This is a genomic window from Parafrankia sp. EUN1f (assembly GCF_000177675.1).
Classification (GTDB): Bacteria; Actinomycetota; Actinomycetes; order Frankiales; family Frankiaceae; genus Parafrankia.
This window is the reverse complement of record NZ_ADGX01000059.1, coordinates 1-49,170: the sequence shown is the minus strand read 5'-3', so window position 1 is coordinate 49,170 and position 49,170 is coordinate 1. Positions and strand designations below refer to the sequence as shown.

Annotated in this window: 37 protein-coding genes, 1 tRNA gene and 2 pseudogenes; 8 read left to right on the top strand and 32 right to left on the bottom strand. The window is 71.5% G+C overall.

The window, feature by feature from the left end; translation table 11 throughout:
• The 3 genes from FREUN1FDRAFT_RS18870 to FREUN1FDRAFT_RS18860 all read right to left on the bottom strand — a co-directional run.
• Positions 1-435, bottom strand: a 435-nt coding sequence (locus tag FREUN1FDRAFT_RS18870) for a transposase (protein ID WP_035952264.1), incomplete at its 3' end; no start/stop codon positions are given.
• 240 nt (positions 436-675) lie between these two features.
• Positions 676-1,767 (bottom strand): TerC family protein, encoded by a 1,092-nt coding sequence (locus FREUN1FDRAFT_RS18865; RefSeq protein ID WP_006541733.1) that lies wholly within the window; start codon positions 1,765-1,767, stop codon positions 676-678.
• 312 nt (positions 1,768-2,079) lie between these two features.
• On the bottom strand, positions 2,080-3,306 hold the full coding sequence (locus tag FREUN1FDRAFT_RS18860) for a hypothetical protein (protein ID WP_006541732.1): 1,227 nt from the start codon (positions 3,304-3,306) through the stop codon (positions 2,080-2,082).
• Positions 3,307-3,642: 336 nt separating this feature from the next.
• Here FREUN1FDRAFT_RS18860 and FREUN1FDRAFT_RS18855 point away from each other — a divergent pair, with 336 nt between their 5' ends.
• Positions 3,643-5,340, top strand: coding sequence for a CdaR family transcriptional regulator (locus FREUN1FDRAFT_RS18855; RefSeq protein ID WP_006541731.1), 1,698 nt, complete (start codon positions 3,643-3,645; stop codon positions 5,338-5,340).
• Between the two features lie 113 nt (positions 5,341-5,453).
• On the top strand, positions 5,454-7,580 hold the full coding sequence (uvrB, locus tag FREUN1FDRAFT_RS18850) for an excinuclease ABC subunit UvrB (RefSeq protein ID WP_035952288.1): 2,127 nt from the start codon (positions 5,454-5,456) through the stop codon (positions 7,578-7,580).
• A 34-nt stretch (positions 7,581-7,614) separates the two neighbouring features.
• On the opposite strand, the gene coaE is transcribed toward uvrB, so the two are convergent.
• Positions 7,615-8,268, bottom strand: coding sequence for a dephospho-CoA kinase (gene coaE, locus FREUN1FDRAFT_RS18845; RefSeq protein WP_006541729.1), 654 nt, complete (start codon positions 8,266-8,268; stop codon positions 7,615-7,617).
• Between the two features lie 124 nt (positions 8,269-8,392).
• Here coaE and FREUN1FDRAFT_RS18840 point away from each other — a divergent pair, with 124 nt between their 5' ends.
• Both FREUN1FDRAFT_RS18840 and FREUN1FDRAFT_RS18835 read left to right on the top strand, forming a co-directional pair.
• Positions 8,393-9,208, top strand: a complete 816-nt coding sequence (locus tag FREUN1FDRAFT_RS18840) for a hypothetical protein (protein WP_006541728.1) — start codon at positions 8,393-8,395, stop codon at positions 9,206-9,208.
• 107 nt (positions 9,209-9,315) lie between these two features.
• Positions 9,316-10,377 (top strand): M4 family metallopeptidase, encoded by a 1,062-nt coding sequence (locus tag FREUN1FDRAFT_RS18835; protein WP_006541727.1) that lies wholly within the window; start codon positions 9,316-9,318, stop codon positions 10,375-10,377.
• Positions 10,378-10,422: 45 nt separating this feature from the next.
• On the opposite strand, the gene FREUN1FDRAFT_RS18830 is transcribed toward FREUN1FDRAFT_RS18835, so the two are convergent.
• Entirely contained in the window at positions 10,423-14,049 is a 3,627-nt protein-coding gene (locus tag FREUN1FDRAFT_RS18830) for an EAL domain-containing protein (protein ID WP_232295273.1), read from the bottom strand.
• Between the two features lie 121 nt (positions 14,050-14,170).
• Positions 14,171-16,846: a DNA polymerase I gene (polA, locus tag FREUN1FDRAFT_RS18825; protein WP_006541725.1), complete on the bottom strand. Its 2,676-nt coding sequence runs from the start codon at positions 16,844-16,846 to the stop codon at positions 14,171-14,173.
• A 180-nt stretch (positions 16,847-17,026) separates the two neighbouring features.
• Here polA and FREUN1FDRAFT_RS18820 point away from each other — a divergent pair, with 180 nt between their 5' ends.
• Positions 17,027-17,473: a PaaI family thioesterase gene (locus tag FREUN1FDRAFT_RS18820; protein WP_006541724.1), complete on the top strand. Its 447-nt coding sequence runs from the start codon at positions 17,027-17,029 to the stop codon at positions 17,471-17,473.
• 256 nt (positions 17,474-17,729) lie between these two features.
• Here the strand turns inward: FREUN1FDRAFT_RS18820 and FREUN1FDRAFT_RS18815 are convergent, their stop codons facing one another.
• The 8 genes from FREUN1FDRAFT_RS18815 to FREUN1FDRAFT_RS18785 form a co-directional block, all read right to left on the bottom strand.
• Positions 17,730-18,758 carry an ABC transporter ATP-binding protein gene (locus FREUN1FDRAFT_RS18815; RefSeq protein WP_006541723.1) on the bottom strand — a complete coding sequence of 343 codons (1,029 nt, stop codon included), beginning with the start codon at positions 18,756-18,758 and terminating at the stop codon, positions 17,730-17,732.
• A complete protein-coding gene (locus FREUN1FDRAFT_RS18810) occupies positions 18,755-19,666 on the bottom strand; it encodes an ABC transporter ATP-binding protein (protein ID WP_006541722.1) in 912 nt (303 codons plus the stop codon). Before FREUN1FDRAFT_RS18810 ends, FREUN1FDRAFT_RS18815 begins: the two co-directional genes overlap by 4 nt.
• A 68-nt stretch (positions 19,667-19,734) precedes the next feature.
• Complete coding sequence (locus FREUN1FDRAFT_RS18805) at positions 19,735-21,144, bottom strand: branched-chain amino acid ABC transporter permease (RefSeq protein WP_006541721.1); 1,410 nt, start codon at positions 21,142-21,144, stop codon at positions 19,735-19,737.
• The gene (locus FREUN1FDRAFT_RS18800) at positions 21,141-22,073 is read right to left on the bottom strand and encodes a branched-chain amino acid ABC transporter permease (RefSeq protein ID WP_006541720.1); all 933 of its coding nucleotides are present in this window, start codon (positions 22,071-22,073) and stop codon (positions 21,141-21,143) included. Before FREUN1FDRAFT_RS18800 ends, FREUN1FDRAFT_RS18805 begins: the two co-directional genes overlap by 4 nt.
• Positions 22,060-22,185, bottom strand: coding sequence for a hypothetical protein (locus FREUN1FDRAFT_RS47435; RefSeq protein WP_006541719.1), 126 nt, complete (start codon positions 22,183-22,185; stop codon positions 22,060-22,062). The genes FREUN1FDRAFT_RS18800 and FREUN1FDRAFT_RS47435 overlap by 14 nt, the downstream gene beginning before the upstream one ends.
• Before the next feature lie 79 nt (positions 22,186-22,264).
• Positions 22,265-23,413 carry a branched-chain amino acid ABC transporter substrate-binding protein gene (locus FREUN1FDRAFT_RS18795; RefSeq protein WP_232295276.1) on the bottom strand — a complete coding sequence of 383 codons (1,149 nt, stop codon included), beginning with the start codon at positions 23,411-23,413 and terminating at the stop codon, positions 22,265-22,267.
• Between the two features lie 210 nt (positions 23,414-23,623).
• Entirely contained in the window at positions 23,624-25,312 is a 1,689-nt protein-coding gene (locus tag FREUN1FDRAFT_RS18790) for a branched-chain amino acid ABC transporter substrate-binding protein (protein ID WP_157474978.1), read from the bottom strand.
• A 143-nt stretch (positions 25,313-25,455) separates the two neighbouring features.
• A complete protein-coding gene (locus FREUN1FDRAFT_RS18785) occupies positions 25,456-26,055 on the bottom strand; it encodes an ANTAR domain-containing response regulator (RefSeq protein WP_006541716.1) in 600 nt (199 codons plus the stop codon).
• A gap of 199 nt (positions 26,056-26,254) precedes the next feature.
• Between FREUN1FDRAFT_RS18785 and FREUN1FDRAFT_RS18780 the strand changes: the two genes are divergently transcribed.
• Both FREUN1FDRAFT_RS18780 and FREUN1FDRAFT_RS18770 read left to right on the top strand, forming a co-directional pair.
• A tRNA-Leu gene (locus FREUN1FDRAFT_RS18780) sits at positions 26,255-26,327 on the top strand.
• A 488-nt stretch (positions 26,328-26,815) separates the two neighbouring features.
• Positions 26,816-28,027: an EAL domain-containing protein gene (locus tag FREUN1FDRAFT_RS18770; protein ID WP_232295272.1), complete on the top strand. Its 1,212-nt coding sequence runs from the start codon at positions 26,816-26,818 to the stop codon at positions 28,025-28,027.
• A 63-nt stretch (positions 28,028-28,090) separates the two neighbouring features.
• On the opposite strand, the gene FREUN1FDRAFT_RS18765 is transcribed toward FREUN1FDRAFT_RS18770, so the two are convergent.
• Positions 28,091-29,182: a PP2C family protein-serine/threonine phosphatase gene (locus FREUN1FDRAFT_RS18765; protein WP_006541714.1), complete on the bottom strand. Its 1,092-nt coding sequence runs from the start codon at positions 29,180-29,182 to the stop codon at positions 28,091-28,093.
• A gap of 248 nt (positions 29,183-29,430) precedes the next feature.
• Here FREUN1FDRAFT_RS18765 and FREUN1FDRAFT_RS18760 point away from each other — a divergent pair, with 248 nt between their 5' ends.
• Positions 29,431-30,345, top strand: a complete 915-nt coding sequence (locus tag FREUN1FDRAFT_RS18760) for a hypothetical protein (RefSeq protein ID WP_006541713.1) — start codon at positions 29,431-29,433, stop codon at positions 30,343-30,345.
• Positions 30,346-30,544: 199 nt separating this feature from the next.
• On the opposite strand, the pseudogene FREUN1FDRAFT_RS48085 reads toward FREUN1FDRAFT_RS18760, so the two are convergent.
• The 17 genes and pseudogenes from FREUN1FDRAFT_RS48085 to FREUN1FDRAFT_RS18675 form a co-directional block, all read right to left on the bottom strand.
• Positions 30,545-30,861 (bottom strand): annotated as a pseudogene (locus FREUN1FDRAFT_RS48085) (helix-turn-helix domain-containing protein).
• A pseudogene (locus FREUN1FDRAFT_RS18750) lies at positions 30,858-31,225 on the bottom strand (type II toxin-antitoxin system RelE/ParE family toxin). Before FREUN1FDRAFT_RS18750 ends, FREUN1FDRAFT_RS48085 begins: the two co-directional pseudogenes overlap by 4 nt.
• A 90-nt stretch (positions 31,226-31,315) precedes the next feature.
• Positions 31,316-32,311, bottom strand: a complete 996-nt coding sequence (nudC, locus tag FREUN1FDRAFT_RS18745) for an NAD(+) diphosphatase (protein ID WP_006541709.1) — start codon at positions 32,309-32,311, stop codon at positions 31,316-31,318.
• Between the two features lie 176 nt (positions 32,312-32,487).
• Positions 32,488-33,885, bottom strand: a complete 1,398-nt coding sequence (locus FREUN1FDRAFT_RS18740; protein WP_006541708.1) for a GMC family oxidoreductase — start codon at positions 33,883-33,885, stop codon at positions 32,488-32,490.
• Positions 33,886-34,141: 256 nt separating this feature from the next.
• Positions 34,142-35,152 carry an amidohydrolase family protein gene (locus tag FREUN1FDRAFT_RS39925; RefSeq protein WP_006541707.1) on the bottom strand — a complete coding sequence of 337 codons (1,011 nt, stop codon included), beginning with the start codon at positions 35,150-35,152 and terminating at the stop codon, positions 34,142-34,144.
• A gap of 19 nt (positions 35,153-35,171) precedes the next feature.
• Positions 35,172-36,776: an amidohydrolase family protein gene (locus FREUN1FDRAFT_RS18730; protein WP_006541706.1), complete on the bottom strand. Its 1,605-nt coding sequence runs from the start codon at positions 36,774-36,776 to the stop codon at positions 35,172-35,174.
• The gene (locus tag FREUN1FDRAFT_RS18725; protein ID WP_050795923.1) at positions 36,757-37,728 is read right to left on the bottom strand and encodes an aminopeptidase; all 972 of its coding nucleotides are present in this window, start codon (positions 37,726-37,728) and stop codon (positions 36,757-36,759) included. Before FREUN1FDRAFT_RS18725 ends, FREUN1FDRAFT_RS18730 begins: the two co-directional genes overlap by 20 nt.
• Positions 37,729-37,781: 53 nt before the next feature.
• Positions 37,782-39,173 (bottom strand): amidohydrolase, encoded by a 1,392-nt coding sequence (locus FREUN1FDRAFT_RS18720; RefSeq protein ID WP_006541704.1) that lies wholly within the window; start codon positions 39,171-39,173, stop codon positions 37,782-37,784.
• 43 nt (positions 39,174-39,216) lie between these two features.
• Positions 39,217-39,939: a GntR family transcriptional regulator gene (locus FREUN1FDRAFT_RS18715; protein WP_006541703.1), complete on the bottom strand. Its 723-nt coding sequence runs from the start codon at positions 39,937-39,939 to the stop codon at positions 39,217-39,219.
• A 169-nt stretch (positions 39,940-40,108) separates the two neighbouring features.
• Positions 40,109-41,122 (bottom strand): LLM class flavin-dependent oxidoreductase, encoded by a 1,014-nt coding sequence (locus FREUN1FDRAFT_RS18710; protein WP_006541702.1) that lies wholly within the window; start codon positions 41,120-41,122, stop codon positions 40,109-40,111.
• On the bottom strand, positions 41,115-42,437 hold the full coding sequence (locus tag FREUN1FDRAFT_RS18705) for a M20/M25/M40 family metallo-hydrolase (RefSeq protein ID WP_006541701.1): 1,323 nt from the start codon (positions 42,435-42,437) through the stop codon (positions 41,115-41,117). Before FREUN1FDRAFT_RS18705 ends, FREUN1FDRAFT_RS18710 begins: the two co-directional genes overlap by 8 nt.
• Positions 42,434-43,774 (bottom strand): CaiB/BaiF CoA-transferase family protein, encoded by a 1,341-nt coding sequence (locus FREUN1FDRAFT_RS18700; RefSeq protein ID WP_006541700.1) that lies wholly within the window; start codon positions 43,772-43,774, stop codon positions 42,434-42,436. Before FREUN1FDRAFT_RS18700 ends, FREUN1FDRAFT_RS18705 begins: the two co-directional genes overlap by 4 nt.
• Entirely contained in the window at positions 43,768-45,390 is a 1,623-nt protein-coding gene (locus tag FREUN1FDRAFT_RS18695) for a methylmalonyl-CoA mutase (protein WP_006541699.1), read from the bottom strand. Before FREUN1FDRAFT_RS18695 ends, FREUN1FDRAFT_RS18700 begins: the two co-directional genes overlap by 7 nt.
• A complete protein-coding gene (locus tag FREUN1FDRAFT_RS18690; protein WP_006541698.1) occupies positions 45,387-45,848 on the bottom strand; it encodes a cobalamin B12-binding domain-containing protein in 462 nt (153 codons plus the stop codon). The genes FREUN1FDRAFT_RS18695 and FREUN1FDRAFT_RS18690 overlap by 4 nt, the downstream gene beginning before the upstream one ends.
• Positions 45,845-47,062 (bottom strand): M20 family metallopeptidase, encoded by a 1,218-nt coding sequence (locus FREUN1FDRAFT_RS18685; RefSeq protein WP_006541697.1) that lies wholly within the window; start codon positions 47,060-47,062, stop codon positions 45,845-45,847. Before FREUN1FDRAFT_RS18685 ends, FREUN1FDRAFT_RS18690 begins: the two co-directional genes overlap by 4 nt.
• Positions 47,063-47,254: 192 nt before the next feature.
• The gene (locus tag FREUN1FDRAFT_RS18680; protein WP_006541696.1) at positions 47,255-48,274 is read right to left on the bottom strand and encodes an ABC transporter substrate-binding protein; all 1,020 of its coding nucleotides are present in this window, start codon (positions 48,272-48,274) and stop codon (positions 47,255-47,257) included.
• On the bottom strand, positions 48,271-49,047 hold the full coding sequence (locus FREUN1FDRAFT_RS18675) for an ABC transporter permease (RefSeq protein WP_006541695.1): 777 nt from the start codon (positions 49,045-49,047) through the stop codon (positions 48,271-48,273). Before FREUN1FDRAFT_RS18675 ends, FREUN1FDRAFT_RS18680 begins: the two co-directional genes overlap by 4 nt.
• Positions 49,048-49,170 lie beyond the last annotated feature (123 nt).

Genomic DNA, 49,170 nt, shown 5'->3' with positions numbered 1-49,170 from the left:
CCGCCCGCCCGCCTTGAGCAGCCCCTCGGCGACCAGACGCGCCAGAAGCGCGTCGAGCGCGTGGGTCGCCAGATCCCCCTCGACCAGCCGCGCGCGGAACTCCGAGAACACGCTGGCGTCGAACCCCGGATCGTCGAGATCGAGACCGAGCGCGTATTTCCACGACATCCGGTCGCGGACCGCGTCCGCGGCCTGCCGGTCGGTGAGGTTCTCGGAGAACTGCAGAACCGTGGCCATCATCAGCTGGGCCGGAGAGATCCCCGGCCGGCCCCGCACCCCGAACGCGCCGGTGAACCGCCCGTCCTCGTAGACCACACCGAGCTCGTCACGGATACGCATCGCCAGGTTCCCCTTCGGGAACGCGGCACGCGCGACCCGCGCGGTCAGCGGTGGGACCTCGGGCCAGGGTCTCGGCTGCAGGGACACGACCGCCATCCTCCCGACCCGACACCCCACGACCAGCACACCGTCCCGGGTGTTGCGCGAGAGTTGACAGACCCTGACACCCTCACCCTGGGCCGACCCAACACCCCCGGCCGCACCACAGACCCGCTCAAACCCGACCAGCCATGCCAAGCCGGACTCGCACCCCCACAGCCCGAATAAACCAGCAGGGTCTGAAACGACCGAAATCCTTACTTCTTGCGGATTATCAAGCGACCCCACGCCCCCTGTTCAGCGACCCTGCGACGCGGCTCGCTTCGAGAGACCGTCGGCGCCGGAGTCGGCTCCGTCCGACGATGTCATCGCGGCGGACCCGGGTGCCGCCGGGATTCCGACGCCATCGGCAGCATCAGCACCGGAAGATCCAGCAGCACCGGAAGATCCAGCAGCATCGGTGTCGCCATCGGCATCGCCGGAGGGCGGGGGCGTCGCCAGCGACCAGGTGATCGAACCGGCGAGCACCACGGCGATGACCGTCAGCGACAGCCAGATCGGCATGTGCCAGACATCGGTGAGGAGCATCTTGACGCCGATGAACGCGAGAATGACGGCCAGACCGGTGGCAAGGTGGTGGAACTTCTCCATCAGGCCGGACAGCAGGAAGAAGAGCGACCGCAGACCGAGAATCGCCAGCGCGTTCGCGGTGTAGACGAGGAAGGTCTCGTTCGTCACGCCCAGCGCCGCCGGCACGGAGTCGAACGCGAACAGGACGTCGGCCGTCTCGATGGCGACCAGGACCGCGAGCAGGGGGGTGGCGACGAGCTTCCCAGCCCTACGCAGCACAAAATGCTGGCCCTCGTAGGAATCCGTCACCGGCATCACCTTGCGCAGCAGTTTGACCGCTTTGCTCTGCCCCGGGTCCATGTCCACACCGTCGTCACGGACCATCTTAAACGCGGTGAACAGGAGAAATGCACCGAAGATGTAGATGACGAAGCTGAAGTGCTCCAGCAGCGTGATGCCGGCGGCGATGAAGACGAAACGCAGCACAAGCGCGCCGAGCACACCGTAGAAAAGCACCCTGTGCTGATATTCACGAGGAACCTTGAAGTACGAGAAGATCAGCGCGAAGACAAACAGGTTGTCGACGGACAGACTCTTCTCGAGCAGATACGCCGCCGTGTACTCGCCGGCGGCACCCGGCCCCTGCCACGCCCAGATGACGAAGGCGAAGGTGATTCCCAGGGACACCCATCCGACACTCCACCAGGCGGCTTCACGGAAGCCGATGACATGTGCCTTCCGATGAGCCAGCAGGTCGATCGCCAGGAGCAGGAGCAGGCCGCCGACGAAGGCGGCCCAGGCCCAGACTGGTACGTGCACGGAAAATCCTCCGGAATGCTTTCTTGAGGTGAGGGTGGCTCGGGGACGTGGAGGTCATCGCTCCAGCCGGCCGGGCGCCTTTGCCGGCAGCCGGCCAGAGCAGGTTCACCGCCGACGCGGTGCGGGACATCCGCACGCGCCGGGTCGTAAGGAGCGCTTCAGGGCCGCGTCGAAGGTGCGACAGTGCTCTGAAGGGCGTCGAGGGTGCGAGAGACATTGCGAGCCCAGAGCCGCTGAGGGTGCGAGACGTTGAGGGCCCAGAGGCGTTGAGGGCCCAGAGGCGTTGAGGGTGCGAGAGGCGTTGAGGCGGGGTCAGCGGCGGCGACCGAAGCCCACAGGCGAGACGACGCGGCCGTGCGGCGGCGAGGCCTCCAGAGCCCTGGCGATCTCACCCGGCCCCACGGTGCCCACCATCTCCTGCCCGCCGTCGGGACCGGATTCCACCACCACGATCACGCCCGCGGCGGGGCGTTGCGCCAGCCGCGAGGTGACGCTGGCCAGCGGCTCGTCCGGCCGGGCGACCGCGACCCGGTCCAGCGGGATCGCCACCCGGGTGACACGGGCCAGGCCACGATCGTCCGCGGGAACGGCGGCCAGATCTCGCAGCAGTACCACTCCCAGCAACGGACCCGCGAAGTCGCGCACCGCGAACACCGAACCGCCGGAGGGGATCGCGGTCTCCTCCAGGGCACTGCCCACCGTCTTCCAGGCCTGCAGTGCAGGCGGTGCGGGCACCATCACGTCCCGCACGAACACGCCGCTCAGCGCGGTCGTCGCCTTCTGCTGCGCCTGCGCGACCCGTGAGCTGCCGAGCGCCAGCCAGCCGAGCAGAACCGCCCACAGGCCGACCAGCCCGATCAGCAGGACAGCCACGACGCCGAGAGCGATCAGCGTCCACCCGGTGATGACGCCGGCGCGGGCCACCGCCGCCGCGGCGGCGGCCTTGTCACCGGTACGGCGAACGACGCGGGCCGCGAGGATGCGGCCTCCCGCGCTGCGCGGCGCGGGCAGCAGATCGACCACGGTGATGAGCAGGGCGAACGTTCCAACCCACAGGGCGACCTCGCCGAGCAGCTTCAGCGTTCCGGCGGGCGCGAGCGCCCCGGCTGCGACCAGGACGACTCCGACCAGCGCGGTGACGGTCAGACCGGCCCGGGCGATGGCGGCGTCGGCGGCGGGGTCGTCGGTACCGGGCGTGAGTGGCTCGGACGCGCCGAGGCCGTCCGAGGCTCCACCCCGTTGCGCCGGAGCGAGCACGAGACGGCTGCCGAAGGCACCGAGCGTGATGCCGACCACCTTGATCCCCGCACGGCGCGCGGCCGCGGCACGAGCGAGGTCGGCCGCCAGCAGCAGCACGACCAGCAGGCCGGCTCCGATCACGCCACCGCTGAAGTACGCGAATCCCGGCCGGTCCGGCGCGGTTGCCGGGAGGGTGAACGCGGCCAGCACGACCGTCACGATCGTTACGGACACGAACAGACCCGGGCGCACCGTGATGGGGGTATGCGCGGTGTCACGTGGGCCGGTCTTCGCGAACATGTCGCGGTTTGATCCTTTCCCTTTCACTTCTGTCACTTCCGTCCGGGCTGCTTACGCCTGCGAGGAGTCGGGCCGGGTGGCCTCCGGTCGAGCCGGTGCGTGCCATCTGCCTGCGCCCGAGGAGTCGAGCGGCGGCACTGGTACCTCTGGCCCGCACAGCACCTGGCCCGCACACCGCCGCGCCGAGGCCTCGCCGCGGCTCGTCCAATGCCCGTCACCAGGCTCAACGCTCAGCCTGCCCTTCGACGTCCCGGCAGACACCGTCCGGACTCCGCGACTTTGTCTACGATTTCCTTGCCGACACTCGGCAGCCCGACGGGGGGAGACACGAGAGCTGTGGCAGACACCGACCAACGCCCTGGGTGGCCCATCGAGCACGAAGAGCAGGTCACAGGGCTGCCTGGCACGAGCCTCACCCGGCTGCCCCGGGCTGCCGTGCTGGCTGCCGCCGATGCCCGCCTGCACGCCGGGCTGCTGGGCAACTACCTCGACGTACTCGCCTCCACCGCGGACAGCGGGCGGCGGCTGACCCGGGCCGAGCTCGACACGTTCCGGGCCCTCGGCCAGGCCGCCGCCGAATCCGGAGCCTCGCTGCCCGCGCTCGTCGACCTCTACCTGTCGGCGACCTGGCGGGTCTGGCCGTCGCTGCCCACCGTCCGGCAGGCCGATCGCCTGGCCCGGTCCTCGGCGCACGGCCCGCAGCCGCGCGAGGCGGCCGGCCGGCCCGCCGAAGCAACCGGAGGGCCCGCCGAGGCAACCGGAAGGCCCACTGGCACAGGGCCGACTGTCGGCGCCGTCTCACGTACCCGCGCGGCGGCCTCCGCCGTCCTGCGTGCCAGCGACGACGTGGTCGCGGCGGTGTGCGAGGGCTATGAGCGCGCTCGGACGGCCCGCGCGCGCTCGGAGGAGGCGCTGCGCCGCGAGCTGGTCGACGACCTGCTGACCGGCACCTCGGAGGTGGGGCTGCTGCTGGAGCGAGCCGCGGCGTTCGGGTTCCGGCTGGAGGCTCCCCATGTCCTGCTCGTGTCTGCCGGGAGCCGGCGTTTCCTGGACGGCCGCGCCGTGGTCCGCGAGATCGAGGAGACGCTGCGCCGGCAGTGCCCGACGGAGCCGCTGGTCGCGACGAAGGACGGCATGCTCGTCTGTGTCGTTCCGCAGGAGTCCGAGCTGACCCTCCCGGTGACGCTGGGCGCGGCCAGCCTCCCTGCGGACGCTGCCGCCGGCACCGGGATGGATGCTGACGGCCACTCGGCCTTGCCCGGCGGCGCCGGATCCGAGGGCGGTGTGGTCCGGTCGGGCCAGGTCGTCGCCGACCCGCCCCCCGGACAGGGCCCCACCGTCCACACCCGCGCGGACGGTGGTTCCGGGCACCCTCGGATCGACCGTCCGACCGCCGACCGGACGTCCCCGCGAACCGTCGCGCCCCGCGGTCGACGGCGGCTGGACCCGCCTGAGGCCGGGGATGTCGGCTTCGCCCCGCTGCCCGGCGTCGCGCCGGCGCAGGCCGCTCCGACCGCCGCGATCCGGGCGATCACCCGGCGCCTGGCGGTCGAGCCGGAACTGGTCTGGCGGCTCGGGGTGAGCCGGGCGCGTAGCGGCGTGGCCGGGGTTCGGATCAGCTTCGAGGAGGCGCGCAACGCCGTCGAGCTCGCCGGGCGGATGCGGTTGGACGGCCAGGTCGTGCACACCGACGACCTGCTGATCTACAAGGTGCTCCTGCGGGACCGGGAACCGCTCGAGGAGCTCGTCGACACGGTGCTGCGCCCGCTGCGGTCGGCGCGGGGCGGGGCGGCACCGCTGATCGAGACTCTCGACGCCTATTTCGCGACCGGCGGTGTGGCGCTCGCGGCCGCCCGGCGGCTGCATCTGTCCGTCCGTGCGCTCACCTACCGGCTGGACCGGATCCACGCGCTGACGAAGCACGACCCGACCTCGCCGACCGACCGCTACGTGCTGCAGACCGCGGTGATCGGCGCGCGTCTGATCGACTGGGAGGGTGCGTCCCGGCGGCGGTCGGGTGATCCGGGCAGTTGATCGAGCAGGGCGACCGGTCGGGCGATGGGATCGGACGGCCGGAACGACCTGATCGGGGCAGGCCCGGCGACGCGGTCGGGAAACTGTCGGTGGCGTGTGGTGTTCTGGAAATCGTGAGCACAACGTTCGAACGCCCCACGACGGACCTGCAACGCTCGGCGGCGCCGTTCCAGGTCGTCTCGGAGTTCGCCCCGGCTGGTGACCAGCCGGCGGCGATCGACGAGCTCGCCCGCCGCATCCAGGCCGGGGAGAAGGACGTCGTGCTCCTCGGCGCGACCGGAACCGGCAAATCGGCGACGACCGCGTGGCTGGTGGAGCGGCTGCAGCGGCCGGCCCTCGTCATGGCACCGAACAAGACGCTGGCGGCCCAGCTCGCGAACGAGTTCCGGGAGCTGCTCCCGCACAACGCCGTCGAGTACTTCGTGTCCTACTACGACTACTACCAGCCCGAGGCGTACATCGCCCAGACGGACACATACATCGAGAAGGACTCCTCGATCAACGAGGAGGTCGAGCGCCTGCGGCACTCCGCGACGATGAATCTGCTGACCCGCCGTGACGTGATCGTGGTGGCCAGCGTGAGCTGCATCTACGGCCTGGGCACCCCGCAGGAGTACATCGACCGGATGGTGCGCCTGCGGGTGGGCGACGAGTTCGGGCACGAGCGGCTGCTGCGCCGTTTCGTGGACGTCCAGTACGCCCGCAACGACGTCGCATTCACCCGCGGGACGTTCCGCGTGCGTGGGGACACCGTCGAGGTGTTCCCCGTGTACGAGGAGCTCGCGGTCCGGATCGAGATGTTCGGCGACGAGATCGAGCGCCTGTCGTACCTGCACCCGCTCACCGGTGAGATCGTCCGCGAGGCGGAGGAGATCTTCGTCTTCCCGGCGACGCACTACGTCGCCGGGCCCGAGCGCATGGAGCGGGCGATCACCGGCATCGAGGCCGAGCTCACCGGGCGGCTCACCGAGCTGGAGCGCCAGAGCAAGCTGCTGGAGGCCCAACGGCTGCGGATGCGGACCAGCTACGACATCGAGATGATGCGCCAGGTCGGCTTCTGCTCCGGAATCGAGAACTACTCCCGGCACATCGACGGCCGCGCCGCGGGCACCCCGCCGCACACCCTCCTCGACTACTTCCCGGAGGACTTCCTCCTCGTCATCGACGAGTCGCACGTGACGGTGCCGCAGATCGGCGGGATGTACGAGGGCGACATGTCACGCAAGCGCAACCTCGTCGACCACGGCTTCCGGCTGCCGAGCGCGGTGGACAACCGCCCGCTGCGCTGGGAGGAGTTCCTGGAGCGGATCGGGCAGACGGTGTATCTCTCCGCGACACCGGGCCCGTACGAGCTGGGGCGCGGCGACGGCGTCGTGGAGCAGATCATCCGGCCGACCGGGCTGCTCGACCCGGAGATCATCCTCAAGCCGACCAAGGGCCAGATCGACGACCTGGTCCATGAGATCCGCCTGCGCGCCGAGCGTGACGAGCGGATCCTCGTCACCACGCTGACCAAGAAGATGGCCGAGGATCTCACCGACTACCTGCTGGAGCTCGGCATCCGGGTGCGGTACCTGCACAGCGAGGTCGACACCCTGCGCCGGGTCGAGCTGCTGACCGACCTGCGCCGCGGCGAGTTCGACGTCCTCGTCGGCATCAACCTGCTGCGGGAGGGCCTCGACCTGCCCGAGGTGTCGCTCGTCGCGATCCTCGACGCGGACAAGGAGGGCTTCCTGCGGTCGGACAAGTCCCTCATCCAGACCATCGGGCGAGCCGCCCGTAACGTCTCCGGCCAGGTCCACATGTATGCGGACAAGATCACACCCTCGATGAGCCACGCCATCGAGGAGACGAACCGGCGCCGCGAGAAGCAGATCGCCTACAACACCGAGCGTGGGCTCGACCCGCAGCCGCTGCGCAAGAAGGTCGTCGACATCCTCGACGACATGGTGCGGGAGACGGCGGGCGGCGAGATGATCGGCGGTGGCGGTCGGGCACAGTCCCGGGGCAAGGCCCCCGCGCCCGGCATGAAGTCGAAGGCCGGTGACACGGTCGGCCGCTACGCAGCCGAGCTCGCCGGGATGCCGCGCGAAGAGCTGGCGCAGCTCATCCGCCAGCTCGACGACCAGATGCACGAGGCGGCGAAGGAGCTGCAGTTCGAGCTCGCCGCCCGGCTGCGCGACGAGATCAGCGAGCTGAAGAAGGAGCTGCGGGGCATGGACGCCGCCAACGTCCGCTGACCGCCATCGCGTGGGCCGGCGCGGCCGGCTCGGCCTACGCGGGGCTGGAGGTGTCGGCGGAGGCGGTTGTGCCGGCGGAGGCGGTTGTGCCGGCGGAGGCGGCGTCGCGGCGCCGGAGCAGCTCCTGCCAGACCTCCCGCACCCGCGCGCTCAGGTCGTCGATCGTCCCGCTGTTGTCGATGAGGATGTCGGCGACGGCGCGTCGCTGCTCGTCGGTGGCCTGGGCCGCCATCCTGGCCTCGGCCTGGTCACGCGGAAGGCCACGTCGGGCCAGTCGCTCCAGGCGGAGCTCCCGCGGCGCCTCGACCACGAGGACAAGGTCGTAGCCTCCATGCGAGCCACCCTCGACGAGCAGCGGCACATCGTGGATCACGATCGCGTCCGCCGGGGCCGCGGCGATCCGCCGCTCCATCGTCGCCCGGATCAGGGGGTGGGTGATCGATTCCAGCCGCCGACGGCTCGCCTCGTCCGCGAACACCACCTGGCCCAGGGCCGCCCGGTCCAGCGCGCCGTCCGGCCCCAGCATGGCCGGGCCGAAGGCGGCGACGACCGCGGCCAGGCCCTCGCTGCCGGGCTCGACGACCTCCCGAGCGATGCGATCCGCGTCCACCAGGTAGGCACCGTGGCCCACCAGGAGCTCCGACACGGCGCTCTTGCCCGACCCGATACCGCCCGTAAGGCCCACCATCAGCACGTAGGTGAGTGTGCCAGGCGGCGCACGGCGGCGGCGGTCCTGCAGGTCAGCCGAAGGCGGCGAGAACCACCCGAGGGGCGGACCGGGGCAGGCCCTGCCGCGGGGTAAGACTGGACGAGTGGAGCCGCACCCGACCGGCACGACACCGGACGACGTGACCAGCCGGCACGGCGTCACCAACCAGCGGCACGGCGTCACCGGCCCGCATGACGTCACCAGCCCGCACGACGTCACCGGCCGCACCAGCGTCACCGGCCGGGACGGCGTCCCCGGCCGGCGCGGCCGGGTGTCGGCCCGGCTCCTCACCCGGCTCTGGCCGACGTTGCTGACCGGCGCACTGCTGGGCGCCGGCGGGCTTGGCCTCGCGTTCCTGCCCGCGTTGGCGAGCTCCGCTCCACTGCTGCTCATCGCGATGCGACCGACGGTGTCGGTCCTGCTCCTCGTCGGCGGTGAGGTCGCGTTCGTCCCCGCGCTGCTGGTCGCGACGGTGTTCCGGGCCTCGCTGGACGTCGGATACTTCGGCCTCGCCCGCCACAACGTGCAGTCGTTGTTGTTGCGCCGGGTCGGCACCAGCCGGCTGGTGGCCGCGCTCTCACGGCACCGGGCGCAGCGCGGCCTCCTGTGGTTCTGCCTCGTGAACACCAACCTCGCCGTCGACGCGGCGCTGGGCACAGGCTCCGTGCCGCTACGGCGCTTCCTGCGGTTCGTCGTCCCCGGGTCGGCCATCTCGGCCGCGCTCTACCTGTCAGCCGGCAGCGCGCTCGCTCCCTGGACGCAGGACCTCGTCCGCTGGTTGGACGACCATGCCGGGATGCTGATCCTCGGCGGGGTCGCGGTGGCCGCGGTCCACACCCTGGCGCTGCTGATCAACCGACGGCTCCACAAGGGCGGCACAAAAGGACACAACGATCAGTCTGGACATCAACCCGCGTAGCGACAAAGGTCGACTGCGACGGGTCATTCCATCCCGAACGGCCCGGCGAGCGCTGCCCACTGCGACGGCATCACCCGATGGAACGTCGCCTGATGAGGAGTCTCCCGATGAGCGTTCATCGTCGTTGCGCACCCTGTGCCGTGCCGCCGCACGTGTTGGAGCGCATCGCACGTAACGGAAACGACGAACAGCGGTCCTGGGCCCTTTCCACCATGGCCCAGGACGCGTCCCATCGCACGGTGCGAGTGCACAACGCCTTCCTGCGCGCGGCGCAGCGCACGGCGGCACCGCCTCGCCTCACCCCGACCAGCGGCCCGCGCCGCACCGTCGGCGACGCGAAGGAAGCCGAGGAGCTGCCCGGTGTGACGGTGCGCGCCGAGGGTGACAACCCGGTCGACGACACCACCGTGAACGAGGCGTATGACGGGCTCGGTGCCACGTTCGAGTTCTTCCGAGCCACCTACGGCCGGGATTCCATCGACGACGACGGTATGGCCTTACTCGCGACGGTCCACTACGGCAGCCATTACGACAATGCATTTTGGAATGGCCGACAGATGGTGTTCGGCGATGGCGACGGCGAGCTGTTCAATCGTTTCACCGTATCGCTGGACATCATCGGCCACGAGCTCGCCCACGGCGTCACCGAGGACGAGGCCCAGCTCATGTACCTGAACCAGTCGGGTGCGCTCAACGAGTCGATGAGCGACGTGTTCGGTTCCCTGGTACGGCAGTTCCAGCGGGGGGAGACCGCCGAGCAGGCCGACTGGCTCATCGGCGCGAGCCTGCTCACCGATGCCGTGCACGGCGTGGCGCTGCGCTCCCTGAAGGAGCCCGGAACGGCGTATGACGACCCTGTGCTCGGCGACGACATCCAGCCGGCGCACATGGACGACTACGTGCGCACCAATGCTGACAACGGTGGGGTGCACATCAACTCGGGAATCCCGAACAAGGCCTTCTACAACGTGGCGATCGCGCTCGGCGGGCACGCGTGGGAGCGCGCGGGTCAGATCTGGTACGAGGCGTTGCGCTCCCCTCAGCTGCGCCCGAACGCCACGTTCCGCTCGTTCGCCACCATGACGACGAGGCAGGCGCAGGTCCTGTTCGGCGCGGACGAGACGAAGACCGTCCGGGAGGCCTGGGCTGCCGTGGGCATCTCGGTCTGATCCGTCTTTCGCGGGCTGTCTCTCACAGGTCTTCGTGGGTGTCGGTCAGACACCCACGAAGGAGGCCGGAGCCGGGCGGCCGGCGGCTGCCGAGTCGCGTGCCGCCGCCATCGCCAGGGCCTGGTTCTCGGCATCCACGAGCGCGCTGCTCAGCGGTGCCTGGCTCCTGGTGATGGCGATCCCGACCGCGAGTGGAGCGGCCGACTCCCGCCGCCAGGCTCGGCGCAGCTCCGCGACGACTGTTTCGGCACCTTCGCGGCCACCAGCTGGAACGGCCAGCACGAACTGCCGCTCCGCCCAGCGTGTGGAATGGTCCGGGTCCTGCGCCACGGCTCGTAGATCACGGGCGAAGCGGGTGAGCCGCTGATCCGGGCCGGGGCGCCGGGCCGCCGTCGAGTGCCCGTTACCAGCAGGCCCGCCGGCCTCCCCAGGCCCGACGACCTCTCCGGCCTCTCCGATCCCTCCCCCGCCGACTTCTCCGGGCTCACCGGCCTCGCCGGGCACGTCGACGAGGCAGACCGCGGTGCCGGACGGGCAGTGGCCGAGCTCGCTCAGAAATGCCGATCTGGTGGCGAGACCGGTGGTGTTGTCAGTCCGGCGCCCGTGGCCGGGGCGCCCGGCGGTGAGCAGGCGACCGATCCCGTGGCCGGCCTGCCCCGTCAGCAGCCCGATCGCCTTGTCGAGCGCCGGGTCGATCACGGGATACGGCCTGGACCAGCGCAGGCACAACGCACCGACCACCCCGCCAGGGCCTGGCAGCGGGACGATGAGCACCGAGGCGATCTTCTCGGCTCGGGCTGTCTCGGCGTTGAATCCGGCGTAGGAGGGCGCATCGGGCACGAACAGCGGGCGGCGGGTCCGCAGCACGGCCCCGATGGCGGTCTGCTCCAAGCGACCGAACTTCTGCCCCGGTCGGATGATGGCCCTGACCCCCGGAGCCGTGGAGGAATCGACGGCGGTGAACCAGTCGGCGCCGGGCTGGTCCGCGACCAGCCCGGTCGCCGCGTCCGCGCCGGTCAGGTGACGCACCGCGTCGGCGAGCAGCCAGACCGCGGCCGGGACGTCTCCCCGGCCGTCAAGCTGCTCCAACGCCCGGGTGGTGTCAGTGACCACCTCCAGCAGCGCGCACTCCCTGCGGGTGTCCATCATCGCGATGGTGTGCCGCGCGATGCTCTCCAGCGCCTCCCGCTGCCCCGGGCTGAGCCGCCGCGGGATGCGGTCACTGATCGTGATGGCGGCGATCGCATGGCCGTCGGACGTCCGCACGGGCACGCCCGCGAGGAAGCGCACGATCCGTGCCCGGAACGCGCGGGTGCCGTGCGCGAATCGGGTGTCCAGCGTGGCGTCCGGGACCTCCATCATCTCGCCGGCCGCGACGGTGTGTGCGGCGATGCCGACCCTGGCCGGGACATCGGGCATCTCGTGGCCGAAACGGCCGACGTAGACCTCCGAGTCGGTGTCGACCATGATGACCGAGCCGACGTCACAGCCGGTCATAGCGGTCGCGAGCGCCGCGACGTCGTCCAGCGGGTAGGCCCGCTGCCGGAACACGATGTCGTAGCGGCGCACGGCGGCGATCCGGGCGGCCTCCCGGTGGGTCAGCGGAGCCGGGATCCCGAATCTGCTCGCCTGCTCCGCCGTGAAGGTGACGTTCATGGTGCCCGGCGCCGGCTGCTCGGCCCGGTCGGTGCTAGGCGCCGGATGCTCGCCCCGGTCGGGGCCCCGTGGCACACCGGCCCGCGACACCCAGCCGTCGCTGAGCACCTCACCGACGTCGGTGGGTTCGTCACTCACCTTCGCCGCCCGCTCGGCGAGCAGGCCCGCGAGGCCGTCGGGTGACCGAGGCCGGGAGATCGCGTCGCCCTGCAGGATGTCGCAGCCGAGCTCGGTCATCAGGCGCAGGGTCCGCTCGTCCTCGACGCCCTCCCCGACGACCCGCAGGCCGAGGCGGTGGCCAAGGTCGAGCACCGACCGGACGATCGCGGCGTCCTGCAGACTGCCGCGGACGTCCACCACGAAGCCTCTGTCGATCTTGACCTCGTCGAACGGCAGGGCCTTGAGCATCTCCATCGAGCTGTAGCCGGTACCGAAGTCGTCCAGCGAGAGCTTCACGCCCTTGCTGCGCAGTTCGCGCAGCATCGCCGCGGCCCGGCCGGGCTGGGTGACCAGTGCGCTCTCGGTGATCTCCAGGGTCAGCAGGTCGGGCGGCAGCCGGTGGCGGGCCAGTGCCGCGGTCACCAGGTCGGGAAGATCGTCCAGGACGAGCATGCGGGGAGAGAGGTTCACCGAGACCGGCACGTGCAGCCCCTGGCCGCGCCACACCGCGCACTGACGCAGCGCCTCGTCGAGGACCCACCGGGTCATGGCACCAATCAACGCCGAGCGCTCCGCGATGGGCAGGAAAGCGCCGGGCGGCAGCAGGCCACGGGTCGGATGGCGCCAGCGGACGAGCGCCTCGACCCCGACGATCCTCCCGGTCGCGACGGCCTGCGGCTGGTAGAAGACGATGAGCTCATCGCGGGCGATCGCCGTGCGCAGCTCGGTGTAGAGCGAGATCTCCCAGGAGCGCACCCCGGCGATGCCGACGTCCCACAGCCCGACCCGTTCACCCTCCCGCTTCGCCCGAGACAGCGCGACATCGGCGCACGGGAGCAGCGCGGCGGTTGTCTCCCCGTCCCGCGGCGCGACCGCCAGCCCCACGCTCGCCTCGACGCCGACGCTGGTGCCCCGCACGTCGAACGGGCCCTCCAGCTGGCTCAGCACCGACATGGCGAGATCGCGCAGATTGCGGTCCCGGCGCTGCGTCGCCTGGGTCTGATCCCCCACCGTGCCGGCGGGATCCCCGGGGCCGCCCGAGCCGGCGGCGGTGTCCGGGGCACCTGGGTCACCCGGACCGGTGGGGCCGCCCGGCGGGCCGGTGATGACCAGTGCGAACTCGTCGCTGCCCAGGCGGCCGATCAGCGACGGGCACGGCTTCACCCGAGCCAGCGCACGGGCGAACTGGCGCAGCAGCTCGTCCCCGCCCTCATGCCCGAGTGCGTCGTTGACCTCCCGGAACCGGTTGATGTCGATCAGGAGGAAGGCGACCTCCTCACCCCGCTGACGCGCACCCGCGATCAGCGGGTCTGCGACGTGTGCCAGCCCGCTGCGGGCCACGAGCGATGTCAGCGGGTCGGAGTGGGCCTGCCGGCGACCCCACTGGAGGAGGCCGAACATGACCATGCATCCGCCGAACGTGCTGACCATCGCCGTGAGCAGCATCGCGGGTGGGTTGGCCAGGTCGGGATTGGCCCAGGCGGCGAGCAGCATGGAGCTGACGAGTGCCCCGGCCAGTGCCACGGCGTGCCGGAACCGGAGAAGCCCGGCGAAGCTGGCGATCCACGGGAACCACAGCAGAAACACCTCGCCTGCACTGCGGGGAGAGGCGTCCGCGGCCGCAAGGCCCAGACCGGCCGCCATCGACAGGGCGGAGATCAGGGGAAGCCAGGGCCGGTCGTCGCCCTGCTCCCCGACCAGGCGCCGGATCACGGCGACGTTCACCAGCGCGATGCCCAGCCCGGCGAAGGATCCGGGCCGGAGATAGCCCGGCGACGCCGGCACGAAAGCGATGATCAGGAAAAACCCGGCCATTCCGACCAGGAGAACCGCGAGCAGGCGGCGACCGTCAACCACGATCGGACCGCTGGGCACTCCTTGAGAATTCCCGCGCCCGACGCCCCCGACACCTCGGTGGCCCCGCGCAGGGGCACCGGACGTCCGACGTCCGACGCAGGGGCGTCAGGGGCCAGGGGTGTCAGTGGCCGGCGTCATCCCAGGTGAGCCCTGAGCCGACGCTCACCTCCAGCGGCACGGACATCTCGTAGGCGGCCCCCATCTCGGCGCGGACCAGTGCCTCGACCTCCACCCGCTCGCCGGGCGCGATCTCCAGGACGAGCTCGTCGTGAACCTGCAGCAGCAGCCGTGAGCGCAGGTCCCGCGACCGCAGCGCCCGGTCGACACCCAACATCGCGATCTTGATGATGTCGGCGGCGGACCCCTGGATCGGGGCGTTCAGCGCCATCCGCTCGGCCATCTGCCGGCGCTGGGTGTTGTCGCTCGTCAGGTCGGGCAGGTAGCGCCGACGCCCCATGATGGTCTCGGTGTAGCCGTCGCGCCGGGCCTGGTCGACGACGCCGCGCAGGAAGTCCCGTACGCCGCCGAACCGGGCGAAGTAGGCGTCCATGTGCTCGCGGGCCTCGTCCGGGGCGATACCGAGCTGGCCGGCCAGCCCGAACGCGGACAGGCCGTACGCCAGGCCGTACGACATCGCCTTGATGCGCCGCCGCAGCTCCGGGTCGACCTCCGACACCGGCAGGTCGAAGGCCTGCGCGGCGACGAAGGTGTGCAGGTCCTCCCCGGACGCGAACGCCTCGATGAGCCCCGCGTCGCCGGACAGATGCGCCATCAGCCGCATCTCGATCTGCGAGTAGTCGGCCGTCAGCAGCGTCTCGTACCCCGGCCCGACGACGAACGCGCGGCGGATCTGGCGGCCCTGCGGGGTCCGGATCGGGATGTTCTGCAGGTTGGGATCCGTGGACGACAGCCGGCCGGTGGCGGCGATCATCTGGTTGAAGGTGGTGTGGATCCGGCCGGCGTCGTCGATCATCGGGATCAGCGAGTCGACGACCGTCTTGAGGCGTGCGACGTCCCGGTGGTGCAGCAGCACGGGGATCAGCGGGTGGTCGGACTGGGTCGCCAGCCACGCCAGCGCGTCCGCGTCCGTGGTGTAGCCCGTCTTGATCTTCTTGGTCTTGGGCAGGGCCAGCTCGTCGAAGAGGATCTGCTGGAGCTGCTTGGGCGAGCCGAGGTTGAACGACCGCCCGACGAGGCCGTGTGCCTGCGCGGCGACGTCCGCCACCTCAGCGCTGTAGTGCTTCTGCAGCTCGGTGAGGTGCTCCTCGTCGGCCGCGATGCCCGCGCGCTCCATCCGGGCGAGCACGTGCACCAGCGGGAGCTCCATCTCCCGCAGCAGCCGGGCCGCCGAACGGCGTTCCAGGTCGCCGTCGAGCGCGGCGGCCAGCTCGAGCGCGGCGCGGGCGCGGATCGCGTCCGCCTCGGCCTCGTCCGCCTCGCCGGAACCGTCCAGAGTGAGCTGGCCGTTCGTCTCCGTGTCCGACTTGAGCTCGCGGTGCAGGTACCGCAGGGTCAGATCGGCCAGGTCGAAGGAGCGCTGGCCGGGCAGGGCCAGGTAGGCCGCGAGCGCGGTGTCGCTGGTGACGCCGGCGAGGGTGAAACCGGCCTCGGCGAGCGCCAGCATCGGGCCCTTGAGGTCGTGCCCGGCCTTGGCCCGGTCCGGGTCGGCGAGCCAGGCGCCCAGGGCCGCGGAGTCCGCCGCGGTCAGCGCGGTCGGGTCGATCCAGGCCGCGGCACCGTCGGCGGCGGCCAGCGCCAGTGCGGTGATCACGCCTGTGCCGCGCCCCCAGGAGCCGCGCAGGTGCAGGCCTGTCCGGCCGGGGCCGGCGGCGTGCGCGGCGAGCCAGGCGGCGACGTCGTCCGGCCCGAGCATGGCCAGGTCGACCTCGAAGCCCTCGTCGGCGCTGGGGGGCGCCACCGCCAGCGCGGCGTACAGCCGCTCCCGCAGCACCCGGAACTGCAACGTGTCGAACAGCTGGTGGACGGCCTCCCTGTCCCACGGGTGCAGGCGCAGGTCGCCCGGCCCGAGCTCCAGCGGCACCTCGCGCGCCAGCTCCGTCAACGACCGGTTGCGGATGACGTTCGCGAGGTTCGCCCGCAGCGAGGCACCGGTCTTGCCGCCGATCTCGTCGGCCCGATCGACCAGGTCGGCCAGCGAGCCGAACTGCTGGATCCACTTGGTGGCGGTCTTCTCCCCCACCCCCGGCACCGAGGGCAGGTTGTCGGACGGGTCGCCCCGCAGCGCCGCGAAGTCGGGGTACTGGGTCGGGGACAGGCCGTACTTCGTCTGCACCTCGTCCGGCGTGAAGCGGGTCATGTCGCTGATGCCCTTGCGGGTCATCAGCACGGTCACGTGCTCGTTGACCAGCTGCAGCGCATCCCGGTCGCCCGTGACGATCAGGACGTCCATCCCCTCGCCCGCGGCCTGGGTGGCCAGGGTGGCGATCACGTCGTCGGCCTCGTAGCCGGGGGCGCTCACCCCGGGCACGGCGAGGGCCTCGCAGACCTGGTGGATCAGCGCGACCTGGCCGACGAAGTCCGCCGGGGTCTCCGACCGGCCGGCCTTGTACTCGGCGTACTGGGTATGGCGGAACGTCGGTGTCGGCAGGTCCCACGCGACGGCGACGTGGGTGGGCTTCTCGTCCCGCAGAGCGTTGATCAGCATCGAGGTGAAGCCGTAGACGGCGTTGGTCGGCTGGCCGGTGCTCGTCGAGAAGTTCTCCACCGGCAGCGCGAAGAAGGCGCGGTACGCCAGCGAATGCCCGTCCAGCAGCAACAGCCGGGGACGATCCGCCACGGTAGCCGGGGACGCGGCGGACGGGGACGAAGTAGTCGCAGGCACGCGGCGAGTCTAGGACGTGGGTACGACAGGTCCGCGGACGTCCGGCAGGTGGCGACTGCCGCGCCCGGCGAGGTTCGCCCCCGTACGCCCCGCCCGACCGGCTCCGGCCCCGGCCGCGGCATTAGGGTTCAGGTCGTGCCCACACCGTCGACGGACCCAGACGAGCTACTCAACGAGCTCAACAAGCATCGGGGCGAACTCTCCGAGCGGATGGGGATCGTGCTCACGGAGGCCAGCGCGCAGCGGGTGACCGCCACGATGCCGGTCGCCGGCAACCGCCAGCCCTACGGCCTGCTGCACGGGGGCGCCTCCGTGGTCCTCGCGGAGACGGTGGGCTCGGTCGCCTCGATGCTCACCGCCCAGCCCGGCCGGATCGCCGTCGGCATCGAGATCAACGCGACGCATCACCGCGCGGCCACCGACGGGACGGTGACCGCGGTCGCCACACGGATCCACGCGGGATCGACCCTGGCAACCTACGACATCCGGATCACCGACGAGGCCGGCCGGCCGGTGTGCACCTGCAGGCTGACCTGCATGCTCCGGGACCGCCCGCCCGGTTCCGGCTCGGTTCCCGGGTAGCACCCGCGCTGTTCCCGGGCAGCGCTCGCGCTGCTGCCGGGTAGTGCCCGCACTGTTCCCGGAAAGCGCCCCGATTTCCCGGCGAGAACAGCTGCGTCAGAACACTCAGGCCACCTCGGCACACCCGCGGCGTTCCGCCCGCCCGGCCGTGCTGCTACTTTCGTCCCAGGTGGGCGCCCGGGGCGGCCGAGTAGAAAACGCCGGGCACGGGGAAGGTTCGGACGGCACCAAAGTCCTTCCCGGGCATCCGCCAGAGTCAGCCGGCTGACTCCTCCACATCCAGTTCCGCCGTACCAGTCTCCGCCGCAAGTCTCTTCCCCACTTCTTCTTCCGGCACTTCCTCCGACACCGTCCGCTCCGGCGCCGCCTGCTCCGCCTGGTGGTTGCCGCCCAGGTAGGCGTCACGCACCCGGGGATCACGCGCGAGATCCGCGGCGGTGCCCTCCAGCACCACGCTGCCGGTGTCGAGGACATAGCCCCGATGGGCTATCCGAAGCGCGGCCGCCGCGTTCTGCTCGACCAGCAGAACGGTCACACCGTCCGCGTTGATCTCCCTGATCACCGCGAAGATCGTCGCGACCAGCTTCGGGGCCAGGCCGAGCGACGGCTCGTCCAGCAGGATGAGGCGAGGGCGCGCCATCAGCGCACGGCCGATCGCCAGCATCTGCTGCTCCCCACCGGAGAGGGTTCCCGCCGGCTGCCTGGACCGTTCCGCGAGCCGGGGAAACAGCGTGTGCACCCGCTCCAGCTCACGGCGCGTGCTCTCGCGCGAGCGGCGGGCATCGAGGAAGCTCCCCAGCGCCAGGTTCTCGGCGACCGACATGGCCGGAAAGATCCGCCGGCCCTCCGGGACGTGGCTGATACCGAGCGCCGCGACCCGATGCACCGGCAGGTTCGCCTCCGAGTCGCGCCCCGGGACCGGCGCGGCGGAGCCGGGGCGGCCGCTGCCACGAGGACTGCGGCGAGAGCGGCGGTGAAGGCCGCGGCCGGAGTTGGGGCCGGGGCGAGGGCTGCCGGCGAGCGGCGCGCCGTCGAACCAGACCGATCCGCGCACAGGCGCCAGCAGCCCGGAGATCATCCGCAGGGTCGTGGTCTTCCCTGCGCCGTTCGCGCCCAGCAGGGCCACCACCTCGCCGGAGCGGACCCGCAGCGAGATCCCGCGGACGGCGGTGACCGCCCCGTAGGCGACCTCGACGTCCCGCACGTCGAGCAGCGGGACGTCATGGCCGCCGTCGCCGCCGTCGCCGCCGTCGGTGGTCCTGGCCGGAGTCGTGGCCGCGGTCATCGTCGGCCCTCCCTGCCGTCGGCCCGGTCGCCGGCCTGGCCAGCGGTCCGGTCTCCGGCTCGGTCGTCGGCCCGGCCGTCGGAGTCGCCGAGGTAGGCCTCGACCACCGCGGGGTCGGACCTGATCTGCTCCGGCGACCCCGTGGCGATCACCCGGCCGAAGTTGAGCACGACGATCGAGCGGGCCACCGCAGCCACCAGTCGGATGTCGTGCTCGATGAGCAACACGGAGACACCCTGGTCGACGATGGCGCGGATCAGCGCCACCAGGTCGCGCCGTTCCGACGCGGTGGCGCCGGCGGCTGGCTCGTCCAGCAGGAGCAGGGACGGGCTCGTGCCCAGCGCCCGCGCGATCTCCAGCCGCCGTTGCTCCCCGTAGGCCAGGCTGCCGGCCGGCCACCGCACCCGGTGCCGAAGCCCGACGAAGTCCAGCAGGAGATGGCTGCGCTCGAGGATCTCGCGTTCCTCCCGCCGCACGGCCCTGGTCGGCACCAGCCCGCGCAGCGCGCCCGCGCGGGCCCTGACCTCCACACCGACCTGCACGTTCTCGACCGCGGACATCTCGGGGAACAACCGGATGTTCTGGAACGTCCGCGCGATGCCGACCCGCGCGACCCGGTGCGGCGACCGGCCGACGAGCTCGACCCCGCCCTCCCCCACACCCTCCAGGGCCGAAGCGCCTGCCGGGTTCGCGGAGGTGGCTGGGGCTGTCGGCCAGAACCGTGCGCTGCCCTGCTGCGGCCGGTAGGCACCGGTGAGACAGTTGAACAAGGACGTCTTGCCGGCCCCGTTCGGGCCGATGACAGCGAGGACGCTTCCCCGGCCCTGCCGCAGGGAGACCCCGTCGAGGCTGGTCAGCCCACCGAAGCGCAGGGTGACGTCCCGGACGTCGAGGATCGGGTCGGCCACCGACGGCCGCGGCTGCGGAATCGTCCGCGAGATCGGCGCCGGAAGTGGCCGCGGAACTGTCGCGCCGCTCAAGAGACCACCCCCGGCGACGCCTGGTCGGCCACGCCACGGGACGTCCCGGCTGCCCCGTCGGAATCGACGGACTCGACGGACTCGACGGACCTGTCGCGGGACGGCCCGGACCCGCGGGGGCGATGCGCACGTGGTGGCAGCAGCCCCTCCGGCCGGAAGATCATCATCAGCACCACCACGGCGCCGAAGTAGATGAAGCGGTCGGCCGGCGGCACCGTGTCCCGCAGCAGGAACGCGGTTCCCTGCAGGACCAGCGCGCCGAGCACCACCCCGAGCCGAGAGCCCATCCCACCGAAGATCACGATAGTGAGCACGAGCAGCGAGGCCTGCAGGCCGAAGGACTGCGGGTTGAAGAACTGCTTGGTCGCGACCACCACGCCGGCGAATCCCGACACGGACGCACCCACGGCGAAGGCCAGCAGTTTCATCCGCATGGTCGCCACACCGGTCGCCTCGGCGGCGACCTCGTCCTGGCGGATCGCCGTCCAGGCCCGTCCCGTCCGCGAGCGTTCCCAGCGCCCGAACACCACCATCACCAGCACGATCAGCGCGATCAGCAGGTAGTAGTACGGCAGCGGGTCCAGGCCCCAGGAGTAGCGGACCCCGGGCAGCTCCACCGACAGCGGCGGCAGGCCGAAGACGCCCCGGGGCCCGCCGGTGACACCGTCCGCGTTGTTCGCCAGCAGTTGGACGATCTCCCCGAACCCCAGGGTCACGATGGCCAGGTAGTCCCCGCGCAGGCGCAGCGTCGGGCCGCCGAGGACGACCCCGGCGACCGCCGCCACCAGCAGCGCGATGGGCAGTACGAAGAACGGGTTGAGCTGCCAGGGCGCGTGCCAGGGCATCGCGTCCGCCGAGGTCAGGTAGGCGGTCGTGTAGGCACCGATCGCGAAGAACGCGATGTAGCCGAGGTCGAGCAGCCCGGCGTAGCCGACGACGACGTTGAGGCCCAGCGCGAGCAGCGCGTAGATGCCGATCTCGCTCACCAGGGCCTGCTGCGCGGCGGTCGGCAGCACCGGCGGAACCGCCAGGGCAACCGCGAGCAACGCGGCGTGGCCGAGCACCGCCCCACGCCGCCCGGACAACCAGGTCGCGCCGGGCCGGGTGGCGGCGCCAGCACCGTTGCCATTGCCATTGCCATTGCCGGCACCGGCACCGGCGGGGCCCGCCAGCCGGCCGAGGGCCGTCCCGCGCAGCGTGCGGGCCTGGGCGCGCAGCCGGTCGCGGCCCAGCAGTGCCGCCCACAGCACCAGCGCCGCGGCGGCGAAGAACAGCACCCGCGGGAACGCGAGGGACCCGCGGATCCCGGCGAGTGGATGATCCGCGTCGCCCGTCGGCCCCGTCATCACCGCCGCCAGCGCGGCGAGCAGGCCGGCGGTCCGCAGGCTGCGCAGCCGACCGCTCACGCCGGCCGGCCCAGGCGGGTCCCGAGCAGGCCGGACGGTCGAACCAGGAGCACGCCGACGAGCACGGTGAACGCGATGACGTTCTTGTAGGAGGCGTCGAACAGGTAACCGCCGAAGCTCTCGACCAGGCCGAGCAGCAGCCCGCCGAGCACCGCGCCGCGCACGTTCCCGATGCCGCCGAGCACCGCCGCGGTGAACGCCTTGATGCCGGGGACGAACCCCATCGTGTACGAGGCGTTGAACGTCATCGCGTAGAGGAAGCCGCCGGCACCCGCGAGCAGGCCGCCGAGCACGAACGTCACGACGATGACCCGTTGGACGTCCACGCCCATCAGTCCGGCGCATTCGGCGTCCTGGGCCACGGCGCGGATGGACAGCCCGAGGCGGGTGTCGGCCACCAGGTGGTCGACCGCGAGCAGCATCAGCAGCGCCGTCGCGGCGATGACCAGCGACTGGGTCGAGATCTCCGCCCCGAGGACGGTCACCACCGTGCGGTTGGCGAACAGGTCGGGGACGGGCACGCTCTGCCGCCCGAACTCCTTGCCCGCCAGGTTGAACGCGAACAGGGACGCCCCGATCGCGCTGATCAGGTAGGCCAGCCGCGGGGCTCCGCGCCGGCGCAGCGGGCGGTACGCGCACCGCTCCAGGGTGTACGCGGCCGCGCCACCGGCGGCCGCACCCGCCACGAGCCCGACGAGGACGAGCCCGGCGGCCGCCAGGCCGGCCGGGGTCGCACCGTCACCGGGCACCAGCGCCCGGCACGCGAACAGCCCGCCGAACGCCCCGAGCATGAAGACCTCGCTGTGCGCGAAGTTGATGAGCTGGAGGACTCCGTACACCAGCGTGTAGCCGAGGGCGATCACCGCGTAGAGCGCGCCGACCATCAGCCCGTCGACGGCCAGCTGGCTGATCTGCTCAGCCGAGCCCACGAGGCCCCCTCCGGCCCGGCCCGGTGACGGGATCGGTGGCCGGCTCGTTCACCAGGCCCAGTCCGGTCACCAGGCCGGTCACCGGGTCACCGCCCGGACTCAGGCCGGTCACCGGGTCACCGCCCGGACCCAGGCCGAAGCCCAGGTCCAGACCCGGAGCTGGGTCTGGACCTGGGCCGCATCGGGAAGGATCACGGCTTGATGAGCGAGCTGACCGGCCCGAGCACCGTCCGCTGGCCGTCCTTCACCTGGTAGACGTACACGGTCGAGCCCTGGACGTCACCGTTGCGCTCGAACTTGATCCGCTTCGTGACGCCGGGCATGTCCACCGACCCGAACGCCGTCCGGACCGACTCACGGTTCGCGTCGGTGCCGAGCTTGCGCAGCACGGACGCGATCGCGTTGGTGGCGTCGTAGGCCTCACCCGAGTAGGTCCCCGGCTTCAGACCGCTGTTGACCTTCTTGTACTCGGCGACGAAGGCGGCGGCGGACGGGTCGGTGTTCGCGTCCGAGCAGGGGCAGGTGATGAGCGCGCCCTCGGCGTTCGCCGTCCCGGCCTGGCGGATGAACTGGTCGTCGTTCGACCCGTCACCGCTGAGGATCGCGCCGTCGTACCCCTTGCCGCGCAGCGCCTTCGTCAGCAGCGCGTACTCCGGGTAGTACCCCGAGTAGTAGACGGCGTCCGCGCCGTCGGCCATGATCTTCGTGGCCTGCGAGGTGTAGTCCTTCGTCGGGTTGATCCCGTCATGGGTGAACGGGACGTCGGCCTGCTCCAGGCCACGCTCGATAGCGCCGGACAGGCCCGTCCCGTACTCGCTGCGGTCGTCGAGGGAGTAGACCCGCTTGGCCTTGACGACCTTGGCCAGGAACTCGGCCGCGGCGGCACCCTGGACCGTGTCCGGGGCGATCACCCGGTAGAAGCTGGTGAAACCGAGATCGGTGAGGGCCGGGTTCGTCGCCGACGGGCTCACCGACAGCAACCCGGCCTGGCTGTAAAGCGGCTCGCTGGACTTCGTCGGGCCGGAGAACACCGGGCCGACGACCGCCATCAGCTTGGGATTGTCGATCAGTTTCTGGGCGGCGGTCGGACCCTGCTCGGGCAGGCCCTGGTCGTCGGAGGCCACGATGCGCAGCGTGAAGGGAAGGCTCTTGTCCCCGTTCAGCTGCTCGACGGCGGTCAGGACGCCGTTGTAGGCGTTGATGCCGAGCTGCTGGCTGTCGCCGGACAGCGGGCCCTGGAATCCGATCAGGTATTCCTTCTTGCCGCCGTCGTCCGAGTCGCCGCCGCAGGCGGTCAGCGCCGCGCCGACCAGCGCGAAACCCGCGACCAGGGCGGCCATCGGACGCAGCGCCACCGTCCGTGCGGGTCTGGTTCGAAGAGGCCGTGGGGTGGCCGTCATGCAACGTCCTTCCGCTGCTTCCAACGGCGCGCGGGTGCGCTCCGCGGAGCGGAAACTAGTCGCTCACCCTCAGTCGCGAAAGCTCAAAGTGAGCGTGTCGCGACTTCACGTGTTACCCGCCTGCCCCGCCAGACGTCCGACCTCGAACCGTCAACCACCAGCTTCAACCTGCAACGGGACGAACCTCTCCGCCAGGACCGAGTAGAGGGCCACCCGCGGACTACGCAGGTCACCCCGCGCGTCGAAGGCGATCGGACCGGTGACACCGGCGTACTCACCGGCCCCGACCGCGTCGACGACGGCCGCCCGGGCGGCCTTGGTCACCTCCGTACGCCCCGGCAGCACCGCCGCCGCGGCCCGGATCAGCGCGCGGGCGGCGTCGTAGGCGTACGCCGCCACCGGCGGGATCGCGTCCGCACGCAGCACCGCGAGCTCCGCGTCCCGCGATCGCTGTACCGCACGCTCCTGCTCGGACAGATCCGAAGAACCTGACGAACTCGCCGCCGCACCGTCGGCGGCGCCGTCACCGCGCCGCTGGTTGGAACGGGTGTCGGCACTCGGCTGGACCTTGCCCTGCGGCGTCGCCGTCTCCGACCCGCCGGACTGCCCGCTCTGACCGGTCTGGCTGTTCTGGCTGTTCTGGCTGTTCTGGCTGTTCTGGCTGTTCTGGCTGTTCTGGGCGGTCGAGCCCGATTCCGACGCCGAGCCGGCACTGCTGCCGTCGGGCAGCAGATTGCCCAGTCCCTCGGGCGCGCCGAACCGCTTCGTGTAGGCCGCCACGAAGGCACCGGCGGACGGCAGCTGCGACGCCGGAACCGACAGATCGGTGATCACATCACCATCAGCGAGCGACTTCGCGCGCTCGACGTAGTCGTGACTGAGCAGCCCGTCGGCGCCCAGCACCTGCACCGACACGCCCTCGTCGGCGAAGGCCTGCCGCAGCTCCCCCGCGAACGCGGCCCCCGTGGCCAGGTACACCAGGTCCGGAGCCTCGTCCCGGATGGCCCGCGCCGTCTGCTCGATCTCGTCGTCGGTCGAACGGCCATCCACCCGGTGCACTGCCGGCACCGTCGCCCCCGCCTCACGCGCGTCCCGGGCGAACCGCTCCGCGAGGGTGATCATGCCGTAGTCGGGGCTGCCGTCGACCACACTGATCCGGGAACGGCCCAGCGTGTGGACCGCGTAGTCGGCCGCGACCGCGGAGAGCTGCTCATCCGTGCCGCTCAGCCGAAAATAGGTCGGATACGGGCGGTCGTCCGGGTCCTCCGGCCGCTCGGTCAGCGTCGGCTCCGCGTTCGACGGCGAGATCACCGGCAGGCCGGCCTCGCCCAACCTGTCCAGCGACACCATCGCCACACTGGAGCTCAGCGGCCCGACGACACCGATCATCCGCTCGTCGTCGGCGAAAAGGTCGGCGCCGGCCGCGCCACCATCAGGCCGGGACAGATCGTCGTTCGCGACGACCTCCAGCTTCCAGCCGGGAACGGTACCGTCCCGGTTGGCCTCCTCCACCGCCAGCGTGACGGCGTTGCGCACGCTGCTCCCGGCATCCGCCGACGCCCCGGACAGCCGCGCCATCACCCCGATCGACGCGACCCGCTCCGGGACCCCGCCGCCGTCATCCGACGCCGACACCAGCAGAAACCCGATCACACTCGGGATGGCCAGCGCCACCGCCGTGACCGCCGCGAGCAACGCCCGGCCACGGCCGGTCCGCGCCGAGCGGCCAACCCAGTGCCGAACCGCGCGAACTGCCGCCGTGACGGCACCAGCGACCTGCCGGGCACGCCCGACCGGCGGAGCATCCCGCTCGCCCGACGCCTGGATGTCATCCGGCACCTGATTTTCATCCGGCGCCTGGACGTCCTCAGGTTCCCGGAGGTCGCCAGGCACCTGAAGATCGCCAGATGCCTGGTCCTCGCCCTGCCTCGGCACCCGGGGACTGCCCGGGCTGGCGGCCACGTCCTCGGGGTCGTCCCGGGTCACGAGCCCGGCAGCGCCTCACCCGACAGAACCGCCTCCGCGACGGCCCGCATCGTCCGGCGCTGGTTCATCGACGTCCGCTGGATCCAACGGAACGCATCCGGCTCCGTCATCGAGTGCTCGGTCTGCAGCACACCCTTCGCCCGCTCGATGATCTTGCGAGCCTCCAGGCGGCCCTGCAGGTCCTCGACCTCGGCCTCCAGGCTGACGATCTCGGTGAACCGGCTCATCGCCATCTCGATGGTCGGCAGCAGGTCCTTCTTCTGGAACGGCTTCACCACATACGCCATGGCACCCGCCTCGCGGGCCCGCTCGACCAGCTCCCGCTGGCTGAACGCGGTGAGGATCACCACCGGGGCGATCCGATCCTTGGCGATCTTCGCGCCGGCGTCGATACCGTCCATCTTCGGCATCTTGACGTCCAGGATCACCAGGTCAGGGCGCAGCTTGCCGGCCAGGGCAACCGCCGTCTCACCATCGCCGGCCTCGCCGACGACCTCGTAGCCCTCCTCCTGGAGCATCTCCCGGAGATCCAGCCGGATCAACGCTTCGTCCTCAGCGATCAAGACCCGACGCGGCGTCGAGGAAGGCTGGCTCATCGAGTCGAACTCCCGGGTTCTACGGTGAACTGGCTCTGCAGTTGGCTGGCCACGATCACCACGAACAGGCGGCGAACGCGGGCCCCGACCCCTCCCGCCCGTAATCTGACCGGGTCGGGCGGTCGAATCGCACCCTACCCGGCTAGAGTCGTCCACGAGAGGTTCCGCTGCGCATCCCGCGCCGGAGACCTCCGTGCCGGCCCCGGTACTCCAACGGCAGAGAGACGGTGCTCAAACCACCGACAGTGTGGGTTCGAATCCCACCCGGGGTACGCGTGTGATGTCTCAGGACATCGGCATAGCCCTGAACCTACGATCTTGGTTCAGGGCGTCGTGCTTTTGCGGGCTGGTCCGCGGGGTCGACCGGTGGGCTGGTAGTCGCGGGTGGGGTCGATCGTGAGCTCCCGCAGCAGTTCGCCGGTGGTCGCGTCGACAACGCGGACGTGGAGGTCCTGGGCGAGCAGGACGACGTGGGTTCGGGGTGGGTTCGCCCGATACCGATGTGGTGCAGGCGGCCACCGACGCGCAGGGTGACCATGCCGGAGTCCTCGACCCGGTCGCGGCGGACCCGGTCGTGGGTGTCGCCCGTTCGGGCCTCGGTGTTCGGGGTGGCTTTCGGCAGGCTGGAGTAGACGGGGCACCGCTGACGGCACTCGCCGTTCTTGGGTTTGCCGTGTGTAGACATATAAGGCGGGTAGTTACCTTGCCGGGAGGGGAGTTGGTGTCAGGTCGGCATGTCTGTCTGGGGCCGCAGAGTGAGGTGCCCGAGCCGAGCGCGGCCGTCGTCGATCTACTCGGCCTGCTGCGGCGCCGAACCGGCATGGACCTGGCCTGGCTCGGCCGGTTCGACGGGCAGCTGCTGGTCCTGCAGGCGATGAGCGGGAACCCGCGCCCCTTCGGCCTGTCACCCGGCTGCAGTGTGCGGTACGAGGAGGGGCTGTTCGGGCAGGTCCGGAACGCGTCGCTTCCTCCGCTGATCCCGGACACCCGCCGCGACCCCCGCACCGAGTGGTCGACCTCGGTCCGCGAACTGGGTGTCGGCGCCTACGCGGCGATGCCGGTCCTCGACGCATCCGGCCGGCTCTACGGCCTGCTCGGCTGCCTGAACCGACACCCCCGGCCGTCACTCGGCGAGCGGGACGGCCGGCTGCTGTGGCTGCTGGCGGAGTTCCTGACGGGATACGTCAGCGACCTGCGCGAGATGTGGGAGGCCCGCAGTCGTACCTGGAGCCGAATCCAGAGCATGATCGACGAAGGTGATTTCACCATCGCCTACCAGCCCATCGTGGACCTGAGAACCGGGCGGCCCGTCGCGCTCGAAGCGCTGACCCGGCTCGAGAACTCCCCCCACGGCCCGGGATCCCTGTTCACCGACGCCGCGGACGTCGGCCTCGGCCCGGAACTGGAACTCGCCGCCATCCGCAGAGCACTGACCGCCTTACCGGAGCTGCCGGGCGGTGTCCGCCTCGCGGTGAACGCCTCCCCCTCGACCCTTCTCAACGGACTGGTCGGCGTCCTGCTCGAGTCCGGGGCACCGGAACGACTCGCTGTCGAGATCACCGAGAACGAGTACCTCGACGACGACCATGATCTGATCGCCTCGATCGGGACCCTGCGCGACCACGACGTCCGGATCGTCGTCGACGACATGGGAACCTGCTTCGCCGGGCTTCAACTCGTGCTGCGCCTACGCCCCGATGTGATCAAAATCGATCGTTTCATCGTCCGAGGGATGCCCACGGATCCCGCCCACCAGGCCGTCGCCGCGGGCGTCACCACCATCGCGCAGGCAATCGGATCCCGCGTCGTCGCAGAAGGCATCGAGACCACAGCCGAACTCACCGCAGCCCGCGACGCTTCCCTCGACTACGGGCAGGGATTCCTTCTCGGAACCCCCACCTCGAACCTACGCATCGCCTGCGCCCCGACCACCCCGCGCCCCAGCATCCGCCATGCACCGGCCGCCACCTGACTGACGCCATCGACTGGAGTACCAGCGAGGCGGTAGGCACGGATCGCCGAGCTTTGAAGGCCGTCAGCTGGTGCTCGCTCTCACCCTCGCGACCAGGCGTTCCATGGCGACGAGTGCGATGTCGTCGCTGAGGGAACCGCCCGTCCACTCGATGAGTGCGTCGACAAGGCGGGCGGTCCCGTCGGGCAGCCGCGCGTCGGTGAAGGCGTCCCGCACGGCTGGGATGACAGGGAAGAACTCCCGTGTGCGAGGGTTGCGGGCCTCAACCAGGCCATCGGTGTAGAAGAGCACCTGGTCGGACTGGACGAGAAGGACGGGGGCTGCCTTGGGTGCGACACCGAGCCCGAGTGGTGGCTGCCGGTCCGGGACGCCGAGTGCCGTCACCCTTCCCGCGCGGACCAGCAGTGGGTCGGGATGGCCGGCGTTGAGCAGGAGCATCCGCCCGGCATGGTCGACCTGGGCGACGACCGCGGTGACGAAGTCCTCGCCGTTCCCGTGGCCAAGCTTGGCGACCTCGCTGTCGAGTGCCGCGACCAGCTCCGCGGGGTCCTCAAGCCGCCCCGCCAGGGCCCGGAAGCAGCCCAGGACCCGGTTGGCGAGCCGGACCGCGTCGAGGCCCTTGCCCCGGACGTCCCCGACGAGCAGCCGCACCCCCCACCAGGTGTCCAGCACCTCATAGAGGTCTCCGCCGACAGCGGCTTCCACCGCCGCGCTGCGATACATCGCGGTGAACCGTAGGCCGTCGATAACCGCCGGGACCGGGTTCAGGATGGCACGCCGCGCGGCCTCGGCCACCTGGACGAGCGCGGTCATCCGGCGCTCCCGAGCCTGGCGGACCACACTCGCGGCCACGGCAATCCCGCCGCCGAGGGCGATACCGGCAAGCCGGACCACCATCGCGGTCCGGTTCTCTTCCGCTGGCGGTCCCACGAGCTGGTCCCAGATCGACACCGCACCCGCCCCGGCAAACGCCGCGATCGCGTAGATACCGGTCAACCACGGACCGACGATGCTCGCGGCCAGCAGGGGAGCTATGAGGACGAGCGCGATGACGACGAAACCAGGGCCGCCAGCCACGTCGATCAGACAGACCGCCACGATGATGACGAGCGGGAGCAGCGCCGCTGCCCGTGAACGGACTCGCCCGAAGGTCACACCAGACCTGGTACCCCCATCGGACGGATGCGAGCGCACCCTGCCCCTTCCACACGGCCCTGCTACCTGCCCGTCTCGCCCGGCCGGCCGGGACGAGGAGCGGCAGCGACGACAATCCATTCGCAGTCGCGCGGACGACGCACCCGGCAACGGCCAGTGCTCCTCTGACAGACTGGCGGCGCTGCGGGGCTGGTCACCGGCCGGTCACGCAGACGGACCGTCAGGCTGTGCTTATCGGGGGGATAACCATGATCGACGCGGTGCAGGTGCTGTGGTCACCGGCCGGGCAGAACCTGCCCTCGCTGGGTGGTCGGGAACTGGTTGATGTGACCGACGGCGACACACCGAACGTCCGCATGCCGATCCGCATGCTCTCGGTCGACACGCCGGAGGTGACCGCCCGTTCCACGGAGCGGGCCCAGGCCATCGATCAGGAGTTCCTACAGCTCGCTGGATGGATCAAGGACGGCCGCGCACCGATCTCCCCGGGCCTGGCCGCCTTCCTGCTGCCGAAGCTGGAGACCGGCACCGCCGGCACCCTCCAGTACGCGCAGGGCAAGGAAGCCTCGGCCTTCGCGAAGCAGAACATCGAGAAGCGGCTGACCAAGCCGAACGGCAGCAGGCGCAACCTGTTCATCCGCGCCGCGCAACCGCCCTTCGACACCAACAGCCGGCTCCTGGCCTACGTCGCTCCCGACTACACCGAGGCCGAACGGCGCAACCTCACCCGCGAGCAGCGTGCCACCTTCAACCTGGACCTCATCGCGGCCGGATGGGCCGCCCCGTTCGTGATCTATCCGTCCATCCCCGGCGAGCTCGATCTGCCGCTGCTCCTGGAAGCGGCCACGGCGGCGGCCGACCCGCAGGCCCCCAAGGGCATCTGGGCCAACCCGCACACCCTGCTGGCCTACGAGTACCGAGCGGTCGAGAAGCTCTACCGCGTCACGAAGAAGAAGGTCGACGGCGAGTCACTGCGCGCCGGTGAGGCGACGTCCTGGCGCGAACGCTACTGCGCCGACATGCGCACTCGTCTGCTCCACGGGCCGGAGGACTACTTCACCATCCCGCCGCAGTACCGCCTGTGGTTCTGGCCGCAGGACGTGACCGAGGCCATCGGGCGGCTCAACCTGGTACCGGCGCCGCGGCTGGTCGGCGCGGAATGACGCCTGCAGTTTCCACGCACCTCCCGCTTCGACCCGGGCAGCGCCCAGGGGCCGCCCGATACGAGCGACCCCTGGGTTCCTGAGCTGCGGTGGCCGATCGGATTCGGCGCCGGCGCGACCGGGCGGAGGCGACGAGTGCGACGACTGGGGCGCAGGTACCGCAGTTGGAAACGATCAGAGAGTCGTGGCGCGGCTGAGCCTACGCGATCGCGGCGATGTCCCCGTCGTCGAAGTAGATCGCCTGGTGCAGTCGGCCTCCGAGAGCGGCGGCGTAGCGGGCGACCACGTCCTGACCGGACAGCGAGCCCTGTTCGATCTGCGAGATCCTGCCCTTGGTCACCCCCATCCGCTCCGCCACCTGCTGCTGAGTCAGCCCCCGCGCCCGACGCACTTCGGCAAGCCGATGTCCCACCGCGACCGCGAGGAGCTCCTGCCTGCCAGCAGCAACCGCTTCCTCCCCCCGGCCCGGGCTACCTGTGCGGAGCGGATGTCAGACCACCGTGTGTAGCCGCTCATCGCTGATCGCTCTCTTCCTGACCGCGTTTCACCAGATAGGTCTTGTAGCGCTGCTCCGCAAGCGGGATCGCCTCGGCGTACCAGGCGTTCCACTGCCCCGCCTTGTCCCCGGCAACAAGCAGGATGCTCGAACGCCACGGATCGAAGCAGAACAGGATCCGCACCGTGCCCGGTCTGAGTTCCTTCAGGTTCGGCAACGACGAACCGCTGATCGTGTCGACGAGCGGCCTACCCAGACCTGGACCAGCCTCCGCGAGAAGATCTATCGCTTGCACAACCCGGGCATGCGCGGCCACGTCCAGGCCGTCGATCCGTCACGGACCTCGTTGACGAGGTAGACATCCCGCTGCCGACCCTCCACCATGCGAGTATAGCTCCCGCTAAACTCCCCTCCCGCCAGATCGCTCAGGCGACATCGTCGGGACGACTGACGGCCAGGTTGACGGCCAAGGCCTCACACGCCGGCTGGGTCGGGTGGCTGCGGCGGGATGCTGGGGGCTGTGCGGGCCAGGGCCCAGGCATCGATCATCGTTCGGGCGATGGACAGGCGGCCGGGCAGGTACAGCTGGCCGTCCGCGGTGGTGCCGGCGGCGGGCCAGGCGGTGCGAGCCAGGGCCGGGCGCAGCTCGTCCAGGGTGACCCACTGTGCTTCGACGATCTCCTCGTCGTCCAGGCGCAGCGGCGCCTCGGGGTCCGCGACGGCCTGGAACCCGATCATGAGGGATCGCGGGAAGGGCCAGGTCTGGCTGCCCAGGTAGCCGATGTCACGGACGGCCACCCCGACCTCCTCGGCCATCTCGCGGGCGACGCAGGCCTCCAGTGACTCCCCGGCCTCGACGAAGCCGGCCAGGACCGAGAAGCGACCGGCGGGCCAGACCCGCTGGCGGGCCAGCAGCACCCGGTCCGCGCCGTCGTGCACCAGGCAGATCACGGCCGGGTCGGTGCGCGGGTACTCCTCGTGCTGCTCGGCCTCGCACACCCGGGCCCAGCCGCCGTTGGTGACGTGGGTGGGCGAGCCGTCGCGGGCGCAGAAGCGGGCCCGGCCGTGCCAGTTCAGCAGGGCGGTCGCGGTGGCCGCCAGAGCTGCGTGCACCGCGGGGAAGTCGGCGCCCACCGTGAACAGGTCCAGCCACTGCGCGGGGTCGTCGCCGCCGAAGTCGGCCACGGATGGGGCTGGGGCGCGTATCCCCCAGTAGACGACGCTGTCGGCCTCGCCGAGCAGCAGTGCGTCCGACGGTGGTGCGGCGGCGATCTCCGCCGCGTCGTAGGTGCGCAGCCGAGGCGGGCCGTCGGCCTGGTCGATCGGGAACCGGCCCCGGTCGTCGGTGACGACGACCTGCGCGGCGGCCCAGCTCGCCTCCCGCCGCGCCGAGTCCAGCCGGAGCAGGCCGTCGCGCACGATCGGCGCGCCAGCCAGGACGGGTGATGCGACCAGACCGAATCCACTCACCGCACCATCTTGCTCCGTCCACCTTGCTCCGTCTGACCGGGACGACCGGCGCGCCAGCGGGCCGGCCCGCCGACCGGCGGGCGAGATGTGGCGAGGCGAGGCCGATACCCGGGCGCTCAGGGGCCGCCGGGCGGGGGCGCTGCCGGCCCCGCCCGGCGTTTCGTGCGGCGGTGAGCTCAGAGCTCGATCAGGTCGGCGGCCCGGCGGCCGATCATCATGGTGGCGAGATTGGTGTTCGCCCGGGTGATCGCCGGCATCACCGAGGCGTCGGCGACCAGCAGACCGTCGACGCCGCGCACCCGCAGGCGGCGGTCGACCACGGCGGTCGGGTCGTCGTCATCCCCGAGCCGGGCGGTGCCGACCGGGTGGTTGTAGGTCTCCGCCCGGGCGACGAGCTGCTCCTCCAGATCGTCCGCGCGCCACCACGGGCTGTCGGGAATCGTGACGATGCCGGTCGCGGCGACCCGGTCGAGCAGGTCCGCGGCGATGCGCACGCCCTCGGCGAGGCTCCGACGGTCGATCTCCTCGACGAGGTGGCCCAGGTCGATCGCGGTCCCTTCCGGCGTCACCCGCAGGGAGCCGCGGCTGCGCGGGGCCATCAGCCCGACGGCGAACGACACCTCGCCCACCGGCCGGGACGTGTCGTAGAGATGCGCGGAGAACGGGAAGACCTGGATCTCCTCGAGGGGGTCGCCACCGAGGCCGAAGCGCAGCAGCGAACCACTGACCGGGCGCTCGGCGATCAGATCCGGGTCGGCCAGGGCGTTCAGCATCACCCACGGATGGTCCTGCAGATGCTCGCCGACACCGGGCAGGTCCACCCCGGAGGAGACGAGCAGCTCCGGTGTCCCGAACGCCCCGGCGGACAGCACGACGACGTCCGCCGGCAGGACGCGGGTGCCGCTCTCCCCGGCTCCGGTGACCGCCACACCGCGCGCCCGTCCACCGGTGATGATCACCCGGTGCGCGGTCGTCTCTGCGAGCAGGGTGACCCGCCCGCGCAGTCCCGGCATCACACCGGCCAGGGTGCCCCAGCGGCCCTCGTCGACCCGGTTCGTCGGCCAGGGGCCGATGCCGAGCGTGCCCGGGGCGTTGTGGTCCGGTGCCTCGGGGTGGCCCGCGGCGAGGCAGGCGGCGGTGAACGCGTCGTCGATCGGACCCGGCTTGAGTCGCGTCATCACGATCGGGCCGGAGTCGCCGTGGTAGTCGGCATCGCCGAACTGGAGGTCGGTCTCGTTGGCCCGCAGCGTGGGCAGGCAGTCGGCCCAGGTCCACCCCTCGCCCCAGGGGTCGAAGTCCCACTGCTGGCCGCGCACCCCGGCACTGGAGTTGACCGAGGAGGAGCCGCCGACGACCTTGCCCCGCAGCAGTGGAACGCCCGCCGTCGACCGGTAACCCCAGTCGAGGCTGGCCGGGAAGATGTAGTCGTAGAGCATCTGGCGCGGTGCCGGGCTGCCCGGGTCGATCCCGCCCTCCACGATCGTGACGTCGGCGCGGTCCGCTATTCCGTCGGCGAGCATGAGCCCGGCGGAACCTGCTCCGACTATGACGACCTTCGGGGTCTTCTCTGACATGGCGAGCGGCCTTCCTCGGGTCCCGACCTGACGGAATCCTGAACATGAGATATCAGATCTTATCTACCCGGAGTCTGCCACAGGTCCTCAGTTGAGACGTATACGGATGGGTGGCGGATCCGGTAAAAGCGATGTCTCCCGCGGGTGCCAGGCCGATGAATCGCGGCCCGGGCGGTGATATACCGACGCCCAGTACACCCTCGATCGTGCGACGGACGCACGCGGGGTGAGGTGAGGCCGGATGGAGGAACGGCGGTCAGGCCTGGAGGAGGCCGAGCAGGCGGGCGGCGTTGTCGCCCATGATGCCGTCCAGCTTCTCCTGCGGAATCCTCGGCAGCCCGAGCCGGTCGGCCTGTTCGTTCACGCCGAGGACCTTGTCCTTCAGTTTGACCGGATCATAGAGAAATCCCGGGTAGTCGCTGCCGAAAAGAAGCTTCTCCAGCGGGACGAAGAACTGCTCGCAATGGATGAGGAAACGATAGAACTCCTCGTCCGTCACGGTGGCGATGTGGTACGAGATATCGGTGTGGAAGTTCGGGTGCTTGGTGAGCATGAACAGCGCCTCGTCGATCCACGGAATCCCGCAGTGCGCGATGATCACACGCAGGTCGCGGAACTCCCGGCCGACGTCGTCGAGCATCGCCGGGCGCGCGAAGTCCATCCGCGCGTCGATACGGGTGGATCCCGCCTGGTGGACCATCACCGGAATGCCGAGGTCGGCCGCGGCGGCGAAGACCGGGAAGGCGATCTCCCGGTCCTGCGGTGACCAGTGCTGGTACATCGGGTAGAGCTTCACCCCGGACAGCCCGAGCTCCTCGACCGATCGCCGCAGCTCGGCGACCGCCGCCCGGGGCCCCCGGTAGGCCGGGTTCACCGACGCGAAGCCGATGAAGCGCTCCGGGTCGGAACGGACCACCGCCGCGATGTAGTCGTTGCACTTCTCCGGGCTCGGCGGTCCGGGCACGTCGGTGATCCCGTAGGTGTCCACCGTCCCGATCAGCTCGCCGTCGAGGAACTGCGGCGAGACACCGAGAACGATCATCTTGTCGAAGCCGGGATGGTCCCTGATGCTCTCCGCCGGCCCGATCACCGGCCAGCCGGCCCGGGAGTACCCGCTGTCCTCCCACTCCTCCTCCGTCGGCATCCGGTGGGAGGGGACCTTGCCGAGGCTGCGGTAGATGCACAGCGAGCCCTCACGGCCGTAGTCCGTGTTGAACTCGTGGTCCTCGGCCAGGCTCAGGATGTGCGTGTGCGCGTCGATGATCATTTCACTCGTCGTCCGTTCGTCATCGATTCGATTTCGATTCGGTCGGGACCGGATCGGGCGGGGCCTGGAGGCGGCGGGCGTTGTAGACCGACGCCGGTTCGTGCCGCGTCTCGTACCAGGGCCGGTAGAAGTCCAGGACGTACGGTTCGACCTCGGCGCCCAGCGCCGCCCAGCGCCGCTCGTCCGCGGTCGGCCGGTACAGGCGCCGCTCCCCCACCTCGGCGAGCCGGTCCACGAGCGCGTCCTCGTCGACGACGGTGACCCGGCCGCCCGCCATGACCACCTTGCCGTGGATGAGCACGGTGTCGATGTCCGCGGCGCTCGCCCGGTCGACGAGGACGTCCAGCACCGGGGTGGAGTCGTACCGGCCGGGCGGGAACAGGATGCGCCGGGTGTCGACGACCAGCAGGTCCGCGAACGTCCCGGGCGCGAGCCGGCCGACCCGGCCCTCCATCCGCAGCGCCCGGGAGCCGTTCTCCCCTGCCGCGCGCAGCACGCCCGCCGAGTCGAGGCGGATCTCGTCGAACACCCGCGGGTCGCGCGCCAGCATGGTGGCCAGTCGCAGCTCGGCGAAGAAGTCCTCCCGGTCGGTGAACGAGATCCCGTCGGTGCCGAACGCGAGCCGCCCGCCGGTGGCGAGGATGTCCCTGGCCCGGCAGATACCGGACGACAGCCGCAGGTTCGAGCCGGGGTTGTTCGAGGCGACCGCACCGGAGTCGGCGAAGATCCGCAGCTCGTCGTCGGTCACCCAGACGAAGTGCGCGCAGACCAGGTCCGGGCCGAGCACCCCGAGGTCGGCGAGCCGCTCCAGCGCGGGGCGGCCGTGCGTGCGGACGTTCCACAGCGCCTCGGCGCGGGTCTCCAGCACGTGTGAGGTGATCCCGGTGCCGTAGTGGTCGGCGGCGGCGCGGCAGCGGCGGTAGAGATCGTCCGAGCAGGCCGGCGTCCAGTCCGGCGCGAGCAGCACCCGGATCCGGTCGCCCCGGCCGTCCCAGCGGCGGACCAGCCGGTCGTAGCTGGCCATCACGTCGTCGACCGGCCAGGCGTAGCCCATGGGCGACTGGCGCACCCGGGTGGCGAGGTCCGCTGGCAGCCGGGCGAGGAAGGCCTCGTCCGGTTCGTGGACGTAGGTGTTCTGGTCCCGGCTGACCAGGCCGAACGCGACCCGGAACCCGATCTCGTCGTACACCGAGAGCGCGACCTCGGCGCCGAAGTCGGGCATGGCGGGGCGGCCGTAGAACATGTCGACGGCGCCGGTCTGCCCGCCTTTGATCGCCTGGACCAGCCCCCAGCGCAGGACGGTGGCCAGGTCCTCCTCGTCCATCGGGCCGTAGGAGGAGTGAATGTGGACGTTGGCCCGCTCGAAGATCAACTGGTACAGGCCGGGGCCGGCGGCGAGCTCCGAGTGGTAGTGGCAGTTGATGAAGCCGGGCATGACGAGGTGGTCACGGGAGCCGATCACCCGGTCGAACGGGCCGCGGGCGGCCAGCTGCTCCCGCGGGCCCACCGCGACGATGGTGGAGCCCTCGACGATGACGGCTCCGTCGGGGATCAGCGTCTGCTCGTCGAGCGCGACCACCGGGTCGCCGACGACCAGGATCCGCTCAGCCGACTTCGAGGTCATCGGCAAGTGCCCCTTCCACCAGGACGGGACGTCCGTCGAGGTACAGCGTCGCGGCGCGGAGGACGCAGTCCAGGTGGGCCGCGGCGGCGACGGTCCCGCCGTACGCGATCGAGTTACCGAGGGCTATATGTGCTGTACCCAGCGTCGACTCGGTCTCCATCGCGACCCCGCACACCCGGCCGTTCGGGTTCAGCCCGACCGACACCTCCGCGAGGTTCGACATCCGTGGGTCGGCGACCCGGTCGATCATGTCCGTGAGCCGGCCGGCCTGCTCCCCCGCGATGTCGACCAGCTGGCCGCCACGGAACGTGAGCGCGACCGGGGAGGGCAGTGGCCCGACGCCCATGAACAGCAGGTCGGCGTCGATGACGACGACACCGTCGGTGCTGCCCTCGACTGGCGCGGTGCCGGCCTCCACATCCGGCGGCGCCATGTAGGCGCCCGGCTCGCGGGCGATGCCGTGCAGCGCCCGGCCGCCGCGCCCACGCACGGAGCCGGTGATGTCGGTGCCGGCCGGGCTGGTGATCCGGTAGGTGTCGGCGCCCGCCCAGGCGGCGGCGAGCACCTCGACCGTGCGGCGCAGCTCGTCGAAGTCGACGTCCAGCGGGCCCCCAGTGCGGAATGTGCTGGCCCGTACGGCCGGCATCGCGAGGTAACGGGTCCCGGCGCGGGACGCCTCCTGGCGCGCCGTCGACGACCCGATGAACGTCGACGTCAGCTCGATCGCCGCGGCGGCCTCGGCGAGCAGCGCCCCGACCGAGCTCGGCGGCTCGCTGCCGGGCACCTGGTAACGCGGCACCCGGGCGATCACGCACACCGCGTCGCGTTCCTCGATGCCGGCGGCGAGGGCGGCGACCACCGCCGGGTCGGTCTCCGCGTCGGTGAGGAGCACGACCTCCTCGCCCCGGCCAACCGCCAGGCACCGGTCCAGGACGTTGGCGACGGTGGCCACGGGCACCACAGGCCCAGCCGCAGTCGTAGGCGCGGTTGTAGCCGGGGCCGGGGTCATGCCGCCGCCGACGGGGTGGGCGGGATCGCGAGCTCGGCGCCGGCGTCCTCCACCCGGGCCAGCACCCGGGCGAATGCCTTGTTCGACTCACGCAGGATCAGGTCCTCGTCGACCAGCGTCAACTCGCGGCCGGCCATCACCACCCGGCCGTCGATGATCGTCGTGTCGACACACGAGCCGTTCGCCGAGTAGACGAGGTGGGAATACAGGTGGGCGACGTCGTTCGCCCTGCGTGGCGTGAACATCGTGTTGTTGAGGTCAACCAGGATGACGTCGGCCTTGTGTCCCGCGACCAGCTGCCCGGTCTGGTGCCCCAACGCCGCCGCCCCGTTGCGGGTCGCCATCCGGACGACGTCCGGCGCCTGGCCGAGGCTGGAGTCGACCCGGCTCGCCCGGTGCATCAGCGAGGCGAACTTCATCACCTCGAACATGTCGCGGCTGTTGTTGCACTCGGCCGCGTCGTGGCCGAGGCCGACGTTCAGCCCGGCGGCGAGCATCTCCGGCAGCCGGGCGATGCCGTTGCCGAGCTTCGCGTTCGAGCTCGGGTTGTGGGAGATCTGCGTGTTCGTCTCCCGCATCAGCGCGATCTCGGTGTCCGACAGCCACACGCAGTGCGCGGCGATCGTGTCGCGGCCGAGGATCCCCGTCTCGTAGGCGACCTCGGTCGGCCGGAGGCCGAAGCGGGCCTTCGAGTTCTCCACCTCGGACAGGGACTCGTTGAGGTGGATGTGGATACCGGTGCCCAGCTGGTCGGCGAGCGCCCGGGTGTCGCGCAGCAGCTCCCGGGAGGCGATCGGCAGCCACTCGATCCCGATGTACACCTCGACCCGGCCGTCGGCGGCGCCGTGGCAGGCGGTGTAGGCGCGGTGGTTGTCCTCGAGGGTGTCGAGGTTGTGCTCGGCGTCGGCCACGTCGTTCGACAGCACCGCCCGGATGCCGATCTCGGAGGCGGCCTTCGACAGTGCCTCCAGCTGGCGGTACATGTCGTTGACGGTGGTCACCCCGCCCTTGATCGACTCCGCGTAGCTGGCCAGCGCGGCCCAGTACGCCGCCTCCGGGTCGAGCGCGCGGATGATCGGGTACCAGCAGGTGTCCAGGTACTCCCACAGCGGCAGGTGATCGCTGTAGCCCTTCGCGATCGCCGTGTGGTAGTGCAGGTCGACGAGGCCGGGCATGACCAGCTTGTCCGTCGCGTCCAGCACGGTCACGGGCGCCTCGACCCCGCCGCCACCCCCACCCCTGCCGACGGCGGCGCCGTCGAACGATCCGGTCGGGCCGACCGCGGCGATCCGGTCACCCTCGATGAGGACGTCACCGCCGAAGTGGACGGTGTCGGCGTCGTCGAGGGTGAGCACCGTTCCGTTACGGATCAGGATGCGCTCGGACATCGGTTTGACCACCTGCTCCCTGCGTCGTGGAATCGATCAGCTGTTACGTGCCGGGTCGCCGGGCCGCCCGCGCGGTCCACACGCCCGGGTCATCCGGGTCGAAGGCGGCGAGCTGGTCGGCCATCACGCTGGTGACGTGCTCCCGCATGAGACGCTCGGCGCCTCCCGGGTCGCGGCGCACGATCGCCTCGTGGATCGCGCTGTGCTGGCGGACGGAGACCTCCAGCCGCCCGGGGATCGCCACGGTGAGGTTGCCGATCCGAACCAGATGATCACCGAGGTTCTCGATCATCTCGCGGATCCGCCGGTTACGGGTCTGTCCGTAGATGACCCGGTCGAACGCCTCCAGCAGCTCGGGCAGCCCGTCCAGCTCGCCCGCCGCCCAGGCCCGCTCACTGGTGCGGACCACCTTGGTCAGCTCGGCGAGGTCGGCGGCGCTGATGTGCACCGCGGCCTCGCGCGCGCAGGCGCCCTCCAGCAGCTCCCGCAGCTCGTAGATCTCCTTGAGGTCGTCCCGGTCGTAGCCGGAGACGGCGGCGCCCTTGTAGGGCACGATCTCGACGAGCCGCTCCCGTTGCAGCCGCACCAGCGCCTCGCGCAGCGGGGTCTTGCTCACCCCGAGCCGGCCGGCGAGCTCCGCCTCCCGCATCGGGTAGCCCGGCGGCAGCCGCAGGTCGACGATCTCCTGCTTCAGGCGCAGGTAGACGACGTCCTTGAGCTGCCGGTGCGGGGTCTCGTCGGCCGGCTGGGCCGAACGCTCAGCCATGACGCTCGCCTGCCCGGCGGCGCGGCCGCGGGCGCGCCGCCGGTTCCCTCTCTGACCTGGACAAAGACTTTCCTTCCACGACCGCACGATGGCGCGTGCGGTGACCGACCTGTACGACATCGGTCATGATGCCGTCACCGTCCCGGTACGCCGGTTCCGCTCGTCGTCATCACCGCGCCAGCGCCTCCGTCCGGGCGCCGAAAGCCGCGTCGAACGCCTGCCGGAACCGGGCGACGGTGCCCATCCGGTCGGCACCGAGCGGGAAGACGTTGACCGAGTCGACGCCGGCGGCGGCCAGCCCGCGCAGCTGGGCCACGGTCCGTTCCTGATTGCCGGACAGCGCCATCCGCCGGACGAACTCGTCCGGCAGCAGTTCGGCCGCCGCGGCCGCCTCCTGGAACTCCCCGCCCGTGTAGCGCCGGCGGACCTCGTCGATCAGCGTCCGGTCCAGCCCGGCGAGCTCGCAGTACACCGGCGCCGTCTGCGGGAACCACGCGGCGATGCTGCGGGCGGCGGCGAGCGCCGCCTGCTCGTCCTCGTCAATCCGGCCGTAGGCGAACACGGCCACGTGCGGACGCGCCGAACGACCCGCCGCCTCGACGCCGCGATCGATGTGCTCCAGCGCGAACCGGATCCCGTCGGTGTGCAGGCCGGCGAGCAGGATCACCCCGTCGGCCACCCGGCCGGCCAGCTCCAGGGTCTTCGGCCCGCTCGCGGAGATGAACACCGGGATGTCGGACCGGGCCCCGAACCGCAGATGGGCGTCGTGCAGCTCGAACCCCGCCGAGGTCTGGTCGACGTCCCCGCCGCGCAGCAGCGCGCGGATCGCGACGATCGAGTCCTCCAGGACGGCCAGCTTCGCGGGGCGCATCCCGAACGCTTCCAGCGGCCGGTCGCCGGAGCCGATACCCAGGATGAAGCGCCCCTGCGCGATCTCGTCGACGGTCGCCGCCGCCACGGCGGTGATCCCCGGATGCCGGGTCAGCGGGTTCGTCACCGCCGTGCCCAGCCGCAGCCGGCTGCTCGCCCGCGCGGCCAGGGTGAGGTAGGCGTACGGGTTGCGGCTGTGCAGCGAGGAGTCCGTCAACCACAGGTGGTCGAACCGGGAGCGCTCGATCTCGGCGACGTACGACTCGAAGACGGCAGGGGTGTCGACTCCCTGCAGCACCACTCCGCTACGCATCCCGCTCACTCCCGTCGGTCCGTGCGGCCTGCGCCGCGGTGTCAGCCATGGCGGCGGCTTGCGCCGCGGTGTCAGCAACGGCCGCGGCTCGCGCCGCGGTGTCAGCCAGAGCGGCGAGGCCGTCCGCCACCGGCGCCAGGTCGATCCATTCGTCGATCGTGTGCTCGCGCTCGCCGTGGGTGATCCCGATGGTTATCGCCGGGATGCCGGCGGCGTAGGCGGCGTTCGCGTCGGTGCTGGCGGCGTGGGTCCGGGCCGCCAGCCCGCGGCGGGCCAGCGCGGCGAAGGCAGCCGCGGCCAGCGGGTGTTCGGCCGGGATCCCGCCGGCCGGCCGGCGGCCGATCTCCCTGGCCTCGACGGCCAGCTCCGCGCCAGGCTCCTCGATGACCGGCCGGGCCCGCCGTTCCAGCCAGGCGAGTCCGGCGGCGGTGTCGGCCCGCAGGTCGACCTCGAAACGGCAGCTGGCCGCCCGGATGTTGATCGCCTCCCCGCCGGAGATCCGCCCGACGTTCACCGCGGTCCGCCCACCGACGCCAGCGCCTTCGGCGGCCTGCGGCGCAGCCAGGGCGGCGAGCCGGGAAACCATTTCCGCGGCCGCGTGCACCGCGCTCGGTGTCGCGGACCGCTCCCAAGCGTGCCCGCCCGGTCCTGTCACCGTCACCGCGAACCGAACCGAGCCGACTCCGGTCACGGTCACCCGGCCCAGATAGTTGCCCTCGACGGCGATCACGGCTCCAACCGGCGCCGGCGGATCCGCGAGCGCCGCGGTGATGCCGGCCAGGTTGCCGACGCCCTCCTCACCCACCGTCGCGAGCACCCACACCGGACGGGCCTGCGCGGCGCCCACCAGCTCGGCTTCGAGCAGCCGGGGCAGCTCGGCGAGCGCGGCGACGGCGATCGTGTCGTCACCGACACCGGGGCCGACCAGCCGCCCGTCCTGCCGGCGGGCACCGTGCTCGACGTCCGGGCCGAACACCGTGTCCAGGTGGGCGGCGACCAGCACCGCCGGGCCCGCGCCGCGGCGGGCCAGCCCCCACACGTTGCCGGTCGGGTCGATGCGCACCTCGGCGAGACCGTCCGCCCGCCACCAGTCGGCGACGACCGCCGCCCGCGCGGCCTCGCCGAACGGTGGAGCCGGCAGCAGGCACAACCGCTCCGTCCGCACGATCACCCGCTCGGCCGCACCGGACAGCAGGTCGGGCGCATCCGCCGGCAGCCCGGGCGCACCGGCCAGCCCCTCGCGCACACCGGCCGGCTGTTCCGTCGTGTCGCCCGCGCGCCCGAGCGCGGCGGCCCCGGTGCCGTGGGCGCTCACCCGCCACCCCCGGTCGCGCCGGTCGTCCCGGCCGGGATCGAGGCGTCGAGGATCGTGCCGGCGGCGTGCAGTTCGTCGATCTCGGCGTCGCTCAGCCCCGCCTCGCGCAGCACCGCGCGGGTGTGCTGGCCGAGGTCAGGCGCGCCGGAGGGGAAAGGCAGCGGTCCGGGGGCCCGTACCGGCACCGTCACCGCCTGGTAGGGCGAGCCGTCGCCGGCGCTGACCGTCGCCACCGCGCCGATCGCCGCCGCCTGCGCCGAGGTGAGTGCCTCACCGACGTCGCGGACCAGGCCGGCCGGTACCCCGGCGGCCTCCAGCCGCGCCACCCAGGCGGGCGCGTCATCCGCGGCGAGCGCCTGCTCGATGCGGGCGGTGAGCACGTCCCGGTTGCGGACCCGGTCGGCGTTGGTGGCGAACGCCGGATCGTCGACGGCCTCGGGTATGCCGATCGTCGAGCACAGCCGCCGCCACAGCCCCTCGTTGCCCGCGCCGGCGAGGACCAGCTCGCCGGTGCGGGCGCGGAACGCGCCGTAGGGCGCGAAGGCCGGCGAGTGTGTGCCCAGCCGCGAGGGGATCTCGCCCGCCGCGAAGAACGCCGAGGCCGGGGTGGTCAGGCCCGCGAGCGCGAACTCCAGCAGGGACGAGGCGACGTGCCCCCCGCGGCCGGTCCCGGCGCGGCGCAGCAGGCCGGCCAGGATCCCTGTGACGCAGCAGATGCCGGCGCCGACGTCGAGCAGCGGCGCGCCGACCTTCACCGGTCCCGACCCGGCTGTCCCGGTGACGCTCATCAGGCCGGCCTCGGCCTGCAGGATCAGGTCGAAGCCACCGCGGGCGGCGTCCGGGCCGGTCTGCCCGTAGCCGGACACCGATCCGTAGACGATCCGCGGGTGCCGGCTGAGCACCGCGGCGGCGTCCAGCCCGTAGCGGGCGAGCGCGCCCGGCCGGGCGTTCTCGACGACCACGTCCGCGCCGGCGAGCAGTCGTTCCAGTGCCGCCTGCCCGGACGGCGCGCGCAGGTCGAGGGCAAGGCTGCGCTTGCCGTTGTTCAGCGAGAGGAACAGCGCGGAGCGGTCGGCCACGGTGGCGGTCGCCTGGGCCCGGTAGGAGTCGCCACCGTCCGGTGGCTCGATCTTGACGACGTCCGCGCCGAGCGCGGCGAGCATCATCGTGGTGTAGGCGCCGGAGACGAACCGGGTGAGGTCGACGACCCGGACCCCGGCGAGCGGCGGCACACCGCCGCCCGGGACGCCGCCGCCCAGCACACCGCCGTCCAGCACACCGCCGTCCAGCACACCGCCGTCCAGCACACCGCCGTCCGGCACACCGCCGTTCACCATGGCGCCGGCTCCCGGTACTCGCCGAACTCGGCCCGCATCAGGGCGTTGATCTCGCCGATCGTCGCGCCGGCACGGGCGCAGTCCAGCAGCGCGGGCATCACGTTCGCGTCCGAGCGCAGCACCGCGGCCAGCCCGGCCAGGGCCGCCGCCGCGGCGGCGCCGTCGCGGTTGCGCAGGTGCTCGCGCAGCCGGTCGCGGGCGCGTTCCTGGGCGGACGGGTCCGGCTCGAACAGCCGCGGATCGGCGTCGGTGTCCGCGTCGTCGGTGTACCGGTTCACGCCGACCTTGACCCGGGTGCCGTCCACCAGCTCGCGTTCGGTCTGGTAGGCCGTCTTCGCGACCCAGCGCTGCGGGATGCCCTCGGCCAGCATCGCTACCATGCCGCCGCCGGCGTCGATCCGCTCGATCAGGGCGAACGCGCGCTGTTCCAGCTCGTCGGTGAGCGACTCGACGTAGTAGGAGCCGGCCAGCGGGTCGACGGTGCGGGTCACCCCGGACTCGTGCGCGACGATCTGCTGCGTGCGCAGGGCCAGGCGCACCGACTCCTCGCTGGGAATCTCCAGCGCCTCGTCCCAGCCCATCACATGCACCGACTGGGCACCGCCGAGCACCGCCGCCAGGCAGGAGATCGTCGAGCGGACCACGTTGTTCAGCGGCTGCTGGGCGGTGAGGACCGTGCCGGAGCAGCCGGAGAAGAAGCGCATCCGGGCCGACTCCGGCCGGGTCGCGCCGAACCGTTCGGTGGCGATCCGGTGCCACATCCGCCGCGCCGCCCGGACCTTCGCCACCTCCTCGAACAGGTCGAGGGTGGCCGAGAAGTGGAAGGACAGCCGACCGGCGAAGCGGTCGAACGGCAGGCCGCGGCGGGTGATCTCCTCGGCATAGGCGATCGCGGAGGCGAGCGCCAGGCCCAGCTCCTGCACCGCGTCGCTGCCGGCCTCCCGGACGTGGTACCCGGTGATGGAGACCGGATTGAACCGGGGCAGGTGCTCGGCGGCGAAGGCGACGACGTCACCGACGAGCCGCAGCGACGCCGCCGGCGGATAGATGTAGGTCTTGCGGGCGAGGAACTCCTTGAGCAGGTCGTTCTGCGTCGTGCCGGCGACCCGGTCGAACGGCACGCCCTGGCGTTCCGCCGCGACCAGGAAGAACGCGAGGATCACCGGGGCGGTCGCGTTGATCGTGTGATTCACCGAGAGCTCGCCCAGCGGCAGCCCGTCGAACAGCCGCACCATGTCCTCGGCGGTGTCGATGGCGACCCCGACCCGGCCCACCTCGGCCTCGGCCATCGGGTCCGTCGAGTCGTAGCCGAGCTGGGTGGGCAGGTCGAAGGCGACCGACAGCGCGGTCTGGCCCTGGGAGAGCAGATAGCGGTAGCGGGCGTTGGCGTCCTCGGCCGACCCGAAGCCAGCGTACTGACGCATCGTCCACAGCTTTTCCCGGTACATCGTCGGGTACGGGCCCCGGGTGTACGGGGCGCCGCCGGGCGGGCCGAGCCGTTCGGTCAGGCCGGGGGCGAGGTCGTCCTGCCCGTAGACCAGGTGGACGGGAACGCCGGAGTCGGTGCGGGCAGGCAGCACTCCCGCCTGTTCGCGATCGGGCCGCGGCGCGGTCATCCGGCCACCGCCGCCCTGGTCGCCGCGGCGAGCTCCCTGGTCGCCGCGGCGAGCCCTAGGACCGTCGCCACGACCTCCGGCAGTGGCGTGCCGACGCCGTGGACCGCCGCGACGCCCAGCTCGCGCAGGGTCGCCGCGTCCGTCGCGCCGATCGTGCCGCCGACCGTCACGGGGATGTCGGTGAGCCCGGCGGCGTCCCGTTCGGCGAGCAGCGCCCTGGTCAGCGCGAGGTGCGCGCCGGAGAGCACCGAGATGCCGATGACGTCCGCGTCCTCGTCCCGCGCGGCGGCGACGATCTCGGTGACGGAGCGGCGCAGCCCCAGGTAGATCACCTCGGCGCCCGCGTCGCGCAGCGCCATGCCGATCACCTTGATGCCCCGGTCGTGGCCGTCGAGGCCGGGCTTGGCGAGCAGCACCCGCGCCGGCCGGCCGCCGGGCGCCGCCCCGGCTGCGCTCACGCCGACCCCGACGCGAGCGCGAGCGCGACGAAGGTCGCGTAGGCGCGGGTCGCCTCGACGAGGTCGTCAACGCTCAGGTGCTCGTCGGGGCAGTACACCGGCTCGCCGCCCGGCCCGAAGATGACGGTGGGGACCTTGTGGCCGAAGCTCGCGGTGTCACCGAGCCAGCCGGCGGCGGACAGTTTCGGCGTCACCCCGCCGCGCACGGCGCCGAGCGCGCTGCTCATCAGCGTCACCACCTCGTCGTCCGGGCCGGCCAGGTAGCCGTTCTTGACGTCGGCGAGCACCACGTCGGCGGCGAAGCGCGGCTCACGGGCGAGTGCCCGGGCCAGGCAGCGGTCGATCTCGGCGCGGACCTCCTCGACGCTGACACCGGGCTGCGGGCGGCAGTCGACCCGGATCACGCACTCGTCCGGGATCGCCGACGGGCCGCCGGGTGGCAGCCCGCCGTAGATCCGCCCGGGTGCCATGTAGGTCTCCGGGCCGAACAGGTTGGCGACCCAGTCCTCGATCGACGGGATGAGCCGGGAGGCGTCCAGTTCCAGCACGGCGTGCGCGGCGAGCATGTTCGCGTTGACGGCGAGCGGCTTGTGGCAGGTGTGCGCGGTCCGGCCGCGGGTCGTGATGTCGAAGTAGTACCGTCCCCGGTGGCCGAGGAAGATCTCGTTGTCGGACAGCTCGCCGAGCACGCACAGGTCGGCGGCGTACTCGTCGAAGTAGGCGATCGAGCCGAGCTGGTCACCCATGTGGTCGGAGACGGCGGCCATCGCGACCGTGCCGCTGACCGGCAGCCCGCTGGCCCGCACCGCTGCGATCGCGACGATCTGGCAGACCAGCGCCGCCTTCATGTCCATGATCCCGTGCCCGTAGACGTTGCCGTCGAGGAGCTCGCCGGAGAACGGGCTGGTCACCGTCCAGCCGTGGGCGACGGGCTTGGTGTCCAGGTGGCCGGTGAGCACCACGCGCCGGCCCGGGCCGAAGTACACCTCGCCGACCGCGTTCGGCCGGTCCGGCAGCACCGTCTGCAGGTCGACCGCCGCGAAGTCGAGCTCCTTCATGGTCTGCGCGAGGAACCGGGCCAGCTCCCCCTCCTCGCCGAGCACGCTGGGAATGCGGCAGACCTGCTGGACGAGCTCGACGAGCTCGTCGGTGCGGATCTGCGCGGAGACCTTCTCCGCGAGGGCTGTTGCCGACGTTCCGGCGGGCGTGCTCATGGGGGTGGATCTCCTTCGATCGCGGGACGGACGAGGGTCACCGGCCGAGACTGGGCGGGGGGCTGGGGCGGTCTGGGTTGGCGCGGCCTGGGTCTGGGTTGGCGCGGCCTGGATTTGCTCGGTGCGGCCTGGATTGACGCTGGTCGAGGTCGGACGGGCCGGCCCGGTCGACGGGCCGGCCCGTCCGCCGCCTCAGCTGGCCGAGCCGGCCGGCAGGTAGTCGTTCGTGACGACGTCCGAGGCGGTGACGGCCTTGTCGATGAGCCCCTCGGACTTCATCCAGTCGGCGAACGCCTGCCAGTCGGAGACGTCCTGCTGGCCGAATCCCTTGTCGTTCTTCAGCAGCGGCACGGTGGCGTCGATCATCTTCGGCACCATCGCCTCGTCGTAGCCCTCGGCCTCGGCGGCGATGATCTCCGATGCCGCGGCCGGATCGGCGATCACGTCGGCGTTGCCCCTGGCGAGCCCCGACAGGAAGTCACGGATGAGCTTCTGGTAGGCCGGGTCCGACTTCAGCCGGCTGGCCTGCGCGATGATGACCAGCTCGTCGTAGTCCGGCACGCCCGCGTCGGTGACCGGGATGATCGTGGGCTTCAGGCCCTGGTCGGTCATCATGACGCCCTCGATGTTGCGGTAGGCGCCGAGCGTCGCGTCGACGTTGCCGGCGACCATCGCCGCCATCAGGTCCTGGCCGATGTTGACGGACTTCACCGACGCCGGGTCGATGTTGTTCCTGGCGAGGATCGTCTTCAGGAACGCGTCGTTGGTCTGCAGGCCGGGCGTGCCGATGGTGTGGCCGGCGAGGTCGGCGACGGACTTGACCTCCGAGTCCCCGTTCGCCATGACCGACAGCAGCGCCGTCGGGATCAGCGCGCCGACGGCCACGACGTCCAGGCCCTGCGAGCCGGAGATGATCGTCTCGGGCTCGTAGGAGATGCCGATGTCGATCTTCCCGGTGCTGACCAGCTTCGTCGGGTCCGAGGGGTCGGACGGCGGCTGGAAGGTCACATCAAGGCCCGCGTCCTCGAAGTAGCCCGCCTCCTTGGCGGTGTACAGCGCGACGTGGTCGGGGTTCGGGTCCCAGTCGAGCAGGACCGTCGTCTTGCGCAGTGCCTCGCCGTCGGAGGAGCTGTCATCGCTCCCGCAGGCGACGAGCGGGAGGGTGACGGCGAGCAGAGCCGCCACACCGCCGGCCAAACGCTTGGCTCTCATCTGTTCTTGCCTTCCTTGGCCCACGGGACCAGGACGTTTTCCAGGAGGGTGACGAGGACGAACAGGGCCACCGACATCGCGGTGAGCAGGGTGATCGCGGCGAAGACGAGGGAGCTCTGCAGCTGTGGGACGGCCTGGCGCATCACGTGGCCGAGCCCGTCCGTGGAGCCGGAGTACTCGCCGAACACCGCGGCCGTCGCCGCGTAGGCCGCGGACAGCCGCAGGCCGGTGAACATCGAGGGGAGCGCCGACGGGAACTCGACCCGCAGGAAGATCGACCAGCGGTTGCCGTACAGGGTGCGCATCATCCGGGTGAGCTGCGGGTCGACCGCCGCCAGCCCGTCCAGCGTGCCGACGACGATCGGGAAGAAGCACAGCAGCGCGACCAGGATGAGCTTCGGAGTGATCGAGTAGCCGAAGATGATCGCGAGAATCGGCGCGATCACCACGACCGGGATGGTCTGCGACCCGATCAGCAGCGGGTAGATCGCGCGGCGGGCGATCGCCGAGAAGTGCAGCGCGCAGGCGATCAGCAGCCCGGCGGCCACCGCGATGGCGAAGCCGACGACGACCTCCTTGAGCGTCACCCAGGTCGCGCTGGACAGGGTGCGGTCCCAGCGGTCGATCAGGGTGGTGATCACCTCGTCCGGCGCCGGCAGGATGTACTCCTCGACACCGAAGACGGAGGTGGCCAGCTTCCACGCGCCGAGCACGGCCAGAACGATCACGCCGGCCGGACCGTACTGGCGCAGCGACTCCTTGAGGCGGGTCACGTCAGCCCTCCAGGTGGGCCAGCAGGGCGTCACGCAGCCGGACGAACTCCGGCGTCGCGAGCAGCTCACGGCGGGAACCGGCGGGTGGCAGCTCGACCGGCAGCCGCGCGGCGACCCGGCCGG

Excerpts from the sequence above, each read along its gene's own strand:
- FREUN1FDRAFT_RS18860 (WP_006541732.1), bottom strand. The coding sequence starts at position 3,306 with ATGTTCGCGAAGACCGGCCCACGTGACACCGCGCATACCCCCATCACG.
- coaE (WP_006541729.1), bottom strand. The coding sequence starts at position 8,268 with ATGGTGGGCCTTACGGGCGGTATCGGGTCGGGCAAGAGCGCCGTGTCG.
- FREUN1FDRAFT_RS18835 (WP_006541727.1), top strand. The coding sequence starts at position 9,316 with ATGAGCGTTCATCGTCGTTGCGCACCCTGTGCCGTGCCGCCGCACGTG.
- FREUN1FDRAFT_RS18815 (WP_006541723.1), bottom strand. The coding sequence starts at position 18,758 with ATGACCGCGGCCACGACTCCGGCCAGGACCACCGACGGCGGCGACGGC.
- FREUN1FDRAFT_RS18795 (WP_232295276.1), bottom strand. The coding sequence starts at position 23,413 with ATGGCCGCCCTGGTCGCGGGTTTCGCGCTGGTCGGCGCGGCGCTGACC.
- FREUN1FDRAFT_RS18785 (WP_006541716.1), bottom strand. The coding sequence starts at position 26,055 with ATGAGCCAGCCTTCCTCGACGCCGCGTCGGGTCTTGATCGCTGAGGAC.
- FREUN1FDRAFT_RS18760 (WP_006541713.1), top strand. The coding sequence starts at position 29,431 with ATGATCGACGCGGTGCAGGTGCTGTGGTCACCGGCCGGGCAGAACCTG.
- FREUN1FDRAFT_RS18740 (WP_006541708.1), bottom strand. The coding sequence starts at position 33,885 with ATGTCAGAGAAGACCCCGAAGGTCGTCATAGTCGGAGCAGGTTCCGCC.
- FREUN1FDRAFT_RS39925 (WP_006541707.1), bottom strand. The coding sequence starts at position 35,152 with ATGATCATCGACGCGCACACGCACATCCTGAGCCTGGCCGAGGACCAC.
- FREUN1FDRAFT_RS18730 (WP_006541706.1), bottom strand. The coding sequence starts at position 36,776 with ATGACCTCGAAGTCGGCTGAGCGGATCCTGGTCGTCGGCGACCCGGTG.
- FREUN1FDRAFT_RS18720 (WP_006541704.1), bottom strand. The coding sequence starts at position 39,173 with ATGTCCGAGCGCATCCTGATCCGTAACGGAACGGTGCTCACCCTCGAC.
- FREUN1FDRAFT_RS18715 (WP_006541703.1), bottom strand. The coding sequence starts at position 39,939 with ATGGCTGAGCGTTCGGCCCAGCCGGCCGACGAGACCCCGCACCGGCAG.
- FREUN1FDRAFT_RS18710 (WP_006541702.1), bottom strand. The coding sequence starts at position 41,122 with ATGCGTAGCGGAGTGGTGCTGCAGGGAGTCGACACCCCTGCCGTCTTC.
- FREUN1FDRAFT_RS18700 (WP_006541700.1), bottom strand. The coding sequence starts at position 43,774 with ATGGTGAACGGCGGTGTGCCGGACGGCGGTGTGCTGGACGGCGGTGTG.
- FREUN1FDRAFT_RS18695 (WP_006541699.1), bottom strand. The coding sequence starts at position 45,390 with ATGACCGCGCCGCGGCCCGATCGCGAACAGGCGGGAGTGCTGCCTGCC.
- FREUN1FDRAFT_RS18685 (WP_006541697.1), bottom strand. The coding sequence starts at position 47,062 with ATGAGCACGCCCGCCGGAACGTCGGCAACAGCCCTCGCGGAGAAGGTC.
- FREUN1FDRAFT_RS18680 (WP_006541696.1), bottom strand. The coding sequence starts at position 48,274 with ATGAGAGCCAAGCGTTTGGCCGGCGGTGTGGCGGCTCTGCTCGCCGTC.